Annotated in this window: 46 protein-coding genes (1 of these 46 running past the window's edge); 24 read left to right on the top strand and 22 right to left on the bottom strand. The window is 40.2% G+C overall.

All coding sequences use genetic code 11. The features are described 5' to 3' along the window. Positions 1-1013: 1013 nt before the first annotated feature. The 3 genes from H6G08_RS11185 to H6G08_RS11195 all read left to right on the top strand — a co-directional run bounded on the left by H6G08_RS11185 (position 1014) and on the right by H6G08_RS11195 (position 4198). On the top strand, positions 1014-1766 hold the full coding sequence (locus H6G08_RS11185) for an ATP-binding cassette domain-containing protein (RefSeq protein WP_190541809.1): 753 nt from the start codon (positions 1014-1016) through the stop codon (positions 1764-1766). A 230-nt stretch (positions 1767-1996) separates the two neighbouring features. Beyond that, entirely contained in the window at positions 1997-3286 is a 1290-nt protein-coding gene (locus tag H6G08_RS11190; RefSeq protein WP_190541812.1) for an IS1/IS1595 family N-terminal zinc-binding domain-containing protein, read from the top strand. A gap of 198 nt (positions 3287-3484) precedes the next feature. Next, positions 3485-4198, top strand: coding sequence for an HAD family hydrolase (locus H6G08_RS11195; protein WP_190541815.1), 714 nt, complete (start codon positions 3485-3487; stop codon positions 4196-4198). 587 nt (positions 4199-4785) lie between these two features. Here the strand turns inward: H6G08_RS11195 and H6G08_RS11200 are convergent. Beyond that, positions 4786-5412 carry a CPP1-like family protein gene (locus tag H6G08_RS11200; protein ID WP_190541818.1) on the bottom strand — a complete coding sequence of 209 codons (627 nt, stop codon included), beginning with the start codon at positions 5410-5412 and terminating at the stop codon, positions 4786-4788. Between the two features lie 675 nt (positions 5413-6087). Between H6G08_RS11200 and H6G08_RS11205 the strand changes: the two genes are divergently transcribed. Then, positions 6088-6807 carry a response regulator transcription factor gene (locus H6G08_RS11205; RefSeq protein ID WP_096647667.1) on the top strand — a complete coding sequence of 240 codons (720 nt, stop codon included), beginning with the start codon at positions 6088-6090 and terminating at the stop codon, positions 6805-6807. A 495-nt stretch (positions 6808-7302) separates the two neighbouring features. Here H6G08_RS11205 and H6G08_RS11210 read toward each other — a convergent pair whose 3' ends face one another. Further along, the gene (locus tag H6G08_RS11210) at positions 7303-7512 is read right to left on the bottom strand and encodes a hypothetical protein (RefSeq protein ID WP_190542173.1); all 210 of its coding nucleotides are present in this window, start codon (positions 7510-7512) and stop codon (positions 7303-7305) included. Positions 7513-7663: 151 nt separating this feature from the next. Between H6G08_RS11210 and H6G08_RS11215 the strand changes: the two genes are divergently transcribed. Beyond that, positions 7664-8890, top strand: a complete 1227-nt coding sequence (locus H6G08_RS11215) for an RNA-guided endonuclease InsQ/TnpB family protein (protein WP_190542130.1) — start codon at positions 7664-7666, stop codon at positions 8888-8890. Positions 8891-8896: 6 nt separating this feature from the next. Here the strand turns inward: H6G08_RS11215 and H6G08_RS11220 are convergent, their stop codons facing one another. Then, positions 8897-9094, bottom strand: coding sequence for a DUF2811 domain-containing protein (locus tag H6G08_RS11220; protein ID WP_190541821.1), 198 nt, complete (start codon positions 9092-9094; stop codon positions 8897-8899). Positions 9095-9558: 464 nt separating this feature from the next. Here H6G08_RS11220 and H6G08_RS11225 point away from each other — a divergent pair, with 464 nt between their 5' ends. Next, complete coding sequence (locus H6G08_RS11225; protein WP_190541824.1) at positions 9559-10836, top strand: MDR family MFS transporter; 1278 nt, start codon at positions 9559-9561, stop codon at positions 10834-10836. Between the two features lie 840 nt (positions 10837-11676). Beyond that, positions 11677-13485 carry an iron uptake porin gene (locus H6G08_RS11230; RefSeq protein WP_190541827.1) on the top strand — a complete coding sequence of 603 codons (1809 nt, stop codon included), beginning with the start codon at positions 11677-11679 and terminating at the stop codon, positions 13483-13485. A gap of 122 nt (positions 13486-13607) precedes the next feature. Here H6G08_RS11230 and hisIE read toward each other — a convergent pair whose 3' ends face one another. Then, on the bottom strand, positions 13608-14258 hold the full coding sequence (gene hisIE / locus H6G08_RS11235; protein ID WP_190541830.1) for a bifunctional phosphoribosyl-AMP cyclohydrolase/phosphoribosyl-ATP diphosphatase HisIE: 651 nt from the start codon (positions 14256-14258) through the stop codon (positions 13608-13610). A 100-nt stretch (positions 14259-14358) separates the two neighbouring features. Beyond that, positions 14359-14547, bottom strand: coding sequence for a ChaB family protein (locus H6G08_RS11240; RefSeq protein WP_190541833.1), 189 nt, complete (start codon positions 14545-14547; stop codon positions 14359-14361). A 107-nt stretch (positions 14548-14654) separates the two neighbouring features. On the opposite strand from H6G08_RS11240, the gene hemL reads away from it, so the two are divergent. Together hemL and H6G08_RS11250 are read left to right on the top strand one after the other, a co-directional pair. Further along, complete coding sequence (hemL, locus tag H6G08_RS11245) at positions 14655-15953, top strand: glutamate-1-semialdehyde 2,1-aminomutase (RefSeq protein WP_190541836.1); 1299 nt, start codon at positions 14655-14657, stop codon at positions 15951-15953. 120 nt (positions 15954-16073) lie between these two features. Next, the gene (locus H6G08_RS11250) at positions 16074-16370 is read left to right on the top strand and encodes a hypothetical protein (protein WP_206758295.1); all 297 of its coding nucleotides are present in this window, start codon (positions 16074-16076) and stop codon (positions 16368-16370) included. Here H6G08_RS11250 and H6G08_RS11255 read toward each other — a convergent pair. After that, complete coding sequence (locus H6G08_RS11255) at positions 16348-16917, bottom strand: Spy/CpxP family protein refolding chaperone (protein ID WP_190541841.1); 570 nt, start codon at positions 16915-16917, stop codon at positions 16348-16350. The genes H6G08_RS11250 and H6G08_RS11255 overlap by 23 nt on opposite strands. A 232-nt stretch (positions 16918-17149) precedes the next feature. Between H6G08_RS11255 and H6G08_RS11260 the strand changes: the two genes are divergently transcribed. The 3 genes from H6G08_RS11260 (at position 17150) to H6G08_RS11270 (ending at position 19466) form a co-directional block, all read left to right on the top strand. Further along, positions 17150-18385 carry a sensor histidine kinase gene (locus H6G08_RS11260; protein ID WP_190541844.1) on the top strand — a complete coding sequence of 412 codons (1236 nt, stop codon included), beginning with the start codon at positions 17150-17152 and terminating at the stop codon, positions 18383-18385. Beyond that, positions 18382-19044 carry a response regulator gene (locus tag H6G08_RS11265; protein ID WP_190541847.1) on the top strand — a complete coding sequence of 221 codons (663 nt, stop codon included), beginning with the start codon at positions 18382-18384 and terminating at the stop codon, positions 19042-19044. Before H6G08_RS11260 ends, H6G08_RS11265 begins: the two co-directional genes overlap by 4 nt. Before the next feature lie 71 nt (positions 19045-19115). Beyond that, entirely contained in the window at positions 19116-19466 is a 351-nt protein-coding gene (locus H6G08_RS11270; RefSeq protein ID WP_190541850.1) for a hypothetical protein, read from the top strand. A 57-nt stretch (positions 19467-19523) separates the two neighbouring features. Here H6G08_RS11270 and H6G08_RS11275 read toward each other — a convergent pair whose 3' ends face one another. Beyond that, positions 19524-19949 (bottom strand): nucleoside deaminase, encoded by a 426-nt coding sequence (locus tag H6G08_RS11275; protein ID WP_190541854.1) that lies wholly within the window; start codon positions 19947-19949, stop codon positions 19524-19526. Positions 19950-20040: 91 nt separating this feature from the next. Between H6G08_RS11275 and H6G08_RS11280 the strand changes: the two genes are divergently transcribed. The 5 genes from H6G08_RS11280 to H6G08_RS11300 all read left to right on the top strand — a co-directional run bounded on the left by H6G08_RS11280 (position 20041) and on the right by H6G08_RS11300 (position 24153). Beyond that, positions 20041-20832 carry an ion transporter gene (locus H6G08_RS11280; RefSeq protein WP_190541857.1) on the top strand — a complete coding sequence of 264 codons (792 nt, stop codon included), beginning with the start codon at positions 20041-20043 and terminating at the stop codon, positions 20830-20832. Between the two features lie 148 nt (positions 20833-20980). Then, complete coding sequence (locus H6G08_RS11285) at positions 20981-21943, top strand: TIGR04222 domain-containing membrane protein (RefSeq protein WP_190541860.1); 963 nt, start codon at positions 20981-20983, stop codon at positions 21941-21943. 290 nt (positions 21944-22233) lie between these two features. Continuing rightward, positions 22234-22506 (top strand): ribbon-helix-helix domain-containing protein, encoded by a 273-nt coding sequence (locus H6G08_RS11290; protein WP_190542150.1) that lies wholly within the window; start codon positions 22234-22236, stop codon positions 22504-22506. 253 nt (positions 22507-22759) lie between these two features. Continuing rightward, positions 22760-23596, top strand: coding sequence for an MbnB/TglH/ChrH family RiPP precursor modification enzyme (locus tag H6G08_RS11295; protein WP_190541862.1), 837 nt, complete (start codon positions 22760-22762; stop codon positions 23594-23596). After that, on the top strand, positions 23587-24153 hold the full coding sequence (locus H6G08_RS11300) for a hypothetical protein (RefSeq protein WP_190541865.1): 567 nt from the start codon (positions 23587-23589) through the stop codon (positions 24151-24153). The genes H6G08_RS11295 and H6G08_RS11300 overlap by 10 nt, the downstream gene beginning before the upstream one ends. Positions 24154-24609: 456 nt before the next feature. On the opposite strand, the gene topA is transcribed toward H6G08_RS11300, so the two are convergent. Both topA and H6G08_RS11310 read right to left on the bottom strand, forming a co-directional pair. Then, positions 24610-26769 (bottom strand): type I DNA topoisomerase, encoded by a 2160-nt coding sequence (gene topA, locus H6G08_RS11305; RefSeq protein ID WP_190541867.1) that lies wholly within the window; start codon positions 26767-26769, stop codon positions 24610-24612. A gap of 364 nt (positions 26770-27133) precedes the next feature. Further along, entirely contained in the window at positions 27134-29089 is a 1956-nt protein-coding gene (locus H6G08_RS11310; protein ID WP_242046129.1) for a hypothetical protein, read from the bottom strand. A gap of 265 nt (positions 29090-29354) precedes the next feature. Here H6G08_RS11310 and H6G08_RS11315 point away from each other — a divergent pair, with 265 nt between their 5' ends. Further along, positions 29355-30965 carry an SGNH/GDSL hydrolase family protein gene (locus H6G08_RS11315; protein WP_190541870.1) on the top strand — a complete coding sequence of 537 codons (1611 nt, stop codon included), beginning with the start codon at positions 29355-29357 and terminating at the stop codon, positions 30963-30965. A gap of 270 nt (positions 30966-31235) precedes the next feature. On the opposite strand, the gene H6G08_RS11320 is transcribed toward H6G08_RS11315, so the two are convergent. Then, on the bottom strand, positions 31236-31415 hold the full coding sequence (locus H6G08_RS11320) for a hypothetical protein (RefSeq protein WP_190541873.1): 180 nt from the start codon (positions 31413-31415) through the stop codon (positions 31236-31238). Positions 31416-31947: 532 nt separating this feature from the next. Here H6G08_RS11320 and H6G08_RS11325 point away from each other — a divergent pair. Beyond that, entirely contained in the window at positions 31948-32313 is a 366-nt protein-coding gene (locus tag H6G08_RS11325) for a hypothetical protein (RefSeq protein WP_199322506.1), read from the top strand. Positions 32314-32473: 160 nt separating this feature from the next. On the opposite strand, the gene H6G08_RS11330 is transcribed toward H6G08_RS11325, so the two are convergent. The 5 genes from H6G08_RS11330 to H6G08_RS11350 all read right to left on the bottom strand — a co-directional run bounded on the left by H6G08_RS11330 (position 32474) and on the right by H6G08_RS11350 (position 38169). Beyond that, a complete protein-coding gene (locus H6G08_RS11330) occupies positions 32474-32836 on the bottom strand; it encodes a DUF4288 domain-containing protein (RefSeq protein WP_190541878.1) in 363 nt (120 codons plus the stop codon). A 155-nt stretch (positions 32837-32991) separates the two neighbouring features. Beyond that, positions 32992-35559, bottom strand: coding sequence for a tetratricopeptide repeat protein (locus tag H6G08_RS11335; protein ID WP_190541880.1), 2568 nt, complete (start codon positions 35557-35559; stop codon positions 32992-32994). A 216-nt stretch (positions 35560-35775) separates the two neighbouring features. Next, positions 35776-36189, bottom strand: a complete 414-nt coding sequence (locus H6G08_RS11340) for a hypothetical protein (RefSeq protein WP_190541884.1) — start codon at positions 36187-36189, stop codon at positions 35776-35778. 448 nt (positions 36190-36637) lie between these two features. After that, positions 36638-36910: a GlsB/YeaQ/YmgE family stress response membrane protein gene (locus H6G08_RS11345; protein WP_190541888.1), complete on the bottom strand. Its 273-nt coding sequence runs from the start codon at positions 36908-36910 to the stop codon at positions 36638-36640. A gap of 296 nt (positions 36911-37206) precedes the next feature. Further along, positions 37207-38169 carry an RsmB/NOP family class I SAM-dependent RNA methyltransferase gene (locus tag H6G08_RS11350; protein ID WP_190541891.1) on the bottom strand — a complete coding sequence of 321 codons (963 nt, stop codon included), beginning with the start codon at positions 38167-38169 and terminating at the stop codon, positions 37207-37209. Between the two features lie 189 nt (positions 38170-38358). Here H6G08_RS11350 and H6G08_RS11355 point away from each other — a divergent pair, with 189 nt between their 5' ends. After that, entirely contained in the window at positions 38359-39801 is a 1443-nt protein-coding gene (locus H6G08_RS11355; protein ID WP_190541894.1) for a DUF2157 domain-containing protein, read from the top strand. A gap of 255 nt (positions 39802-40056) precedes the next feature. Further along, positions 40057-40803, top strand: a complete 747-nt coding sequence (locus H6G08_RS11360) for a GDYXXLXY domain-containing protein (protein WP_190541897.1) — start codon at positions 40057-40059, stop codon at positions 40801-40803. Between the two features lie 158 nt (positions 40804-40961). On the opposite strand, the gene H6G08_RS11365 is transcribed toward H6G08_RS11360, so the two are convergent. From H6G08_RS11365 to H6G08_RS11385, 5 genes are all read right to left on the bottom strand, one after another. Then, positions 40962-41201, bottom strand: coding sequence for a hypothetical protein (locus H6G08_RS11365; RefSeq protein WP_190541900.1), 240 nt, complete (start codon positions 41199-41201; stop codon positions 40962-40964). A 206-nt stretch (positions 41202-41407) separates the two neighbouring features. Beyond that, a complete protein-coding gene (locus H6G08_RS11370; RefSeq protein ID WP_096643097.1) occupies positions 41408-41638 on the bottom strand; it encodes a hypothetical protein in 231 nt (76 codons plus the stop codon). 313 nt (positions 41639-41951) lie between these two features. Further along, a complete protein-coding gene (locus H6G08_RS11375; RefSeq protein ID WP_242046130.1) occupies positions 41952-42758 on the bottom strand; it encodes a DUF928 domain-containing protein in 807 nt (268 codons plus the stop codon). 49 nt (positions 42759-42807) lie between these two features. Continuing rightward, positions 42808-45153 (bottom strand): CHASE2 domain-containing protein, encoded by a 2346-nt coding sequence (locus tag H6G08_RS11380; RefSeq protein WP_190541903.1) that lies wholly within the window; start codon positions 45151-45153, stop codon positions 42808-42810. 245 nt (positions 45154-45398) lie between these two features. Next, positions 45399-46364, bottom strand: a complete 966-nt coding sequence (locus H6G08_RS11385; protein WP_190541906.1) for a DUF1822 family protein — start codon at positions 46362-46364, stop codon at positions 45399-45401. A 262-nt stretch (positions 46365-46626) separates the two neighbouring features. Between H6G08_RS11385 and H6G08_RS11390 the strand changes: the two genes are divergently transcribed. After that, the gene (locus tag H6G08_RS11390; RefSeq protein ID WP_190541909.1) at positions 46627-46992 is read left to right on the top strand and encodes a four helix bundle protein; all 366 of its coding nucleotides are present in this window, start codon (positions 46627-46629) and stop codon (positions 46990-46992) included. Between the two features lie 59 nt (positions 46993-47051). Here H6G08_RS11390 and H6G08_RS11395 read toward each other — a convergent pair whose 3' ends face one another. Then, entirely contained in the window at positions 47052-49697 is a 2646-nt protein-coding gene (locus H6G08_RS11395; protein ID WP_190541912.1) for a CHAT domain-containing protein, read from the bottom strand. A gap of 192 nt (positions 49698-49889) precedes the next feature. On the opposite strand from H6G08_RS11395, the gene H6G08_RS11400 reads away from it, so the two are divergent. Next, positions 49890-51140: a hypothetical protein gene (locus H6G08_RS11400; protein ID WP_190542176.1), complete on the top strand. Its 1251-nt coding sequence runs from the start codon at positions 49890-49892 to the stop codon at positions 51138-51140. Positions 51141-51373: 233 nt separating this feature from the next. Here H6G08_RS11400 and H6G08_RS11405 read toward each other — a convergent pair whose 3' ends face one another. Then, entirely contained in the window at positions 51374-56902 is a 5529-nt protein-coding gene (locus H6G08_RS11405; protein WP_190541915.1) for a WD40 domain-containing protein, read from the bottom strand. A gap of 291 nt (positions 56903-57193) precedes the next feature. Between H6G08_RS11405 and H6G08_RS11410 the strand changes: the two genes are divergently transcribed. Continuing rightward, positions 57194-57671: the 5' portion of a class I fructose-bisphosphate aldolase gene (locus H6G08_RS11410; protein ID WP_190541918.1), read on the top strand. Its footprint extends 605 nt past the window's final position; only the first 478 of its 1083 coding nucleotides appear in the window; the start codon lies at positions 57194-57196; its stop codon lies beyond the right edge, outside the window.

Below are 57671 nucleotides of genomic sequence, written 5' to 3' on the forward strand. Positions count from 1 at the left end.
CTGCCCCCCTGCCTACACAGTGATAGTATCTTTTTTTAGTTGGAAGTCCCTTTGCGCAGCGTCTCGTAGAGAAGCCGTGACCGAAGGGTAGACCAAAAGGAGAAGGAGAGAATCAAGACTTTTGCCAGAAGTCTATTGTTTGGCTATAACAATCATTATCAGCAAGAAGATAAAAACTTTACATCAATCATACATCAAATATACATCATTAAGCGTTGTTGTTTGAGTGAATTTGAGCTACTGACAAACAAGATAATCATACTTTTTTTGACAAATCAAAATCCAGATAATACATCGGTTTTTATCTGGATTTTCCTTGTTTTATCGGTTTTTATCTGTATTTGTCTTATCTTTACAAAAAATTTATACATTTTTATAGCTAACTTTATATTAACTTCATAAAATTTTGATTAAGAAAAGAGTAAAAGTAAATTGGAGCGAATATTTATCATTTAAGAACAGCAGAAAATACAACTAAATAGATTTTTAGTCAACCTTAGAGGATGTTTTAAAAGTGCTTGAATATGATTTTAAGTACTTAATAATTCTATATAAGCCTATTAATTCAGGGAGAAATTAGAATTAAGTTTTCCCTAAATTAAGTATTTCACTGTGCTGCTATAGTTTTAATAGCAGTCTACTCAATTTAGGAAAACTAACCACTTAGCTAGCTTCTCATTTTATAAATTAGATAGGATTTAGGATTATTCAAAGTATTTTCTAGATCGCTCATTACTTTTAAAATATTCTCTTATTTTTGATTTATAATTCGGCTTCTTGATACCTTTCTATTTGAGAAATTACGAAAAAATCATGGAATTACGTCATTAAGAGCCTAGAGACGTAACCAGCTAAAATTTTGTGATTGCTTCCCCACACAGAGCATTTTGCCAGTAAGTGTGGCAATTTTGGATGCAATGACAAATTTTGCTTGCGTAAGTTCTGTATTTAAGTTGTTCTAATAAAAAATAAATATTCTTCTCATTTGGTATAACTATCATATATGCATGAACATGAATCACTTAATACCAGCAATAAAAGTTAGCAACTTTAGTTTTTATTACGACAATAGAAAGATACTTGAAGATATATCAATAGATATCAACCAAAACACAATAACTGCAATTGTTGGGCCTGGTAGCTCTGGTAAATCTATGTTTTTGAAATCTCTCAATCGCATGATGGAGCCTGAAGAAAGAGTAAAAATTGAGGGAAGAGTAGAATTTTTTGGTCAAAATATTTATGAGCGCCGTGTTAACTTAAATCGAGTACGTCGCCAAATTAGTATGGTATTACCAAAACCAAATCTTTTTCCTATGAGCGTATATGATAATGTTGCTTATGGGATTAAACTTGTAGGATGGCGACCAAAAGTAGAATTAGATGAAATTATCGAATCGGCAATTAAACGTGCTTATCTTTGGGATGAATTAAAAAATAAGCTGCGAAAATCAGCTTTGGAACTTTCTAGTGGTCAACAACAGCGCTTGTGTATTGCACGTGCTTTAGCCGTCAACCCAAGAGTTCTCTTAATGGATGAGCCTTGTTTTGCACTCGATCCCATTGCTAGCAGAAAAATTGAGGATTTAATCCAAAATTTAAGCTCTACTTACACAATTGTGATTTCTAGCCATAATATGCAGCAAGTCAGCCGTATATCAGATTTTATAGCTTGTTTTGAAAAGAGCGAAGATCAAATTGGCCGATTGGTGGAATTCGATAGCACTTCCAAAGTTATGAGTAGAGAGTATGTGCGAATTAAGTAGTTTCTGATTGTACAGGAATTATGTTGAACTCTGGAATTGGAAGTATTAAGTAGGGTATTAGGGAGCAGATTTGAGGATATGTTCACTAATATCCTACCTATTCATATCTAAAAAATATTACTAAAATATCATAAAAGTTAGATAGATAATTATATTAAAATTTATAAATTAACCTTTTCAAATTGTACCCTCAAAGGTAATTATCAGCACAAGGCCAAATAAATAAGAAGATGAAATGTCCTCGCTGCGAATCAACTTCATATCGCAAAAATGGTCATAGGAATGGTAAGCAGTATTATTTGTGCAAAAATTGCCGAAAACAATTCCTTGAGCCTGTATTACTCAATACTCCGTCACCTCACTTGCTTGAGAATAGCAACGGACATAGTAAATTACCTGTAGAGGAAGCAAAAGAACTGTCTTTAAGGGAAGATTTACCAGCCGAGACAAGCACAAACACATCTTCCCCATCTCTGGCTACAAGTTTAGCGCAAGAACTCTTACAAACTTTTTTATCGCCACAATTCTTAGAATCTGCTGCTTTTGAGGAATTCATCGCCAAAATTCGCCCAAATTTCGAGATTCAACCGCAATCACCAACAGGAATTTCTTTATTACTTTTAGATGCAGAAAATCTCAAAATAGATATTGCTGCTGAAGAATTTTTAGCTAGTATCGGTAATTATCCTCTGCAAGTAAAAATCGCTTTTGCTAATTGGAAAACTCCTAGCAATGGTAAGCAAGATACAGAATTATATGAACGTGGTTATCAACTTTTTCATGTACCTGATGGTAAAGATGGCGCTGATGCAAAAATGATTGCTTTCGGTGCTTCTTTATTGCGTGGTTATCCCACAGTCAAAGAAATATTTGTTTGTTCGGGAGATGGAATTTTAACTCACCTTTGTAATGAACTGCAAAATCAAGGTTTAACTGTATATTGGGTGCGCAGACAATCGCAAACTTTACATATAGAAAACCGCAATACGGGAAAATTTACTTTCTACTCTGTACCGCTAGCCACGGAAGTTCCTTCTTTAGCAGGAGTAGTTGATAAAATTGAGAATTTAATTAAAGCAGAACAAGAATCAATTAGTTCTAGATTGAGCAATTTAACAACAATAGCCAATCTTTTTCAAGAAAGATGTAACCTAGAATTTAATCACAACAATTCTGCTTTAGAAGTGAAATCCACTGCATCTTTAGACACCGAAGATATCACAGGAACAGTAAATACTACAACAATATCGATTCCCCCGCAGGAGATTGCATCTAAAGCCGATTTAGAAAAATTATTGCTAGAGATTTTTCAGAATATGCAAGCCCAATCTCCTAAAAGCAAATTATCTGTCTCTAAACTAGGCACAGAGTTACAGAAAATCTGCGGACAATCGCCAAATTCAATTATGAAAAAGTTAAAACTAGGTAGTAGTTTTACTAAATTTTTGCAATCATCTCCTCACTTTACCTTACAACTGCGTGGTCGAGAATATGAAGTCCTGAAGTCTGTTGATGGTTAATTGTTGACTGTTGACTAAGGGATTTCCAAATAAAAAAATATTCCCATCATTAACTTACTAAACCCGCAACTCGTAGGGGCGGGGTAACCCCGCCCCTACAATTTGGCATAATTTATTTTTTGGAGTTCCCTAATGACTAATGACTAATGACTAAATTGTGAGATAATTTAATAAAATTTAACATATTCGTTTCCGCCGATGCTAAGACTAATTACTGACTTCGACGGCCCTATAGTTGATGTTTCCGAACGGTATTACCGTGTTTATCAATTTTGCTTACAGAAAACCCGACGTTCAGATCAAGCAGTAGAAGAACTTTCTAAGGGAGAATTTTGGCAATTAAAGCGATCGCGCGTTCCGGAAAAACAAATTGCGCTAAACTCTGGTCTAGATGAAGCACAGGCAGTAGAATTTGCTCAACTACGGCGGCAAACAGTCCATACAGAACCTTACTTTGCCTACGATACCTTAGTACCCGGTGCAGTGGAAGCACTGTTAAAAATTCAGGAAGCGGGTATTGATTTGGCGGTGATGACAATGCGGCGAGTTTGGGAACTTGACTATGCTTTCCAAAAATTCCAGCTAGGAAGATTTTTCCCAGAAAATCGCTGTTATTGTTTAACTAACGATTATGTGAAAACCCGCGATATTGAGGATAAGCCTTTATTAATGGCTAAAGCTATAGCGGAACTACCTGCTGTGGATGATAGCTGGATGGTAGGGGATACAGAAGCGGATATTACAGCAGCGAAAAAACACGGAATTAAAGCGATAGCTGTTGAGTCTGGTATCCGCGATCGCGCTCAACTAGAAATTTACCAACCCGACTTCATAGTTCGGGATTTAACTACTGCTGTAGATTTGCTTCTAGAAGGTAAATTATCCCAACCACAACCAGCCTATATTCCTTAGGGACATCCAATTTTTTAAATACCCAATCAATTTGTAGTGCGAGCGTCTCGCACGATGAGCGAACAACAGCGAGCAAGATGCTCGCACTACGGAAATATGGGTAATTTATTTTTTATAAGTCCCTTAGTAGCTGGTTTCACAGCTAAGGGGTAATAGATATACTCTATTACCGTTCATAGAAATCTGTACAAATCTACCCAAAAATAGACAATACTAGACAACTAAGTTTGTAATCTTAGTCCAAAGTCCTAAAACTACAGGGATAAACGGCAATCCCTCTATCCCATCCATCAAGTTTGGGATTACTTGCACGAATTGTTGCAGACTGTTGATTCAACGTTTATTAGGCGTTGTCTTGTCCAAAAAATAGGTAAAGTACTGCTTACCATCCGATTTAACGGCGGCTTTACCTAGTTTCATTATATCATAACAGGCAAACACTACCTATAAATGGGTAAGAATCGGCAGGTTTGTACAGAATTCAACTTACAGTTTCAAAGCCCTTAGCCATAAAAAAGCCGAAATTTTTAAACATTGAAATTAACCAGCTGTACCACTCAAAGAACGGGGTAAGCTGTGCTGTGAAGTTAACGTAAAAAGCTACTAATCAACCACAACAATATAAAAGTCAGCACCGTAGAAAACTGATTTGACGATAAATTAATAAATGCTACTGATGAAAGCAGCCAGTTAGCAACCAGCCCCCCAACAATTAAGCCAACAATCAGCCCAAGCAGTGTAAATAAAACTGCTCGACCAAATTTACCCTCCTTGCGATTGAGAAAGTAAATACTAATTCCCACCCCAACCACTAATGCTAACTGCAAAACTTGATCGCCTGTAGCTGGGTAGAATACACTAGCAGCACTCAAACCCAAATACCAAGCACCAGGTAGCAACACATCAGCACGGGTTGGCCGATCCAACATGCGTTGCAGCCATGCTGGCGACTGCTCGCTCTTAGTTGGGCTTTCTTTGGGAAGCGATTGCACTCGAGTTTCTGGAAATCGAATTCGCTCAGGGACTTTAATTTTACCTTCCTGGCGCATTCGTAAGCGATCCATTAAAATCGCGTCGTAAGCCGCTTCAATGACTTCAGTACTCTTGCCATCGCCAATATGTTGCTCCATCAGGCGATTGCGAGCATCTTGAATTTCATCGAAGCTAGCATCTTCTGAGACCCCAAGTTTTTCGTAGGGATTTTGATCGCTCATGGGAGTTTATACTTCAGCCTCGGTCTGCGGCAGTCTTTTGTTGACGGAAATACAACTTTAGGTTTTATTTTGATCGTCACCTAATTGCCGATCAATTTTCAGCCCTACCAGGATAGTAGCATGGGTTGATTTAATCGACTTGTAAATTTTAACTATAAGTCACTTTAACATATTGCCATAACTCCGTGTATCCCCTCATGTCGTTACTTAGTTCTGGCTCTAACCTAGAATTTGAACTCAGAATACCTAAATTGCAGTTTTTATGAAAAAATTACTTTTTCTGTTGCCGTTGCGGCGGCTTAACCTACTCAGATGAAGTTTTCATAAATGAGTTTCAGAATAATCACTGGTCTCAATCCGCATCTCGATTTAAGATTGAAACAATTTAGATTACCACTGGTGGGAAAAGGAGAGTTTTCTAGTTTACTAGATGACTGTGGCTAGGTCAAAACTATTGCTGACTGGAAAAATTAGACATTTGCCGCACTTGCTCAATATCTCAGCAAGTTTGCCTACAAGTTTAATTGTCCGGAATCTTGATTAGACTATGATTAAGTAGGTAATCAGGAAATGCATCTCTTAGCCTTGTAGATTCTTAACTTATCCCCAAGTGGAAACTGCGTTTTCACGCAAAACTCCTGTAAATCCTTAGAATTTTTGTGCAAAGTGATGGTCATGGCTCCTGCCAAGATTCTTGTAGTTGACGACGACCCTGCGGTTCGGAATTTAATCCAACGCTTTTTGATGAAGCAGAGCTATCAAGTAGAAGCGGCTGAGGATGGCAAAACCGCCTTAGCGCTATTTGAGCAATTTAATCCCGATTTGGTGATTTTAGATGTAAATCTACCAGATGTAATTGGGTTTAACCTCTGCCAAGAGATGCAAAGCCGTAATGGTGTTTTTGTGCTAATGCTAACTAGCCGTGCTGACGAAGCTGACAAAATTCGTGGCTTTGCTAAAGGTGCTGATGACTATCTCACCAAACCCTTTGGATTGGGAGAATTAGAAGTCAGAGTAGCAGCTATTTTGAGGCGTCAGCGCGTTGTCACCACAGCCGAACAAAAACGTCTGGTGTTTGAAAAGCTGATGATCGATCCAGTACGGCGGGAAGTGGCACTAAATAACCAACCAGTACCCTTAACTGCGCTGGAATTTGATTTGTTACATTTTTTAGCTAGCCATCCAGGTCGAGTGTGGCGGCGTGCAGAACTGATTCAAGAAGTTTGGGACTACGAATATGTCGGCGACCAACGGGTTGTTGACGTACATATCGGTCAAATTCGCAAAAAGATTGAAATTGATGCCAGCCAACCTGCATTAATTCAGACAGTACGTGGTGTAGGGTATAAGTTTGAAAGCCCAACTAACCCACCACAATTGGAAGTCCATTCTTGAGTTCTTAGTCTATAGTCCAGAGTTTTTAACTCTTGACTTTTGACTAATGACTAAAAAAACGAGAAATTGGCTCAATTGTTGCCTTGGCTTACTTTCAGCTTGGGTAAATATGTTCTTTGGCAGTAATAATCTTGATTAGTAGATGCTAGTCGAAATATATCTGAATTTGAATCAGATGTATCGGGTCATGAAGATAATTTTGATTCTGGAAAAACTTACAAGTAAATACTCTATCTCATAATAAATCCTCCTAGCGGAGGATAAATTTTAGCTTTAATTTCAGTAAGCCTAAAGATTTTTAATAGTGTAGTGTGCCAAAAATTGGCGGATTATTGACTAAATTAACCAGCTATGATGTATTTTTGTGCTGAAATCTCATCAAGATAAATAATCTAGCAGCAAAATTTTAGCTTAAACCGACAGAAGCCCCACATCTGACCGAAGGCAGTGTGGGACGGCAATTATGCGGGAAGCAGAGCTACACCGCATTTTGCCTCATGAATGTCGGGGTGATGACGAATTGACCCACAACCAATTCAATCCGTAGGATTGACAGGGCAGGGGGTCGATGATAGGGCAGCGTAAAGCCTTCTCTTCGAGAGGCTTCGCCAACGGCATAGCTTCGCTTAGAGCGAGTCCGCGAGCGTCGGAATCACCAGTTTTGACTTTGAGAGAATCTATAAAATCTTCAATTACATGAGTCATGGTTTTATCGTTTTGAACCGAGTATAAACGTAGTTTGTTTAATCTACGTTCAGATATCCTCAAATTTAATGCTTTATTTTTCATAAATGCCTACACATTATCTTTGCATTTATGTTATCAAATCTGTAGGTCGAAAAATAAAAGATTAAAAATGAAAACGTCATACCAGTACAAAATTAAGCCAACCAAACAGCAAGCAGAGAAAATTGATAAGACGCTGGAAATGCTGCGTCATCAATATAATTATTTGCTGGCTCAAAGATTTGACTGGTATGAAATGAATCGTTGTCCTATTGATAGATGTCCGTTAATTTGTCACATACCAGAATTAAAAGAACAGCCTAACTACTACAATCAAAAAGCGTCTTTGGTTAAACTAAAAATTGATAGACCTTGGTACAAAGAGATTCATTCTCAAGCGCTACAGGAAGTCCCTAAAAGAGTTGAGCTAGCTTTTGATAGATGGGTGAAAGGCGATGTCAACGGGAAGAAATCAGGTAGACCTAGATTCAAAGGGGAAGGGCAATACAAGACTTTTACTTATACTCAATTTAAGCAGCATCATTTTGTCAACAACAAAATTACGCTCTCAAAGATAGGAGATGTTAAGGTAATTGTCCATCGCCCAATACCTGATGGTTTTAAAATCAAAACTGTTTCTATAACAAAAAAAGCTGATGGTTATTATGTAACTCTCTGCTTGGAAGATGCTACAGTTCCAACAATTAAACCTGACTTTAACCCAGAATCCATAACTGGTATTGATGTCGGTCTGAAGGAGTTTTTAACAACGTCCGAGGGTGAAACTGTTGCTATACCTCAACACTACCGCAAATCTCAAAAACGTTTACGAGTTATCCAAAAACGTGTTTCTCGTCGCAAAAAAGGAAGTAAACGTAGACAGAAAGCGGTTAAGCAGTTGGGTAAGCAACATAAAAAAGTTGCTGATAAACGCAAAGATTTTCATTTTAAAACTGCTAACAACTTATTGAAAAAATATGATGTTATCGCAGCTGAAGATTTGGATGTTAAGGGACTAGCGCGCACCCGATTGGCAAAGTCTGTACTTGATGCTGGATGGTCAAGCTTTCTGTCGATACTGACAAACAAAGCCGAAAACGCTGGTTTGTTGGTTGTCCCGGTTAAAGCATCTGGTACAAGTCAAGATTGTTCTAATTGTGGGGTGAAAGTTCCTAAAAAACTGCACGAAAGATGGCATAACTGCCCCCATTGTGGATATAGTCTTGACCGTGACCATAATGCAGCAATAAATATAAAAAATAGGGCGGTAGGGCATTCCGTTCTTAAAGCCAAGAGTCTCCTAAGCAGTAGCCGGATTGTCTTGGAAGCCTACACTTACTGCGAAGCAGAAGTTTAGGAGATGTCACCTGTGATGAAACAGGGTTTCTAGGTAAACACGAGCAGCACGGCGATCGCTCTCGCCATTTTGCAATAAAAACAGTGACAAAGCTGCCGTTAATACCCGGTTTTGATCCCAGTCTGGATGTGTATCTAAATAGTTTTTTAGCGATTCGTGAAGTGTTTCCGGGATTTCTGTAAAAATGTTAACCGTTGTGTTCATGAGATTTTCCTCCTCTGAGGTCAATCAAGAGGTACAAGTTGCTTGCAGTCAGTAGCCAGAGGCGGCATACGCAATCTTTCACCTGCCTGACAATCTCCGCCAACATTTAAGGTAATTTTACACAGTTGATGTCAGCGATGCAACGAACTAAAACAGCAAGCCGAATCATTGTGCGCTAAGAGGGGGTAGGTTTGTCAATGCTGCGAAATGTTAAAAACGGTGGTATAAAAAGTAAATACCAACGGAATAATCAGGGTTTTGGCATGATTTTTGTTACGTAAGTTTATATAAACTCAGTCACTGAGATTTCTTAGAGTAGGAAATAAAAATCCCCAAAAGGATGGTAAGAGGTAATTAACTCGTGGGGGATCTGTGGAAAACTGGGAAAGTGGCTGTGGAAACTCTGTGGAATCTGTGAGGAAAATACTTGTTAATGATAAGAATTACAAAAACATTTTCTTTGAATGAAATTTAAGATATTAGAATTCGCGCCCCAAGATTGGTTATCTTCCTGGCTATCTCGGCTACAGACGCCTGTGGGGATGTTGATTGTTGGTAGGTTTTTTTCGGAAATAGGTACAGGCTTTACTCTGTTTTACGCTCCCATATTTTTTGTCAATCAAGTTGGCTTATCTGCTACGACTGTTGGTATTGCTTTGACTAGCACCTCTGTAGCTGGTGTTTTTGGGCGGATTTTGGGTGGTTCTTTAGCCGATTCCAGGGATTGGGGACGACGGCGCACGTTGTTATTAGCAACGGCGATTTCTGCTGTAGGTTCGCTGGTTTTAGCTGCAACTAATAATTTTACGACTATGGTTGTCGGCTGCTCTATTGTAGGTTTAGGTATTGGTTTTTATTGGCCTGCTAGCGAATCTGTGGTTGCTGACGCTAGCGAAAGTGAAAATCGCCGGGAAACTTTTGCCCTCGCCAGGGTAGCGGATAACTTGGGGTTAGCAATTGGCAGTTTATTAGCAGGATGGTGGGTAGCGATCGCTAATAATTACCGGGGGCTATTTATTATAGATGGGATTTCCTTTCTGGTATTTTTTACGGTAATTTATTTGGCAATTCATGAAACCTCGCAACCAGAGATAGCAGAATCTCAGCCACCACCACCTTTAGCTTCTTGGTTAGGGGCATTAAGCGATCGCCGCTTGTTAATTTACGTTACGGTGAATATTACTTTCACCACTTGTATTGCGCAGTTACACAGCACCCTGCCCATTTACCTGAGAAACTTCGTCAGGGTGGAAGATCGTACCCTGGGGTTAGCTGCAACGACAATTAGCAGCTTATTTGCTTGGCATTTGGCTTTAGCGGTAATTTGCCAATTTCCGATGGCGCGGATCTTAAAACAGTACTCCCACACCCAGGCGCTGACAATTTCGGCGATTTTGTGGGCGATTGGTTTTATTTTGATTTGGGTAACTGCGATCGCACCAAATTATCCTCTACTGTGGGTAACCTTAGCCTTAACAGTATTTGCCTTAGCCTTAGTTTCCTATACCCCTTTTGCAGCCTCTCTCGTCACCGATTTAGCGCCAGAATCACAGCGAGGGGTGTATTTCTCCATTAACTCTCTTTGCTGGGCATTAGGTCATTTTATTGGCTCACCCTTGGGCGGCTGGGCACTCGATCAACCGCGAATGATTGCGGATAACTTTTGGCTTGGTTTTTCCTTGAGTGTCTTAATCGCCGTGGGTATCCTACAGTATCTCAACCGAATTTTGTCTCAGGAATAACTTCAAAATCAAACTTTGGCAGAGATATTTTTAGCTATCAGCAGCTATCAATGCAATTTTCTCTTAATTATTCATTAAATATCCCAATAATTGACTCAAAACTTTAATTTTAATGCTACTAGTGCTTTGTCTCATTAATTATGTAGGGTAAGTTTCTTCTTCTTTTCTTTTCCTTCGCGTACTTCGTGTCTTCGTGGTTCGTTTATTTACCCCTTAAAGTTGGGTTGTCAGAGTACTAGTACTTTGGCAAGTCAACTTTGTTGGGTGAATCATTTTTTTACTTCTCTTCTTTACCTCTTTCTTAGCGCCCTTCGTGCCTTCGTGGTTCGTTTATTTACCCCTTAAAGTTAACTTGTCAGACTACTAGTTATGGGTTGATACATATTAGCTAATGCCTATCATAGCGCTTACTATTTTGACAAAGTCAGCAATCAAGAATATAAGCTTAACTTAAGCTTTTTATTGCTAATTTCAATGTTTGAGCTTGAGTAAACAGCTTGTGATTATACACAATTATGGGCTTTTTTTGGCAAAAATTAGTACTAACTATAGGCATATTTTTAGCTTTAATAATTTATTTATGTTTGCTAATTGTCATCATAAAAATTATCAATAATTATATTTATCAATTCTTGAGCCAAATATTGTTTACTTTTACTATGGGTAGTTAAATTTCGCTGCGGTAATCATAAAGTCCTCAGAGAATTAACTGAGCATTATTTATTTCCGACAGGCACAATACCACATAAATCTACTTTTTGAGCTTCGATATTTTCAAGTTCAACTAGTTTTGTATTGGCAATTTTGTATTTAATTCAAATTGGTGCGTGAGGGTTTGCTATGAAAGTAAATCTACTAGCTTACGCTGGTGGGCTAAGTTTTTTATACTTAATTGCTGGACTATCTCCAGCACAAGCTAAATCTGCTTTGCCAGATACTGTAGATAATGCTAAAGATTTAAAATCAAACAATAGTTTTGCTCAGATTAAATTTGAGCAAGAAAAACCAGATTTATCGATTGTAAATCAAGCCAAATCTTCTCCTGTACTATTAGCATCAGATGCCATAGAACAAGTGACATCTGTATCGCAACTTTCAGATGTACAACCTACAGATTGGGCTTTTGCGGCATTACAATCTTTAGTTGAGCGTTATGGCTGTATTGCTGGATATCCCAACAGCACCTACAGAGGTAACCGCGCTCTAACTCGTTATGAATTTGCCGCAGGTTTAAATGCTTGTTTGAATAGAATTAACGAGCTAATTGCTACAGCAACTAGCGATTTAGTGACCAAAGAAGATTTAAATACCTTACAAAAACTGCAAGAACAATTTGCGGCGGAATTAAGCACATTGCGCGGTAGAGTAGATGCTTTAGAAGGTCGTACTGCTGAATTAGAAGCGAATCAATTTTCTACAACTACCAAGCTGAATGGTGAGGTAATTATCTCGGCTATTGGTGCGACAGGTGGCGCTCCGGGTCGCAACGATCCTAATATTATTTTGACGAACCGAGTGCGGTTAAATCTCAACACCAGCTTTACAGGTAAAGATTTACTAATTACTGGGTTGCAATCCCATAACTTTTTAGGTGGTGTTGATGGTAGCGGTAGTTTACAAGAGAGTTTAGGTTTAGCATCACCGATACTCAGTTCTAGCAGTGCGCGTACTAGTTTTGAACCGCAATTTCCTGGCGTCGATCCTAAAAATTTATCTAGTGTTGGTGCAAACTCGCTTCAGCTTTATAAACTGCTTTATATCTTTCCTGTCGCGGAAAAATTGACTTTGTTTGCGGGGACAGCAGCCGAAGTTTCCGATGCTTTTCCCGCTATCACTCCCTTTTACGGTGAAGGACAAGAGGCGATTTCTCGCTTTGCTAGCTTAAACCCTGTATTACGTGTCTCTGGTGGTACTTCCGGTTCTGGTTTAGCTTCTGCGGCTGGCTTTATTTATAGTTTTTCCCCCCAGCTAAATCTCAGAGCTTTGTATGGTAGCGTGAATGCCAATCTTCCTAACACAGCAGGAGATATTCTCCCAGGAGTATCTAACACTCCCTTGGGCGCAGGGGTATTTAGCGGTAGTAGTGTAGTAGCAGCACAGTTAACTTTTCAGCCCAGCAACTCTTTAGCTATTGGTCTGAACTATGCCAATAGTTATCATGAAATTAATATTTTGGGTACAGGATTAACTAGTAGTGATATTGGTGCTTTGTCTGGAGTACCTTTAGGGACGCCAGTAAAACTGAATTCCTTTGGTGGTACTGTAACTTGGCGCTTTTCTCCCAAAATTGCCTTATCTGGCTATGGTGCAGCGCTGTTTGTCGATGATTCCTCTGCGGATGTTAATGCTGATACTACCTTTACTAGTTGGATGGTAGGCGTTCATTTCAACGATTTATTAAAGCCTGGTAACAATGCGGGGATAATTTTTGGACAGCCGCTTTACCGTACTGATGCTAGTGGTGCCGCACAATTAGCAGATGCGGGTGTGAATCGAGCGGTTCCTTATCATTTAGAGGCTTACTACCGCTTGCGGGTAAATGACAATATCAGCATTACCCCCGGGGCTTTTGTGTTGTTCAATCCGGAAGGCGATAGCAGAAATGAAACAACAGCCGTAGGTGTATTGCGGACTACATTTACTTTTTAGGGAATGGGGCATGGGGCATGGGGCATTGGGCAAAAGTCAAATAAAATTCTTAATTTTGAATTTTGAATTTTGAATTTTGAATTGTTTGTCCTCCTTGTCCCCTTTTGCGATCGCACTCATGTTTACCGTCGGCGTTTTTGTAACTTCCGGTAAACATCCTTGACATCGACTTTATGATGTGCTAAAGCCACTAAAGTATGGTAGAGCAAATCTGCGACTTCACCAGCGATCGCATCGGCGTCATCATCTTTAAAAGCCATGACTACTTCAGCAGTTTCTTCGCCTATCTTTTTCAAAATTTTGTTATCGCCACCAGCAAAGAGCTGACAAGTGTAGGAATTTTCTGTAGGGCGATCGCGGCGATCGCAAATTACCTGAAATAATTGTGACAAGGTATCTCCCGGTGGTGCCACAATTTGTCCTTCCACTTGATGAAAGCAACTGCGTTCTCCGGTATGACAAGCCACATCTCCTATCTGTTCTACACCGATGAGGAGGGCATCACTATCACAGTCATAACGGATACTATGTACCTTCTGGATATGACCAGAAGTCGCCCCTTTGTGCCAGAATTCCTGACGGGAACGACTCCAAAACCAAGTTTCTCCAGTTTCTAAAGTTTTTTGTAAAGACTCCCGATTCATCCACGCCATCATTAAGACGGTGCCATCAAGATAATCTTGGACGATTGCTGGCACTAAACCTTGCGCATCATATTTAATTTTTTCCACAGGGATGGCGTGGTGTAGTGAATTGGGTTCTGTAGAAGACATACCAGCTAATTTTTTTAGTGAGAATGATTCATTGATTCACGATACCATTCTCAATAGGGCATCTGATACGCTTTTCGTAATTGCAGCTGCTGATGTTCTCTTAAACGAGAACCCTTTTATCCATAGCCGACTGCATTTTAACTGCACTTAAAGCGACTTGATGCGCCTTTGTAGCTTCACCGTACCAATGAATTGCCGAGTTAAACGCCGCTCGGTAAATATCTTGGTATGCTTCAGGCAATCGATTTCTAATTTCTAAAGGCAAGTCTTGATTTGACTTGTATAACATAACGTTATTTTTTTGGTTCCTATAATTCTATACGATAGATGTTCTAAGCAGTTTTTCACCCTATCCTGAGATAGAGCTTTTTATTGCCACTGATTTAGGAGAGAACCTTGGTAAATACGACGATTAAAACAACCAAATCACAAGAAATCTTCGCTGCTGCCCAAAATCTTATGCCCGGAGGCGTCAGTTCTCCCGTGCGTGCATTCAAATCAGTAGGTGGACAACCAATTGTTTTTGATCGCGTTAAAGGCGCATACATTTGGGATGTAGACGGCAACCAATACATTGACTACGTGGGTACTTGGGGGCCGGCGATTTGTGGCCATGCTCATCCAGAAGTGATTGCAGCCCTTCATGAAGCCTTAGAAAAAGGTACAAGCTTTGGTGCGCCTTCTGCCTTAGAAAATGTTCTCGCAGAAATGGTGATTGATGCCGTACCCAGCATTGAAATGGTCAGATTTGTCAATTCTGGGACAGAAGCTTGTATGGCTGTGCTGCGGCTAATGCGGGCGTTTACAAATCGGGAAAAAATCATCAAGTTTGAAGGCTGCTATCACGGGCACGCCGATATGTTTCTTGTCAAGGCGGGATCTGGTGTAGCTACCCTTGGCTTACCCGACTCCCCAGGCGTACCTAAATCAGCAACTGTCAATACTTTAACCGCGCCTTTCAACGATTTAGAAGCTGTTAAAGCTTTATTTGCGGAAAACCCCGATCAAATTGCTGGGGTAATTTTAGAGCCAGTTGTGGGTAATGCTGGATTTATTACTCCCGATGCTGGTTTCTTGGAAGGGTTAAGAGAAATTACCCAAGAAAATGGGGCTTTATTAGTCTTTGACGAAGTCATGACAGGCTTCCGCATCGCTTATGGTGGCGCGCAAGAGAAATTTGGTATTACCCCCGATTTAACCACCCTGGGTAAAGTCATTGGTGGTGGTTTACCAGTAGGTGCCTATGGCGGTCGTCGCGATATCATGTCCATGATTGCCCCAGCTGGCCCAGTTTATCAAGCGGGAACTCTGTCTGGTAATCCTTTAGCGATGACAGCAGGAATTAAAACCCTAGAATTGCTGCAAAAACCAGGTACTTATGAGTATTTGGAAAAAATCACCCAAAAGCTAGCCGATGGCTTGTTGCAAGTCGCTCAAGAAACCGGTCACGCGGCTTGTGGCGGTCATATCAGTGCTATGTTTGGCTTATTCTTTACAGCTGGCCCTGTGCATAACTACGAAGATGCGAAAAGCTCCGATACAGCCAAATTCGGGCGTTTCCATCGCGGGATGCTAGAGCGGGGTATTTATCTGGCTCCTTCTCAGTTTGAGGCTGGATTTACTTCTTTAGCGCACACTGACGAAGATATTGAGCAGACTATAGCTGTGGCGCGGGAAGTGCTATCTAGTTTGTAGGCTAGAAACTCACACAAGGGCGGGGAAACCCCGCCCCTACCAAAATTGTAATTACGTATCAGATGCAGATTGGTATAAGAAAACAACCCCACTCTATTCAAGGTGGGGTTGCTAATTTTTATGCCAGATTCAAGATTTTGCGGTTTATTCTACCAATTAGAAAAAAGAATGCGACAGATTGTAGGGGCACTGGCACTGCCATGCCCTCTAGAATATTTTGATGTGTCGCAAAGATTATATAAATATTTTTGGATTTTGGCGTTGTTGAGTATGAGTAAAGAAGAACGCGAAAATTCAGACTTCTACAAGAGGCTCCATGAACTGCGTTCACAAAGAACAATAAAAGTCAATCTTCCCATGCCCAATGCCCAATGCCCCATGCCCATTTTTCACCCTATTGTTGTGTACCTTGGTTAGGATTGCGTTGTTGTTGTCTTTGTTGCCAACGTGCGCGTGCATTCTCGCGAAATTGTTGCATTTTTTGCCGTTGTTCGGGAGTGAGTAATGCTTGAATTTTTTGTTGCGATGACTCCATTATTTGTCTAACTTCAGCAGATTGCATTACTTGCTTAAGTTGGGTTTTTTGCTCTTCAGTTAGATTTAACGCCGCAAAAGCTCCTTTTTTACCACGCTCACCTCTTTGACGCGGAGCTTGTTGATTTTGATCTCTTTGTGCTTTTAATTCATTTAATTTATCTCTTTGTTCTTGGGTGAGGTTAACTCTACTAAGAACAATTTGTTCAATTTGGTTGCGGGTATCGCGTTTAATTGCTTGAATTTGGGTTTTTTGTGTATCTGTAAGTCCTAGTTGATCCCAACCTCCTTTACGTGGAGTTTGTTGGTTTGTGGCTTGTGAAACTTTGAAGTGTGAACCACCAGCGCGTTGGGCTTGAGCGGTAAAAGGAATAGCTGTTAAAGTTAAAGCGATCGCACCAGCTATTAATGATAATTTTTGAGCTTTCATGGATGACCTCGTGTGTGGTTTGCTGTTTGATGTCACCATCATAAGAACTCATCACTAAAAATCACATGGGGAGAAAGTCACGACTACAACCATGACTTTAGTCATTATTGATTTGTGAGTAATAATACTAGTCAACCAAGGTAATTTAAACTAGGCTTAGAAAATTCCTGAATGCAGAAAGGCAGAGGGTAGAATCTGCCTTAAGGATATATATTTACGCTAAATTACCTATATGAAACGTTCTATCCAATTACACAATCACCCTTTTAAATTTTTACTTTATTTAGAGTGGATATTATTAGCGATCGCTACTATAACGGCTGTGATGCCAAATCCCGCACCACCACCGCGATTTGCTGCTAGGTTTCCCGAACCCACGCCAGAAAGTTTAATTATTTCTACTGGTTGTTTGATTGTTTTTGGTTTAATGGGTTTAAGATTACCAACTGGTAGCCAAATAGCTAAAGTTATCTATACTGCTGCGGAAATAGTTTTAATTTTAATTACTGGGTTTATTGGTGGTAGAATTTCGCGCTTATTCCCTTTTATATATATTATTTTAGTAACTCGCAGTTGCTTAATTTTTAATTTACCAGGACGTTTAGTAGTTACGGCTATTTCGTTTATTTTATTTTTGCTGACACTCAAACGGCGCTTACACAATTTTCCGCTATCACCGCAAGCTTTAGAACGCTTTCAATATTTTACTTTGAGTTTATCTTTATTATTTGGGCTAAGTTTAATTTTCGTTTTACTATTGATGAATACGGTATTATCTGAACGTCAAAGTCGGGAAGAATTAGCACTAGCAAATGAGAAGCTGCGTCAATATGCTGTGAGAATTGAAAATCAAGCAACTTTAGAAGAACGTAACCGCATTGCTAGAGAAATTCATGATTCTTTAGGACATTCGCTGACGGCGTTAAATTTACAATTAGAAACTGCTTTAAAACTTTCCCAATCTAACCCTAGTAAAGCTCACAGTTTTTTAGTCAGAGCAAAAGAATTAGGTTCTAAAGCTTTACAAGATGTCAGACAATCTGTCTCTACTATGCGTTCTCATCCTTTGCAAGAGAAATCTTTAGAACAGGCGATTCCCGGATTATTAGACGATTTCCAACATGCAAATGGGTTTTCACCAATTTGTGTAATTAATTTAGAAACTTCTCTTTCTAATGAACTGAAAACTACGATTTACCGCATTCTCCAAGAATCGTTGACGAATATTTCTAAATACGCGAAAGCAACAGAAGTTAGGATAGAAATTGAAGAAAGTCCGAGAAATTTACGTTTAAGTGTCCAGGATAATGGCGTAGGCTTTGATTTTCGGCAAAATACCACCGGTTTTGGCTTGCAGAGTATGCGCGATCGCACTTTAGCTGTGGGTGGTGTATTTAATATTATTAGTACTCCTGGGCATGGTTGTAAAATTATAGTAGATATCCCCCATATTAGGTTAAGTAGATGATTAAAGTATTACTTGTAGATGACCAAAGTTTAATTCGTCAAGGATTAAAAGCATTATTAGAACTGGAAGCAGATTTAGAAATAGTCGGAGAAGCTGAAAATGGACAAATGGCGGTTAATTTAATTGAGAAATTACAGCCAGATGTAGTATTAATGGATATGAGAATGCCAATTATGGATGGTGTTGCAGCTACGCGAGAAATTCACAAGCGGTTTAGTAATATTAAGATTTTAGTATTAACTACTTTTGACGATGATGAATATGTGAAAGCTGCACTACAAAATGGCGCGATGGGTTATTTATTGAAAGATACCCCTTCAGAAGAATTAGCTGAAGCTATTCGTGCTGTAGATAAAGGTTATACTCAACTAGGGCCGGGAATCGTCCAAAAATTGTTAACTCAGTTTCCCAGTTTAGAAGCAACTCAATCACCACCTATACCGCCGAGTTTGGCAGAATTAACTCCGCGAGAGAAAGAAGTTTTACGGTTAATTGCGCAAGGTGCGAGTAACCGCGAAATTGCTAAACAACTTTACATTTCTGAGGGGACGGTGAAGAACCATGTTACAAATATGTTAAATCGGCTAAATTTACGCGATCGCACTCAAGCAGCAATTTTTGCTAATACATATTTATCTTATTTAAATGAGTCCGATTAAACTTAAATTAAGAGTTGAAATATTCAGCAATAAAATATAACTTATTTCAGAAATTTTATATAATAATTACTATGGATGAAACCGTAACCTTATATCGTCCTACTAGCCCAAAAGAATTAGAATTAGTCAAGCAAAGCGGTTATACTAAATGGCCGCCAAGATTACCCGAACAGCCGATTTTTTACCCAGTTACTAACGAGCAATATGCTAAGGAAATTGCTACTAAATGGAATGTCAGGGATAGCGGGGTAGGTTATGTTACCCGCTTTCAAGTTAAAAAGTTATTCATGGATAAATACGACATTCATCAAGTAGGTGCATCTCACCATACAGAATGGTGGATTCCTGCTGAAGAGTTAGAAGATTTAAACAGTAATATTGTGGGTTACATTGAAGTTATTGGCGAATTTCGTAACCCGTAATTTTTCAGTTAAAAAAACTGCGTAGCTGGCGTTGATAAATTTAGGCGCAAGCGACGTTTATTTAAATAATTCCAAACATTCATTTTTTAAAATACCTTTAGTCACTTTGATATTTCTAAACGACTTAGATATAACTTCTTCACAAGAAATATCAATTTGTGATTGATTCACAGAAATCAAATCTTGAATTGAAGCACCATAGATAATTTCTGATATACCACTCCAAACGCAAGCTGTGGCGCACATCGGACAAGGTTCGCCAGTGGTATAGATGGTATAACCTGTTAAATCAGGCTTTTTAATTTTAGCTGTTAAACTACGAATAACATTGATTTCTGCGTGAGCCGATGGATCGTTATCTCGTCTTACAGTATTATGACCTACGGCGACGATTTCGTTATCTTTGACAATAACGGCACCATAAGGGGAATCACCTTTTTTGGCTTCTATTAGTGCTAGATGCATAAAGTCTTCAGGTTGCATATAAGTGTGGGGGGTGTGAAATATCCTAGTTAAGAATACCGTATTTTCAATGTTATGCTACGCAAGTTAGAAAAATAGCTAATTGTTAAATATGTTACTTAGTAGAGAAAAAACTGAATTTTACTTAACAGATATAGAGACACCAATCGGGCAAATAATTAATTTAACTATTGCGGGATTGGTACTATTATCATCAGGAATTTTTGTGGCAGAAACTTATAATATTCCTGATAATATTCGGTTTCAGTTAAATATTGTCGATACTGCTATTTTTATAATTTTTGTCGTTGAATATGTTTTGCGGCTGTGGAGTGCGGAAAATAAGGTTAAGTATTTTTTGAGTTTATACTCGATTATTGATTTAATAGCGATTTTACCTTTTTTTCTGGGAGCAGTGGATCTGAGCTTTATTCGCTTGCTGCGGTGGTTCAGAATTTTAAGGTTAATTAGATTTATTGACAGAAGGTTTTTCTTTGGTAGTATCAGTACTGAAGATGGGGTCATCTTTGCCCGGATATTATTTACTTTATTTGCCATTATATTTGTTTATTCTGGGTTAATTTATCAAGTTGAACATCCAGTTAATCCCCAGGGTTTTGCAACTTTTTTAGATGCCTTATATTTCTCCATAGTAACAATGACAACTGTAGGCTTTGGTGATGTCACACCAGCTTCAGAATTAGGGCGTTGGTTAACAGTATTTATGATTTTGACAGGGATTGCATTAATACCTTGGCAAGTTGGTGATTTAATTAAGCGATTGGTAAAAACTGCTAATCAGGTAGAAACTATTTGCACGAATTGTGGTTTAGCTTTTCACGATGCAGATGCAAGGTTTTGTAAAAGTTGTGGGGCTAAGTTACCTATTGTCAATAGTCAATAGTCAATAGTCAATGGTCAATGCTCAACAGTATCCTAAAATATTTCCGTAAAGCTTGGGAATGGAATTGTAGAAATAGACCAGCGTGAATAAACATAGGGCTTTTGTTGCCAGCCCAGAAGTTGATTGATGCCAATCGGGAGTAAACTTTATGGATGCCTTGCTACATAATCCTATAGCAGATATGTACGGGCCGGATTTTCTACTGTTGTATGGCAGTGTTATTATCTTGATCACAATCGTCTGTGGATGGTTTGTACAAGATCCGACAAAAAATCAATCTTTACCTTTAATTCCCAGTCAACCAGATCCCTATGAAATTGCTTACTTACGTTCGGGTGCGGTAGAAGTTGTAAAAGTAGCGATTTTGAATTTAATTCAGAGGGATTATTTACAAGTTTCGGAACAATTAATTAGGCGCACATCGAAAGATAATTTATCTGAGCTACAGCCGATAGAACGTGAGGTTCTTGCTAGCTTTTCTTCTCATCCTGGAACCAAATCTTTAGAGTCAATAGCCGCAAAAGTGCAGTCTTACTGCCAAATTTACGAAGGGCAGTTAGACAATGAGCAATTACTATATAATCAACAATGGCAAGCAGCAAATATTCAAGTTGGCTTGATTGCAGCGACAATAATTTTGAGTTTAGGGGCGTATAAACTCTTCATCGCTTTAGGAAAAGGACGGCATAATGTAGGGTTTCTGATTGTGATGGCTGTCCTGTCAATTATGTTTATTATATGGTTTGCGAGTAGGCGATCGCGTTTAAGTATTCGCGGTGAAGCCTACCTCAAACAACTGCAACAAACCTTTGCTGAATCGAAAACCAAGGTAAAATATAGCTTACCTTCTGCATTTGACTATAACTTGGTCGTCGCACTATTTGGTGTGGAAGCATTAGCTGGTACTACCTACGACTCATATTACAAAATCTTCTTTCCCACAAGATTCTCTAGTAGCACTAGCAGACAAAACAACTCTAACGGTAGTTCCTGTAGCAGTAGCAGCTGCGGTAGTTCTTGCAGTAGTAGTAGTTCCTGTAGTAGCGGGAGTTCCTGCGGTAGTTCCTGCGGTGGTGGTTGTGGTGGTTGTGGCGGTGGTTGCGGAGGTTAGCAAGATTTAAGCAAATTGGCGAAATTCCCCTCCCGACTTCGTTAAGGGAGGGGTGCATAACGCTGGACGCGACGAAACACCACAATGCAAGCAATTAGATACAATTAAGGTAACAAAAGCTATGTTTCCGTTGATTGTATCAGGGCAAAAACTTGGAGAAGGTTGCAAAAGATGGTACTAATTATCTCAAGTTAGTCATTGATACTAAATTTTGGCACAACCAGGCATGAAAATCTATCTTTCCTATCCCCAATGCCCTATACCCAATGCCCATTTTCAAGTTAGAAAATATGTATATTCAACTTAAACCTGAACACGAGCAATTTATTCAAGCGCAAATGGCAACTGGTAGATATGAAAATGCGGACGATGTGATTGCCAAAGCTCTAAAACTACTAGAGGAATGGGAAAAAGGCTATCAAGAATGGGAAGAAGAAACCCGTCAAAAAATAGCGATTGGACTTGCTCAAATCGAACGTGGAGAAGTGGTTGATGGTGAAGTAGTAATGGCGCGATTAACTGAGAAAATACGAAAAGCGCGTGAGAATCCACTCAAGATTTAGAGGAAATTTTAGATTATTTTTTAAGCAAATTAGAAGATCAAAATAGTAGTTAGCATAATCTCTTCCATAACTCTTTACTTCGTGTTCTTTGCGTCTTTGTGGTTCGTTTTTCTGAATTTTTACCTAATCTTAGCCACAATTGTGAATACTGAATCGGTATTCTAGGCGTGAAGTAAGGAAACTCGCCCTTACTAATGGTTTTATAGCCATTATATACAAAGTTTTGTTGCAATAATCTGTTTTATCTCCGGAAATGATATTATCTCAGCTTCCAACTTTAGGCACGGGGTTAGGTTTTCGCCAACCATTTAAAAGCGATTTGTTTCTTAACCGCCAGCAAGTAGATTTTCTGGAAATTGTTGCTGAACATTATCTAGATTCACCTTGGCACAAACAACAGGAATTAGAACTACTGGCGGCACATTTCCCGATAATTCCCCATGCTATTAATTTATCATTGGGTAGTGCTGAAGGTTTGGATGTAGATTATTTGCGGAAACTAGCAGCACTAGTAAAACAGCTTAACCCGCCTTGGTGGAGCGAACATATTTGTTTTACTCAAGCTGGTGGGGTGGATATCGGACATTTATCACCCCTACCTTATACTCAAGAAGCAGTAGAAGTTGTCTGTCGGAATATCGCTGAGGTGCGGCGTTGGATTGATATGCCGTTTATTGTGGAAAATATCACTTATATGGTGACGCTTCCCGGTGCGGAGATGACAGAAGCTCAGTTTTTAGCGGAAATAGTAGAACGCGCTGATTGTGGCTTGCTGTTAGATGTGACAAACCTGCATACTAATGCTGTCAATCATGGCTATAACATCGATGATTTTCTCAATCAATTACCTTTAGAACGGATAGTTCAGTTGCATTTTGTCGGCGGACATTGGCATGATGGTGTATTGATTGACAGTCATTCTCAATCTACCCCGGTGGAAGTTTGGCAATTGATGGATAAAGTTGTTGCTCAGGTTCCGGTAAAAGGGATTGTATTAGAAAGAGATGAAAATTTGCCATTATTTAGCGAATTAGTGGGAGAACTACAACAAGCTAGAGAAATCGGTAGGAGTCATCAGCGATGGGGTTAGCACAAACACAGCAAGTTTTAGCCCAACTTTATACTAATTCACAATTGAGACAGCGTTTTTTTGCTAATCCGCAAAGTGTGGGTGCAGAGTTGGGATTAACTGAACCACAGATACAGGAATTAGCTGCAATTTCTAGCGAACAGGTAAATATGTTTGCGAATTCTCTCAAGTGGAAACGGTTAGGAGAGGTGCGCGAACTCTTACCAGGTACAGCAAAGGTATTGGGGAAAAATTTCAACGATTTATTTTGGCGATATGCGGAAACTTATATCCCCCAGGGTATCAAGAAACATCGCCTAGATGCGATCGCATTTGCTAATTTCATCCAAACCCAGAAAATTGAGCCGGTTTGGGTAAGGGATTTGCTGCGTTACGAAAAAACCTGGCTGTTAGCTTATGATTCTCCGCGCTGTTTGCGGGTGTGCTGGTTTCTTTACCCTGTTGATAAGCTGGGAACTACAGAAAAGATATCTCGCCAACTAACTTTAGCAGTTTGGTGGCGGTTAAACGAGCGATCGCGCTTACATCATACTTTGCGCTGGTGGCCGATTCCTTAGTCTTTTATTTCCTCTCTCTGTACTTAAACATTAATCAGTCGCCAATTCTCCGCGTACCTTTGCGCTTACCTTTGCGTACCTTTGCGTTTAAATTTCATTTATGCAACCCTGCAACAATCAGGAATAATCTTATTAGATTAAACCGCCTTCTCTTCGAGAGGCTTCCGCCAACGCGAAGCGTCTCGGAGAGAAGACGCCAAGTACGCCAAGAATTAGATTCCCTTCATTCTCAAGATTTCAATTACAGAGAGCAGACATTAATTAGTCACCAATTCTCCGCGTACCTCTGCGCGTACTTTTGCGTACCTTTGCGTTTAAATTTCATTTATGCAACCCTGCAACAATCAGGAATAATCTTATTAGATTAAACCGCCTTCTCTTCGAGAGGCTTCCGCCAACGCGAAGCGTCTCGGAGAGAAGACGCCAAGAACGCCAAGACTTAGATCCCCTTCATCCTCAAGATTTCAATTCCCCATATTTAGGACTCCACCAACCTTTTTGTGTATGAAAGAAAGCCACATCTTTATGCTTTTTATCCTGGCGTGACTGAGGTTGAGAACAGCGCAACATGGTTTTATTTTGTCCATCTTTAGTATAACTATATTCCTCTAAAAACTTTTTACATACCGGACAGGAATATGTGGTAATTTTGCTGGGAGGCTTTTCTTCCTTAGTGGCTTTTTCTTGAATGCGCGGTGCTTCCCAAGCTTTTTTCAATTCGTTCCAAAATAAGACTACATTTTCACAGCCACTTTGACATTTCAAAAAGTATTTCTTTTTAACTTTACTGCTAGGAATTTTGGCGAGACAATTATTACAATCCGGGCAACGAGTTCGAGAAGTTTCAAATTTACGTTCAGCAACAGCAGCAGTTTTGCTTCCATTTCCGGAAGTTACAACTACAGTTTTAGCTTTAGCTAAGGCTGGTGCAAAATAATTTTGATTCCAACTGGTAAGATATTGCTGCCAAGGTTGTTTTCCTGATGCGATCGCATCTAGGGCATCTTCCATTTTCGCGGTAAACTCTGCCTCTAGTAAATCGGGTAGGGCTTTTTGTAAGAAAACGTCAACTTCTAACCCTAATGCTGTTGGCTGAATAATTTCTTTTGTGACTTGGATATAATCTCGCTTTTTCAATGTGGCAATGGTGGGAGAATAGGTACTAGGGCGACCTATGCCTTTACGCTCCATTAATTGCACTAATTTGGGTTCGCTGTAGCGTGGTGGCGGTTGGGTTTGCTTTTTCTCGTGACCGGCATCTGCTAAAGTTAGCATTTGTCCCTGTTGTAAGGCTGGTAAAATGGTATCCTTACCCAAATTCGGCCAGTAGCGTGCATAGCCTAAAAATTCGACTACTTGCCCTCTAGCTTGCCAGAAAATTTCGCCAGATTTTGTGATAACTTTGGTTTTGCGTAATTGGGCTGGGCGACATTGAGATGCGATCGCTCTTTTCCAAATTAAAACATATAAGTTAAACTCGTCAGCAGGCAATTGCACTCGTAACTCTGCGGAAGGGCGAAATACATCGGTAGGGCGAATCGCTTCATGAGCTTCTTGGGCAGTTTTACTGCTACGATGTCTAGCAGTACGCTGGGGTACATTCTGCGGATCGTTTTGTTCTAACCACTGTCGCGCACTTTCACAAAATTCTGGACTTAACATCACCGAATCCGTGCGCATATAAGTAATCAACCCCGCTTCATACAGCTTTTGCGCTACCTGCATAGTTTTTTCTGGCGTAAAGCGCAACCGCGAACCCGCAGCTTGTTGTAAGGTGGAAGTGATAAAAGCTGGTGGTGGTTGGCGATTATTAATTTTCCCCTCATATTGCACAACTTGGTGGGGATGGCGTTTTGCTGCTTCCACTAAGCGGTTAGCTTCAGCTTCGGAAAGTACCCGCGTTGATTCTGGTGCTGTTTGATTATTAATCTTGGTATCATCATGTACCTCATTTTCCTGCTGAGTTTCTTGGGGTGCATTCGCCGTTCCCAGATAAAACGCCCGAAATCCCTCTGCATAATCTACCCAGACACTCCAGTAATCTTGGGGTACAAAAGATTGAATCTCGCGTTCTCGCTGACATATTAGGTGTAATGTGGCACTTTGAACCCTGCCGACACTTTTAGCACCATTATTTAACGCCCAAAGTAGGGGACTACCTTTATAACCGACTAATTTATCTAAACAATCTCGACACAAACCCGCACCTACTAAATTTAAGTCAAGTTTGCGCGGATTTGCGATCGCACTGCGCACCGCCGATGCGGTAATTTCTGTATAGACTACCCGCTTGGCTTCTCTTAAACCTAGCACTTCTTTCAAATGCCAAGCAATTGTTTCCCCTTCTCTATCGGGATCTGTAGCTAAAATCACTTCACTGACTTGTTTAGCTACAGTCTTCAATTGCTGAATAGTTTCTTTAGAACGTTGGTCACGAGGGACATAGTTACATTGTACATGACTCCCATCCATACTAAATCCCAGCGCATCTTCACCTTGGTCGCTGAGTTCGCGAATATGTCCGCAACTGGCGCGCACAATCCACTCAGCACCGAGAATTTCACTGAGTTTTTTGACTTTACCGGGAGATTCGACTACTAAAAGGCGTTTAGGCATAGCACCCGCTTTTAAGATGCTGTATTAATGATACAACTTTTTATCATATCTTTAGTATTAATGTACTATAATTTTTATATTCTAATTTTATTTAACGCAAAGTTACGCAAAGGTACGCAGAGTTTTTTTAGTTATATATTTTCCCAAAAAATTACAGCAGATTGCCAGTTGGTGAGGTACAGATGATAGTTGATTGTAGGGGCACTGGCACTGCCATGCCCCGAAGCGCATACCTCATTTACCTGTAATATGCTATAAGGATTTTTGTACGAAGTCTAATCAAGTTGAACCCTTTACCAATGACAAATGACCAATGACAAATGACAAATGACAGCCATCACCAGTATTTTGATTGCACCGAACTCTAAAAAAATACATAACGCATTTCAAACCTGCATTCTTCCCATAGAGTAAGTAATGCTTGTTTTGCTGCATTCATTTGCGGTTGTGAATAGCTAATTTTGCCATTTTCCATAATCCAAATAAATATCCGCGTCATTAAATCTGCATTTATACTTTTTTCATATTCCTGATTATTTATTCTCGTTACTTGCTCATCCAAACAATTTATGACATTTTTAAAACTAGAAAATTTTCTATAGAGAGATATCTTACTGTCAGCTATACCTGGCGAATTCTGCCAATCTATTTTCTGTAGATTGGCAATCAGATAATCCATACCATTGATACTAGAGTCGGTATTGCGGACTAAATTTGTAAATGTGCGATAATATAAGCGTAATCGGACAGCAGCAAGATTTTCTTTATATAAATTAAACCAAGATTGAATATCTCGCAAATAGGGCAAGAAATTTTTAATATCATCAATTCCTAAAATCTCAATCCGCTTGGGTTGAGCAGTTTTGATTGCTGTTACTATCTCATTTACAGAAAAGTGCGCCTGCTGGGAATAATAATTAATAACTTGAGGAATATACTTTTCTAATAACCATTGTTGAGTATATTTAGCCGTCCATGTTCCTTGGGCACCTAGATTTTTTTGCCAAGCATTTTCTGCGGCTTTACCTAAAGATTGTAAATGTATCTCATTGATATTATATATAATACTTATTTTCGGATAAGGTAATAAAGAACAATAGCCGCTAGCCTTTGGTGTAATCAAAGCGCGATCGCGAATTCCTTGACTGAGGCGAAGCGAAAAATTATCGTGGTAAAATAAATGCCATTCCGATTTACCTTTGTAGTAAGTAAACTCATGAGCAAACTTATACATTAGCTCCCAAAGCTTTGGATCTACATCACAAATCTTAAAACCGCGAATACCTGCAAATTCCACAAATTCAAATTCCCAAGTTTCTAAGACATTCTCAAAATCGATAAGTAATTTTTTGTATTCTCGGCAAATTTCATCAATACATAAACATAAATCTATCGCTTCCAATTCTGACAAAATTATTGTAGTCTCCCCTAAAACAGCCTCAAAAATATTGTTATCTACCTGTCTGAGAAAAGGGCGACATTGCCAATGAGGTTGAGTATTCAGTCCAATCATCAGTTTACTTAAAATCTGGCGATGATTCAGACTAATTTTTATACCTCTAAACAGGATGTTACTAAATTCAATTTCACAATCGCCTGGACTAGATAATTGAGGTAAATTACATTTAATTGCTATTTTTGGTTTCACGACAAGCAATTGATTAGCTTTTTTAGTAACTTCTGGTTGAAAATCAGTTTTACTTAATAAATCTTGCCAATATGTATAACGTCTAAGATGCTTCTCTAACAAGTTATGATGTTGAAATGTAAAGAAATTATCGAGATTTTTATTCATCAAGCTAACATGGTGAAAATTTAGCGCTTGATAAAGCTCTGCTGATAGTTCTTGATGGCGTAAATCATTTATAGTGATATCAAATAAACAATATGCGGGACGATAGCGCCAGTATTGAAAAACTTTAATTTCATAGCCATTGGTAATGATAAAAAATAGAGTTTTTAAAGAAAAACTACCTAACCTAGATGCCACAATAGCCGGAGATAAATTCCTGACATGGGGATTGTAAATGTTAATAATTACTAGGGCGGTGTCTGTGTTATTTGGTTCAACAATATCTGGCTGAAAATAAATTGTATTTATTTCTGAGTTGGCATTATTTTTTACTAAAACATCTGGATAACCCAGATACTGAAACATAGGTAAGATAAATTTATCTTTCACATCATCGATATTTTGTAAAATCTGATAGTTAAAACTTTGTATCCATTTGCTAAACTGTTTAATTGGCTCAGAAATTGACATGCGATCGCTACTTGTTAGATAAATTAATTTGCAGAGATATTGTTGTCCAATTAGCAATTTATCAACTTAAGGGAGATATTGTAGTGATGTCCAATACTGTAAAAGAGTGTTGAGTCAAACAAAGCACATTCATCATAAAGGTGAGTTGCAGCTTTTTTTCACCTTATTTCACCCCTGTTATCACAGAAGTAAATCAGAGTAATTTGTAAAAGTAATTTACAGAATTGGGAAATATTAGTAGAGATTTATGTATATATACTGAATTAATTACCTAAATCAAAGTATTCTATCTCCAGTAAATTGCTGAATAAACTAGAAAGCCATGACAAATCTAGCGAATTCTCTAAGAGACTCCAAAACCCCGGATGATGTCCGAATTTATCCCCAACCATCCAAACCCGTTACAGATCCCACCTTGGGCATTTCTGTTAATATTACAAAAACCGGAACCCCAAAAAATCGCTTAGTAACCATAGGAGATTCCATCACCCAAGGTTTTCAAAGTGGCGCTATATTCAATACGCAACTTTCATATCCAGCAATTATTGCTAAAGAATTGGGTTGGCGCGAAATCCGCTATCCTAGTTATAAAAGCCCTACAGATGGATTGCCATTAAATTTAGAACGTCTAGCCAATGATTTAGAGAAAAAATTTGGTTCTAATATTAACCCCTTAGAGTATGTTAATGCCGCCTTATTTATTCGCCAATATCTAGATATTAACGAAAACTATTGGGAACGAGGAGAAGGTTCAAAGTTTCCCATTGAACAAGGGATAAACCATAACCTTGCAGTTTATGGCTGGGATTTGCGAAATACAATATCGCGGAATGCAGATATTTGTCTTAATGCGATCAAAAAGCACCCTCCCACTGATGATTTTCTCCGCTTAATGGTGGAAAATCATAATGATCGGGCAGCGATTCGGGTATTAAATTCCGCAAGGGATAGTAATGGTGTAGCACTTTCCCCAGTTCAAGCCGCAGCAGCTTTAGGTGAAGAAGGTACGCCAGATACAGAAGGAATTGAAACCCTAATTGTCATTGTCGGTGCGAATAACGCCTTAGGCAGTATTCTCACTTTTAACGTAGCCTGGAGCGATACTGACTATGCGGATATGGAAGTTAACGATAAATATACAGTTTGGCGTCCAATTCACTTTAAAGCTGAACTTGATGAGTTAGTAGCTGAGGTAAAAAAAATCCGCGCCCGTCATGTAATTTTTGGCACAGTTCCCCATATTACCATTGTACCCTTTGCCCGTGGTGTCGATAGCAAAGTTCAACCACGTTCGCGATACTTCCCTTATTATACTTTACCCTGGATACAGGATAAAGATTTTGACCCCAAAAAACACCCAAATCTGACACAACAAGAAGCCAGGGCAATTGATAGTGCCATTGACCAATATAACGAATATATAATTGATGCAGTACGTCAGGCGCGTACTGAAGGTAGAGATTGGTATTTATTTGAAATGGCGGGATTATTAGATAGATTAGCATCCCGGCGTTATTTACAAGACCCCACAGCTAAACCAAATTGGTGGGATGAAGTAGGCGGTGCTTACCCATTACCGCCGGAAATACAAGCGCTCAAGCCTGTACCTGATTCTCGATTTCTGCTAGCTGGGCCGAATGGGCGCACCCAAGGCGGGTTATTCTCTTTAGATGGGATTCATCCCACAACTCTTGGCTATGGAATAATTGCTCAAGAATTGATTAAAATTATGCAATTGGCTGGGGTGAAGTTTTATCAACAAGATGGTAAAACTGAACGGCAAGGTGAGATTAAGGTAAATTTTGACAGCTTAATTAAGTTAGATTCGTTAGTTTCTCGCCCGCCAAAAAATTTACTCAGTCTCAAAGAGATTATCGGTGGATTAGACAAGAATTTTAATATTTTGAGTAATATGCTCAATAGTAATTATTAATTGGGCATGGGGCATTGGGCATGGGGCATGGGGCATGGGGCATTGAGGTGTCTGGAATATTTATTGTTTCTCTGCGTCTCTGTGTACTCTGCGGTTTAAAAATAATTGATTTACAGCAGATTTCACCTATTTGAGCCACATCTATCGTAGGGGCACGGCACCGATAATCTTTTGGTACATACAATAATTTTACTGATGCCGTGCCCCTACAGCGTGGTCTATTTACAGGAAGGTGCTGTAACCGCAGAGGCGCTTTTTCGTCTTTCTCAATTACAAGAAGCCAAAATCAACTTCAGGGTTCCTTGAATCAACTTCAGGGTTCACGTTTCCGTGTTTCGCGTAGTCTGAATCAACTTCAGGGTTCCTTGAATCAACTTCAGGGTTCACGTTTGCGTGTTTCGCGTAGTCTGAATCGACTTCAGGGTTCCTTGAATCAACTTCAGGGTTCACGTTTGCGTGTTTTACTTAGTCTCAAACTCATAGTTAGATTTTTCCATTTCCGTAGTGCGAGCATCTTGCACGATGAGTGAACACCAACGAGCGAGACGCTCGCACTACAAATTTATTGGGTATTTAAAAAATTGGATATTCCTTGTAGTGGACTGACACAGCTAAAATAGTGCATTAGATGTAGGTTGGGTTGAGGCTTTGCGAAACCCAACATGAATTTTAGAAACTCAACATAGATGCTGGTGTTGGGTTTCCTTACGTCAACCCAACCTACATTTTTTTGCAACATTTTAGCTTTGCCATGCCAGTAGGGTGTGTTGTTGCGCAGCGCAACGCACCAAAGCCGAGAATACAATGCTACCCATAGTTAGATTTTTCCATAATCAAATCGGATGCCGATAAATTCAGCTAAATTACGGAAATTTTCATGATTTCATAAAAAATCCACAATTTTACGTATGACGAATTTTGAAATCATTGTCCACTATAGATTTAGGAAAAATTTAGCAATAGGGTGCAAATTGTGGCAAGAATGAAACGTAGTTCACGGATTCTCAGCAACGCTGAAAAACGTCTAGCTAGTATTGAATCTATTAATTCTAGCTTAGATGTAGGCGAAGGGTTAACAGTTGAAGGGTATAATGACAAAATTGAAACCCTGCGACAATCTCTGAAAGTATATAATCGCGCCCTCTCGACTATCGATAATTTATTAACCCAAATCCTTGAAAACGAACAAGATTTAGCAGAGTATTTTGAAAAATTTTTGCGTGGTATTGCTTATAAGTTTGGTAATAATAGCCACGAGTATCAGATGGCTGGAGGAACTCGCAAAAGCGATCGCAAACGTCCTGGGCGTCAAAGTCCGGTTACACCTACGCCTACCACGGAGGAATAGGACGGAATGGCGCATATATTAATTCAATATAACGCATTCCCCACAGATAAATCCGGAGGCTTTTAGCAGCCCTGATTACGCGCTTCGGGGCATGGCAGTGCCAGTGCCCCTACAATCAACGATAATCTGTACCTCACCAACTTGCAATCTGCTGTAAATCCTAATATTGCTCTTGAGATAATAATGGCTCAAAGGATCGATAAGCCTCATAATTGCGAAAATGTCGAGTATATAAATCAACAACATCCTCAGATGAGTCAAAGTCATCATACAAAACTGAATTAACATCTACTACTTGTTGTAAAGTCCAAGTAATAGTTTCTCCATTTTCATTTGTATAACTGACGCTTTCGTTGTTTCCATGATTTAAAGCCTTGTCTTTTGCTGACTCTAAAGAAGCAGCTTTAATTAGCACAAAGCTTTCTTGATATAAAGGTTGATAATCAGGTGTGTCTGAAGATGATTTATAAAGAATAATAGCAATGTAAAATGATTCTAGTTTATTTGTAGTTTCAGTTGTCATTCCCTGTTCTCCACAGCTACTTTTTGAATCTACTATCATTCAATAATTTCCAAGCTTTTTTACCAGTAGCAGATTTATTGTTTTTGATATCTTCCAAATAAGAGTTCAGAAACTCGCCGGGAAACTCCCGCCTAATGGTTGCTTTTAATCTGATTTTATCTTCTAAACTTGGCACTTATTAAACGCCATAAAAACAGCAGAATTAACCATACAAAGGCAAAGGGAAAAGCTATGAACCCGAAAATAAAACACAAAATTAACTGTAACCGCCCACGTTGTGCGAAGCTTATTAGTGATTTTAGCGACTGAGGATAAGGCATAGCCTCAAGAGGAAGCTCAAGTTCCTCAAAAATCTGCTGGGCTTGATACACAGCGGCAAATCCTTCTTGAATTCTGCCACACTGATTATAAGCATTGCTTAAAGCTATTAAGGAATTACCTTCGCCATTGCGATCGCCGATCTCGCGTGAGATATCCAATGACTGCTGGTGGAACTCTATCGCCCGTTGGTACTGTCTCAGGGAGTCGTAAGCATTGCCCAAATTGCCCAAGGAATTACCTTCGCCTAAGCGATCGCCTATCTCCCGAGAGATATCCAAAGACTGCTGGAAGAACTCAATCGCCCGTTGGTACTGTCCCAGGGAGTTGTAAGCATTGCCCAAATTGCCCAAGGAATTACCTTCGCCTAAGCGATTGCCTATCTCCCGAAAGATATCCAAAGACTGCTGGTAGAACTCAATCGCCCGTTGGTACTGTCCCAGGGAGTAGTAAGCATTACCCAAATTGTTTAAGGAAATACCTTCGCCATTGCGATCGCCTATCTCCCGTTTGATATCCAAAGACTGCTGATAGAACTCCATCGCCCGTTGGTACTCTCCCAGGGAACGGTAAGCATTGCCCAAATTGCCCAAGGAAGTACCTTCGCCATCGCGATCGCCAATCTCCCGAAAGATATCCAATGACTGCTGGTGGAACTCAATCCCCCGTTGGTACTGTCCCAGGGAACGGTAAGCATTGCCCAAATTGCCCAAGGAATTACCTTCGCCTAAGCGATCGCCTATCTCCCGAGAGATATCCAAAGACTGCTGGAAGAACTCAATCGCCCGTTGGTACTGTCCCAGGGAACGGTAAGCACTGCCCAAATTGTTTAAGGAAGCACCTTCGCCATTGCGATCGCCTATGTCCCGTTTGATATCCAATGACTGCTGGTAGAACTCTATCGCCCGTTGGTACTGTCCCAGGGAAAAGTAAGCATTGCCCAATGAGGTGAGAGAAGCCCGATAATTCCAATTGTTTCTATCACTAATTTCTTGCCATTTACTTACCAATTGCTCATATAATTCTACTTGGTCTGTATAATAACCCCGCAAAAATAAAAAATCATCGCAAACCCAAAGCGTATCAAAGGCAGAGTTATAATCTTCCAATTGATAAAAGTGATGAAAAATTTCTAAGTATTCTTTAACATCATCTTTTGTTTTCCAAGGCTTTTGTTTAGCAATTGAGCGATAATATTCAATGGCTTGCTGATGTGCCTCAGTTTGCTCACCAGCCTGATACCGCACATACTCCAACACCACAGGCTGAAACTCAAACCGCCGCTTACCGTTTAGTTTTTCTACCAACAAAGAACGCTTAACAATATTCCTTAATTCTCCTTCAATCTCTGCTGCTGAATTTCCTGGCAACACCGCCACCGCAGCAGCACTATCAACCGCACCACGATAGACACTAATATTCAGCAATAAAGCCTTTTGTAACTCATTCAATCTATTAAAACTGGCATCTAATACCAACACCATCCCTACATTTGGCTTGCGATGTTGACCAGTTACTTTAGGATCGGTTAACAACTGCCGCAAATTCCCTAAGCCTAAGTCTGCTAATCTGCTTAAATCTGGGTCTTGGTAATATTCTTCTTTTAATAAATCACCTACCAATCGCAACAGTAGGGGATGTCCATCTACCAATTCGACAAACTCCGCTAAATCTCCCCGAATCCCTAATGCTGTTAACAGTGCTACCCCTTCATCTACTTGCAAACCTTGCAATGGTAGCCACTCAAAACCTTTTAGTTCTGGTCTTTCTCTAGTGGTAACTATTACCTTACTATTACCGCCAAATTCTACCCAAGCGTTGAAAAATTCGCCGTAGAATAGACTTCCCCATTGTCTATTAGGTTGTAATAAACTCTCCAGGTTGTCAATAATTAGTAAAAATTCACCACTGCGTAAACACCTCACCAGCGCTTCTACTAACTTTGCTTCTTCTTCTGGAACCGGAAAGCCAAATTCACTGAGTACTTGACGGGCTAAATCGCTAAAACTTGCCCCATTACTCACATCAGCCCAAAATCGCTTGGGGAAACCTGCAATTTCTTCATAAATTTTTGCCGCTAGCATCGATTTACCCGCGCCACCGATGCCTTCTATGCCAATTAAAAAGGTATTGTTATCAGTTAACCATTGCTGTATTTGGGCAATTTCGGTTTTGCGTCCTTGCCAATAAGCCAAACTTTTCTGTGGGTTCCCAGCCTTGAGAACCCCAGGCGATTCTGCTTTGGGGATTTGTTGGAATCGCTCTAGTATTGGTTCTATTCGCTCAACAATAATTTTAACTTCTGCGGCATTTATCTGTCCTACTTGAGTCACTTTGCTGTCACCAGAAGCAGTGACATTCATTTCAATGTTGTTCGGGTTACTGGGCTGAGAGTTTTCTGCCATTACTGATAGCAGGTAAAAATTTTGCTGGATGTTGTAATCGCCGTCACCCTAGAAGGGTGCGGCTAATCATACAAAGCCTGCCTTCGCAGGCTAAGAAAATTTAGCCCACGAATGTGGGCTTTGTAGCATTAGCCCCAGGCTTCTAGCCTGCGGGCGGTATATCGGGTAAGCGAGAGAACGGTATACATTGGTATTGATGGGTCAAGCCGACGATAATCACTTAAAAGTTATGCTATCTGCTTTTTCAATATTTCCAACTTGATTGACCTTACTATGGTCGTAAGTATTAGTGTTCATAGTAATATTGCCAGATGGTTTGTCAGTCGCTGGTTGCCAAATCTTAGCGATTTCATCAGCCAGTACTGTATCCGCGTCCAAAATCTTCTTGATTTGCACTCGCAAGCTGGCTTGTAAATCCTCATCATCTGGATTTTGCGCTAAATCCGCCGCAGCTTCCTTCGCTGCTACTTTTTTCTCTACCTTGGGTTGTAACTTCTCCCAAATAGCTTTTGCTTTATTCCAAACATCTTCACCAACAGCCTGAGCAGCGCCGTCTGCAACTTTACCACCCACATTCAACAAAAATGGCAGACAAGGCGCGAGAAATTTAACAATTGAAGCTATATCCATAGATTTACGCCGTTTAACCACTGTTATTTATACAATGGTATATTAGCGCATTCCCAAAAAGACAGGGCATTAACTCAACAAGTCAATCGCCATCGTCTTGTATTGATTGATCAATTCGGAATTCAAAAATATGGTGTGCGCACCTACTCGATGATGGACGCGAATATTACAGCTATTTTCAGGTAAATAAACCACGCTGTAGGGGCACGGCACCGACAATCTTTTGGTACATACAATAATTTTACTGGTGCCGTGCCCCTACGACAGGTGTGGTTCTTTGATATTCTGTCCAAACTCTGCAATCAGTGGGTGCAGAATTACGTTCAAGTGGATAAATCTGAGTGGTAAAGCGTAGGCGAAGCGCAATAAAAAACTCCACTTTTGGATCTCAGGTGGAGTTTTTTGCAACTTACGGCATAAATGATTGTAAAAAAGCTAACTATTAAATTTAATAACTGCTACGACCAGTAACTAAACCCCATAAGAAAATAGCAATTATTGCACCAATCACAGCAATAATTAAGCTAGGAATACTCAGAGTTCCCGCAGCGTATGCTGCTCCACCTCTACCTAAAAGAGAAACTAAACTACCTCCAATTAAAGCACCAACAATTCCTAAAACCATTGTGGCGAGAATCCCACCACCCTGACGACCAGGGTAAATAGCTTTAGCTATAGCTCCGGCAATAATTCCCAGAACGATCCAAGCAAGCAGGTTCATAATTGTGTTTTAAAAGCTTAGATTCTTATTTTTATTTATTTTCAATGATATTGACTTCTACCATAAGAAATAGCTATAAAAATTTAATATTTTTTGCTTACCATATAAACCAATTGAGTGAGCATTGCCTCGCGTTTAATTGTCACAAGATGTAAATCAAAGTTAAGTTTTTTGGCTATTTAAAACTTAGTTGGTGATATGATTTTTGTCTCACGCAGAGGCGCAGAGGCGCAGAGATGAGCCAGTGCATTGGGCGGCTCTGCCGACTCCCTCACTGGCGTGCAGAGAGTAAGAGTTTACTCGCTAATTCTAATTGGTTTACAACCAAGTTGCTGCAAAACTTCCTCGTCTATTTCTTTCGCCTCACCTGATGCAGTATTTTGAAACAATACAGTAAATGCACCAGCGCCTAACCTATCTTGAGGGAATAGTCGGTAACAAGGTATATTTGTAAGGTGTGATTGATACGCTTGTAAATGACTAATAGTTAATGCTTGAAACTGGGGAAAGCGTTCTAAAAACCATTGACAAACTTCTTCATTTTCTTCAGGCGAATAAGTACAAGTCATATAAGCCAGATAGCCTTGAGGTGCAACAAGTTGGGCTGAATTTGCAATGATGCGTTTTTGGCGATTGGCACATTTATTAATATTAGTGGGGTGAAAACATCCGGGTGCAGTTTCACCTTTAGCTAGTAAAGATTGTCCTGTACAAGGAGCATCTACTAAGACTAAGTTAGCTGATAAGGGGATAGTTTCTGCAAAAATACTCGAATCTCTATTTGCTACTAAACTGGGGTGAATTTGGCAACGTTTTAAATTAGAAATTAGCATTCCTAAACGCTTACCAATTACTTCATTGCTAATCAGTAAATCGGGTTGCAAAGCTTTCCAAGCAAAGATACTCTTTCCCCCTGGCGCAGCGCACATATCAAAAATTAACCCCCCAGATGGCTTAATTGCTAATAAGCTAGTGGCTGCAAATACAGAAGAAAAATCTAGACAGTAAAAATCACCTTGGTCATGTAGCGGATGTTTACCAGGCTTTTCTCCTAATTGTAAACGGTCTACAAATTGCGGTTGCCAATTTGTTGGTGATTCTACTGTAAAAGGAGAAATTTCGGGTTTTGGTTGACACCAAAGAATGCAAGGTGAAAAAGGTTGGGGATTAATTAACGCCTGAATAAATTTTTCTTGAATATCAAGGTTTGCAAACAAACGGCGCGAGAGTTTAAGTAGGAGATTTGAAGGTTTTTCCATTGAGAAATGAAACTGTTATAGAAGAACAATGCCATGCCTGGGTTTGGCTGCATACTGAGAATATAATGACCGCCATTTTCATCATCGCCAAAAGTGCGGACTGCATAAGCTTCCAGCTTTGAACTGGAAGCTGTTGCCTTTATAAATGCACTCAAGCGCGTTAAACTAACCACTTCACTGGAGATGGTCATGTTCTCAGATAATTTTCAGCGAAAAATACGCCAAGAAGCACAACTATGGAGAGACGAAGGCATAATTAGTGCTTCCCAGTACCAACAGTTAGCAGACCGTTATCAATTTAACAATCTAGAAGCTGCGGCGCGCGATCGCTCGCGGATGATTGCGATCGCGATCGGCGGTATCCTCTTAATATTAGGTGCAATCATCTTTATTGCTGCAAGCTGGCAAGAATGGTCACGGGATGTCAAGTTTATCTTAACGATCAGTTTGTTTTTCTCCGTTACCATCATTGGTTTTTACACTTGGCGCGAACCCGCACTCAAAAAAGCTGAAGGTAAAAAACCCGAAAAAAGCAAACGCCTTTTAGGAGAAGCATTACTGATATTAGGCGCTTTTATTTTAGGCGTAACTATTTTGTTAATGGCGCAAGCTTTTAATATTTCCGGTTCTGCTTCCGAATGGCTGCTGGCTTGGGGTTTTGGTGTATTAGTGATGGCTTATAGCCTCTCTCTCAATTCCTTGGGTATATTAGCCATTGTCTTAATCCAAATTGGCTATTGGACTGGACTCGGAGACTGGTGGTATACCCCTAATGAGTGGAGTTGGGCGCGGTTAATCGTCCGCCACATGCCTTTAGTATCATGGTTGCTATTCATCCCTTTAGCTTACATCTGTCGCTCTCGCTGGATTTTTGGATTAGCAATTTTAGCCTTTGCTAGTTCCTTGCAATTCAACCTCAACCCTTTGCAAATATTGACCTATTCGGATATTGCACCTTGGGTAGCTTCCTTTGCCTTTGCACTTCCCCCAGCTTTACTGTGGAGTTACGATGACTTACTATATCCCACAGTTAATTATAGGCTATTTCAACCCCTAGCCAGAACATTAGCCTTCTTCTGCTTTGGCTTTGCCTTTTATATGTTGTCCTTCCGTTGGCAATGGCAATTTCCCGATTACGGTTATTCGCCACCAACCACTAACAGCAACATCTTGAGAACTCTGCCGATTATTGATGTGGGAATTTTGAGCGGTTTAGCTGTTTTACAATGGTTATTTTTACTGCGTCAACGCAACAATCCCGCACGCCGAGAAATGGTGTTTACTCTAGTTTTAATCGGCACATTTATCGGCTTAATTCTATTAATACCTTTTTGGCATCAAGGTATTACAAGAATTCCTGCTTTAGGAATTTTTGCCTTTAACGTTCTCCTCGCCACCTTAGCTTGGGGACTAATTCAAGAAGGATTGAAATTAAACGATAGACGCAGTTTTTGGGGAGGTATGCTATTGTTAACTTTACAGGTTCTCAGCCGGGTGTGGGAGTACAATTCAGACTTACCATTGAAGTCTCTTGTGTTTGTGATGTGCGGTTCGGCTTTAATTAGCGCTGGACTTTGGTTTGAACGCCGTCTATCGGAATCAAAAAGTAAAAAAAGCAATAGTAATTCGTAATTCGTAATGCGTAATTTGTAATTACGAAGTTTAGTTACTCATAAATATCTCTGCGTATTTCTATATTTAATATTTAGTCAGTACGCCGGAAATCAAGATTTCATTGTACAAAGTTCAATTGCCAATAACAAAGCCATTTTGAATTTTGAATTTTGAATTTTGAATTCCGGATTGCGGTAGTCTCTCTGCGTCAGTCCTAAACCTGGGTATTTCACCAGACTTTTACCTATTGCCATCTTCTTTAGGACTACGCCCATGAAAAGTAATTCCTCTGAATCGTCGAATAAATCGAGTACATCCGAATCAAGTAAATCCAATAAAAACTTATCTCCTGAAGCTGAATTTTCTGGGAAGTTGACTTTTAGAGATTATCTAATTGCTACTGAACAGAATGCAAATAAACCTTTACCTTTTTGGCGATTACTAGTTCCTTTAGCGCTGCAAACCGGGTTAATTCTGGCTGTACCTACCCAGGCTTTATATACAGATGTGGCGGGGAAAACGGTAATTTTGCAAAGTGCGCCTGTAGATGCTGATAATGTGCGGCAAAACTACGCGCTCAATTTGGACTATAACATATCTCGCGTTGCCACGTTGAGAAGGCTTCCTGGCTGGGAGGAGTTACTGCGGCAAAATCGCGGCAGAAATAGACAATTGGCGCAAGGAACTAATTTGTATGTGACTTTGCAAGAGAGAGAATCTTTTGAACGTGGGGTTCCTCGCGCTTGGCGACTGGTAAGGGTAAGCGGTAAACGTCCGACAAACTTGCCTAACGATCAGGTAGCCTTAAAAGGTGTATATCGGGACGGTTTTGTCAACTATGGGGTGGAAACCTATTTCATCCCCGAAGAACAACGGGAACGCATTAGTCAAGATATCTCCCGCACTTTAGAAAGCCGAGAAGGAAGACGACGCCCAATAGCAGTTAAAGTCAAAGTCGATCCCCAAGGTAATGCTGTACCTATTAGTTTATGGGTAGGCGATCGCAATTACCGCTTTTAGGGGCTAGGAAGTAGGAGGCAGGGGGCAGGGAGCAGGGAGCAGGGGGACGAGGAATTTTAGATTTTAGATTTGCGATGCGTGGATTCCAATCTAAAATCCAAAATCCAAAATTGTTTCAATGCTCAATGCCCAATGCCCCATGCCCCATGCCCAATAATTTAATCCTGCTGCCGTAACTGCCAAGCGACGCCACAAGCTGCTCCAGCGCCGGCTACTAAGCCGGTACTCATTCCTTGGATAGTTTTTTGTATGGGGTCTTGAGTCAAGCAATCGCTGGTAACTGTCTTGGCTTCCAAGCACATATTGCTTTCTGCCCAGCTGGCAGTTCCGCCTAAAATTACACCTGTCAAACTACAGAAAACAACAAGCAGCAAGAGGCGTTTGGTTTTTTTATCCATATGAGGATTGGTTAAATAATTGCAGTTACAAAATAATCCTCAACTACTGTACACGTCCTTAGAGAGATTGTCAGCTGAGTCGAGTTGTGATAGTTCTTCAGCCACAAAAAACCTCAGCAATGTTAGCTGAGGCAAAAAGGAGAAGTCTAATAATGTGATGGGAGTTTGATACCGATGAACAAATTCTAAAAAAGTCTATATATTTTTTATGCTGACCTAGCAAAGGCTAAATCGCGTATCAGTTGAGTTCTAGAGAATAGGTAAGCGTTAACAGAATTCATTTCTTCACTGCTGAGTGCTTGTTTGCTATCCAGCTGTCCCACCAATTGCTTGACTAAATCAGGATCGCTGAGTCCCACAAGAGTACTAGTCTGAGTTTGCTCAACTTCTGACCACAGTTGACGCAATATTTTTGAGTTTATCAGGCATATATTCATGACCACCGCTCCAACTCTTGTGAATCCAACACAGTGTTGTGAAGAATCTAAAGAAAATATTAAATCTAAAATCTAAAGAAAATATTAAATTTTTACGAAACTTAACTATTTAGAGCATTATCTAAATTTAGGCAATGTGGGGCATGGAGCATTGGGTGAATAGTGAGCAGAGGGAGAAGAGACGCAGAGGGGCAGAGGGAGAGCATCTATATAATTTTCCTCCTCTGCACCCCTGCTTCCTCTGCTTCCTTGTCCCCCTTGTCTCCCTTGTCCTCCTTTTCCCCCTGCCCCCTGCCCAATGCCCAATGCCCAATTAATCAAAACTACCTGGTGGTGAAACAATGGGTTCTGCGGCTACGTCTGGTAAACCGATGCTGGTAATTAAATTGCGCCATGCTGTTTGCAGCTGGCTATCTTCAGGATTGTTGAGACGCAGTTTGGCTAAGGTTGTGAGTGTTTCGTACCAAATGCCATTTTGGGCATAGATGGCGGATTTTTGGCGGGGTTTGGCAATTTCGATTTGTTGGGCGATCGCGTTATTTAAATTTACTCGTTGGATGACGCCTTCTACATATATAGGTGGTGAAGATTTTTGCGGATCGCAGAAGATGCTGAAAAACCAGCGATAACGTTTATTTGGGGTAAGTGGCTCGATATTCTTGGGTAAAGAAATGCCGATAACTCCGGGTTTTTCTGGCAACGCGATCGCAGTTTTGTAAATATCGTTTCCTGCGTCATCTTGCAGTACAAACTCATTCGTTAATCTGGAACTTTCAGTTATGGGCACAAAAAACCAAAAGGTTGGATGAGTGGCTGCTGTTAATGCCCAGACATCTACAGTGGAATTAGGTTTTTGCGTAAAAGGTACTAACGCTGTCAGTTGCGGTTGCACAGATGGACAAGTACCCCGTTTCGCTCCTCCAGAAACTCGTCCGCCTGGAGGTGGTTCTGGTGGTGGTGCTGGTGGATTAAATTTTATGGTTGTATCTAAATTCACCGTACTGCTAATCTGTGCGGTGACTGGCTCTGCCCAGTGCGGTATCTGACTAGCTACTGCACTCACGCATCCCACAGCTAGAATTACAGACAGCTTTACCGACTTGGAAATAGATTTCATCATATTTTTCGGGAATAAGTAGATGCAATCTCGGCACAATTTTGATAATGCCTTAAATATTCTCCCGGATTAATCTAGAGTTGTGAATCTTAAATGTGTGATTCCGAATTGACAGGAAAGCAGCTGTACCAATCAAAGCCAGAACGGAAGGTATAAAAGGTACCCAAATACCCCCAATTAACAACCCCAAGCTGAAGATATATAAAACGCCGATAGTAATAGTCACTGCGATCTCTAAAGCTTTTACTGAAGGTAGACGCCAAACCAAAACGCCGCCAATTATAGCCCAACTCCACATCCAAATTAATTCCAGTTCGCCAGACCAAACTCTAATTAATGGACGCCCATCTAAAGCTGCACTGAGGATTTGGCTAACCATGTGAGCTTGAACTGTTACACCCGGCATCTGTACATCTAAGTAATTACCGTATGGTGTCGCCCAGTAATCGGGGAAATCGCCTTTGGCAGATACACCAATGATGACAATTTTGCCTTTGATGGCGTCGGGGTTGACTAGGTCAGATAATAATTGTGTGAGGGTGACCTGTTCGGCTATTTTTTTTGTAGAGCGGTAATTGAGTAAAACTTGACCGCCTTTAGCATCAATACTTTGATAGCCGCTAGCACGGGGTGATAACCGGGGGACAATCAACTTACCGAGCTGTAATTCATTCTTAGCTGTGTATGTGGGGTAAATCCCACGGGGTACAAGATAGCGAAATGCTAGTTGGGTACTGAGTGCATAAGACGCAGGACATAATGATGCGGCTTCTTGATTCATGAATAACAGATGGCGACGTACTACCCCGTCGCGATCGTGAATGAAGTCGCTAAAGCCTAAGCGATTTTTGGATATTTCTTGGGGTGGCGCAATACCTTTGGTTTTTTCTGTGGTATCGCTTCCCTTACAGACGCCAATTAAGTTATCGGTATTTTGCAGCAAGGGGATTAAAGCTGGATTTTTGGCGGGGAAATCGCGATAAATATCTAAACCGATGGCTAAGGGTTGATGCTGTTGTAGTTTGAGTATGAGTTGGGTGAGGGATTCATCGGAAAGTGAGGTTCCTTTTAATTCTTCGCCTTTGTGGCGTTGCAGTGCTAAATCGGAATCGTCTATGGTGACTAAGAGTAAGCGGGAATCTTGACCTTCATCAGGACGCGATCGCATCATTTGGTCATAGGCAATAAATTCCACATTTTGTAATATACCCACATATCTGATACCCCAAACCACAGCTGTCATCAGCAGACTGGAAACGAGAACGCTCTGCAATCTCCGTTTGTTAATTATGGGCGCAATGGTACTGAATTGTTTTTTGACACTGGTTAAACCCTGCCAAGTCACTGGGTGTTGAGCAGGATTTTGACAAATTACTGGTAACCAAGTCGCACAGGGAAATTTATTTTCTAATCCTTGCAGCCGTTCCCTTGCTTGGCGTACCGATTGGTATAAAGATTCACCACCAGCAAAACTACTGAGAAAATACTTTAAAAACTCTTGGGCGACGCGATCGGGTACAGGTTCCCGCATGATAATCATTTGGGGAATTTGCAAATCAGCCAATTCTTGCGCTAACCCCAAACCATCACAAGAGTTAAAAATTGCTAATTGTAAACCGCGTTCAATGGCTTTTTTTAAGGCATATTTTAATTCGCCAATCGTTAAACTATCCGTTTTATTTAAATAAATGCGTCCGCTACCATCTCTCCCCTGACTGGAACTATGGCCAGCAAAGAAGAGAATATCCCAATTTTTTTCCCAGAGACGATCGTTTAATTCCTTGCGTTCTGGTTCTACTAACAAACAAACATCAGCAGGACGATAACTTTGCAATAAATCTTGGTCAGCCTTAGTGTCAATTCCCTGACTATTACCCACAATTGCCAAAATATTCACCAATTTATTGGGAGTGCGTGGCTTGTGAATGCGTTCGTAACTGGGTGATGCTAGGGCAATTTCTGCCTTGGGATAGCGTTCGAGTAAGTCCCAAAGATGCCAAGGTAAGCGTTGCAATTGCCGATTTTCGGCTTGTAAAATTACCCGGACTTCATCAGCAGGCATTAATCTTTCTAACCATTTCTCCCTGATGGGACGAAATTCTTCTGCTTTTAACCAGGTATTAAAATGTGCGCGTAAAATATGGGATGTGTTAATACAGTCCTGTGTCATGGACACATTGGTGATTTGGGCTTTATCTGCATCTAGACGATAACCGTTACCTAAACGCCGATAACTCGATTGCCAATGACTGTAGTATAGGGGTATTCCCGGACATGGAGGCAGTTTACCGATGATTTCTGTGGTAGGGCGATCGCACTCTTCACCAATTTGCAGGGTAACAGCAAACCCTTGCTCAAAACTACCGTCTGCAAATTTCAGAATCACTAACTTGCTCATGACCTTAGTTACGCTCCTACTGAAAATTCAAAACCAAAATTCGCTATAGTCAGCCAGGAATTTTGCTTTTTGAATTTTTAAACTCTTTACTAGTATTCTGCCAGACAAATTTTGCGTGGTATGTAGTCAGTCGAGAGCGTTTTTTCCAGCTTTCTTGACAATCACTACCTATTTAGCAAAGTTTCTTGATTGGACTACCAGATATTTGCTGATAATTACGGAGGATAGAGAAAGTAGCTGCACCTTTAGATCGTAAACTGTTCTGTAATACTGATATCATTCAATGCCACCCTAATGCTAAATGTTTCTCCTGTATCGCCCCGTAGTTGTAATTGAATGTAATTATCGGCACTGCGTGCTTGATCTGCCAGAAACACAGATCCAGATTCATCTAAAACAGTAAGTTGGACTCCTTCAGGTAAATAAATTTCATTACCTGTAGGGTGTAACTGCAGACGAATGCTAGTTTTTTCCTCAGAGAGAGGGCTGATTTCCACAATCAACATCAGGGGTTTGTCAGCAACTTGGATACCCAAATCGAGCAGTTTTGCCCTTCTGGTGACTGGTTGTGAATGGTCAGGTGTTTGCGGCTCAAACACTTCTGCACTGCGAAACGAGAAGGCTAGGGTGGGTGTTTGGGAATTTCCCAACGCTTCCAGACTTTGCCAACCTGATTCAAATATACCAGCAAACCACTGACGTAAATTTACTACAGTGGCTTTTGCCTGTTTAAGTTTTTCCACATGCTCGATCAAAGCTTCGGGAGGTTGGAGTTGGGTTAAAGGTAAGTCTTCCGTAAATACACTAGGCACAAAACCCAATAACTTTGCTTCTCGTAAAGAATCATCAATTTGCACCACTACATAACCGATTCGTTCTTCCCAAGTTTCCGGGGGAACAAAGCATGTATGGGCAAGACTTTTTACAGGGCGACATTCCAAACTACCCAAGGATGGTAGAGCTAAATCTGCGACATCTGCAAATAAGCGCATGAGAGAATTCCAACTATCACTAGCGGTGAGATTGGTAGGAATATCCATCATTTCCAAATATTCCTGCACCACTAATACAGCTAAGGTATTGAGTTTGACTTGGGCTGCTTTTTCTGGAGTTGGTTGTTGGCTGGCAAAGTTTTGGGCGATTCTGCGTGCTGCTTGCGTAATCGGCAAAGGTACAGCGAAATTGTCTTGCTGATATATAGCGTGAGTCATAAATTTAGTTCCCAGTTTTCGATGCTGCCATACACATATCGGCCTGATTTGCGAGATTTATGCCAATAATGTTGAATTATTAAATTTTTGTGATCTTTGGGCATTGGGCATGGGGCATTGGGCATTGGGCATGGGAATTATAGGTATTAATTATTTGTAGGCAAGGATTTGTGTGCGAAGACTCTTTAGGGCATGGGGGATGGGGCATTGGGCATGGGGCATGGGAATTATAGGTATTAATTATTTGTAGGCAAGGATTTGTGTGCGAAGACCTGATTTTGAAGAGTTAGAAGTTTATCAACTTGCTGAGAGGCTGGCGAATGAAATTTGGGCGATTGTGAAGGGATGGGATAATTTTTCTCAAGAGACAATGGGTAAACAAATTGTTCGTGCTGCTGATAGTGTATGTGCCAATATAGCAGAGGGCAGGGGTAGATATAATGACCAAGATAATCGGCGTTTTGTCAAGATTGCCAGAGGCTCTTTGTATGAAACTATCAGTTGGTTGCGATTAGCCTATGCCAGAAAACTATTAACAACTGAACAGGTAAACAAATTCAAACCAGTTCTTGATGAACTTTTACCCAAACTCCATGCTTACCTAAAAGCTATAGGCAATAGAGAATAAATCAAAATTTTTTTATCCCAATGCCCAATGCCCAATGCCCAATGCCCAATGCCCATTATTTAAAGCCAATTCCCAATCAAAACATAGGCAGACCAAAAACTAGGGGTGTTGTAGTTGGGATGTTGGAGTAGTTGTAGTTGGGCGTTCCGTAAGGCTTGGGCTTTGGTGACTTTACCTTCTTTAAGTTGTTTGTAGAAAGCACCGACAAAAAAAGCTGTTGATTGGTCATCAATTTGCCACAGAGATGCTATTGTACTGCGTGCGCCGGCTCTAACTGCGGTACCGGCTAAACCCAGGGCGGCGCGATTGTCTCCGGCTGCTGTTTGACAAGCACTTAATACTAATAGTTCTACGGGTTGGGGTTTGCTTTCATCGCGGTTGCGCAGCAAACTATCAAATTGGGTAACGTTAATTGGCCCGTCAGCAGCCAAAATAAATGTGTCTTCGGCGCGGGAACTAAATTGACCGTGGGTTGCTAGATGCACTACGTTGAAGGGAGCGGTATTGACTTTTGTTTCTAGGGCGGGACGGGTAAATTGAGCGTCAATGATACTGGTGGTGGTGACTCCAGATTGAGCAATTGACTCAAATTCAGATTTAATACCTGGAAGACGGGGAAAATAATTGTAACCTGGTGGCGGGTCTGTAAGTCCGGCTGTGAGGGCGCGGATTTGCTGTGTTAATAATGGTTTGGGGTCGAGAAGTTGCAAGCCGACGCTGAGAGCGATCGCATATTTCTCAATTAAATATTTTTTCCCATCATACAGCGATGCCATTGGGATGTTGCGGAAAGCTCCATCTAAAACAAATACTAAGGTATTTACTTGTTGGGCTGATAATTCTGATTCAATGGGTGCAATCAGCCAGTTGTAAACTTGTTGCGATCGCTTTTTCACTGTATTAGTAGCAGCCGGATTTACTAAGCTTCTCCGCATTTCTGCTATAACTTGGTTGACTTCGGTTTCGCTAATTGCTTTACTGTAATGCTTTAGCGGTGTTTTGGGAATTTTGGCGATTACTTGAATTTGATTTTTAAGTATAATGGGATACAAGATAGCTGTATGCGGATTATCTTGGTCTACAATTTTATCTAAAGGTACATTCTGACCGGAAATACAGGCTTCACGAAAGAAATTATCTAATTCTGCTAACTGTAGCGCTTCAATGCGCTGGCGGGCTTTATCTAATGTGGTTTCATCGGGTTCTTTGCTTTGGGATTGCAGTAATAACTCTACGGATTCGCGATACACTGGTTCGACACTGTCACGAAAGTTAAATTGCACGTTCTGATTAACTGCAACCAAATCACGGCGCAGCAGTTGCAGAGTATCTACTGCTGCATCATAAGCAGCGATCGCATTTTTAATCTCATTTTTTGCCCAAAGTAATCTCCCTAGTTGCCAATCTACCCGATAAACAATTTCTGGTGCATTGCTGGTTTGGGCTAAAACTAAGGCTTGTTGCGTCAGCTTGAGTGCTTCTTGAGTTTGTTGCGTCTGCTCGTATAAATTACCTAAACTCAAGACTGCATAGGCTTCCGTTTGGCGATCGCCTAAACTGCGAGATTGGGCAATAGCTTTAACTAGTAGGGGGGCGATATCTTGATAACTGATACTAGGGTAAGCATCAGCATTTTTAACTAACTTATTGAGACTTTGCGCCAGATTAATAGTAGCGTAGATACTACCACGACTATTAGGCAGTTGCGCCAGTCGAGATTGAATTCCTGGTACTAGAGTTGTCGCTGCTGTCAATTCACCATTTTCAATTAACAAACTGAGGTGATTTAGCTGCGCTTGCACTTTAGTTAAGGGAAAAGGGGATATTTCCACAGCATTTTGATAATCAGCGATCGCCTGTGCTTTTTTTTGCTGCGTGCGGTAGTTATTGCCTAAACTCAAATAACTAGCGCCAATATCTGCACTTGATTGCAGATTTTTCGCGATGTTCAGACTTTGCTGTAACAGAGTTTGCGACTTTTCCCCATCACCCATTGCTAAAAGAATATCGCCGAGCGATCGCAATTGCACTGCTTTGGCGATTGAATCTGGTTGTAATTGTAATTTTTTATCTACTTCTTTCAGTATTTCTTTGGCACGCCGATAAGCCCCTTGACTGCGCCAAGCCTGTGATTGGTTAATTAGGGACTTGACTATACCATGTTGATTATTTAATTGTGTATAAATTTTTTCTGCTTGTTGCCAAGTAATTAAAGCCGCCTCAGCTTGTCCTGTGGAAATTTGCCAGCGTCCTTGAATATCTAGCATTTGCGCAAACATTAATGAATTTTGCTGATTTGCGGATTTTTTCAGTAAATTTAAACTTTGGCTAATTACTTGCTGCGCCTGCGTCCAATTACCAATTTGCTGATAAGCTAGAGAAAGATTTCCCAAAGTTGCCGCCAGAGCTAAATTATCGCCTTGATTTTGGTAAGCTTTCACAGCTTGCTGTAATATCTCTACCGCCTCAGCAAACCTCCCTGCATCGTAAAGTAATTTACCTTGTTGCAGTAAAGCATCAGGGCTGGCGACTTGGTTAATAATGGATTGAGAAGAAGGTTTAACTCCCGGAACCGCCGCCATGATAGGAGTATTCAGACTGCACAGCAACGCCATGAGAAAGTAAAACAGCAGACGTAAAACTTTATAATTTTGCCTGTAAAGTTTGCCCAAATTGAGCAGAGAAAATTGAATTACTTTCCTCATGGGATAAATGTCAGCCTAATTCAGAGAAGTCTGCATTCAAATAGTACCGGAGATTGGGCGCTCTTGTAGAGACGCGATGAATCGCGTCTGTGTTGATTCATCGCGTAAAAGTAAACTAAAGTCTAAAACAGTTACACAAAAAGCAGTGACATAATATATTTAACTAACCAATGTCAAGATGTGAGATGGGCGATGAAAGAACGACTGCAAATCCACAAAAAAGCTGACTCATCAAATTCTCAGTTAGAGTCTAGTCTGTTCCCATCACCGCGATCGCTTGACAAAACTAAACAAAGTTCTCCCAAACCGCTTACCCAGCTAGAAATTGCTAACCAACAATTTCAACAACATAAAATAGAAGCGACAAAGTTAGCTATTCAAGCCAAGTATGGTAGCTTAACGCCAGAAGCACAAGAGCGACTGACTGTATTACAAGCCAAGATGGATAGCTTTTGGGAAAATACAGGCGAACAAGGTTATGGTGTTGGGCATAACTTTGATAATATAGCCACAAATCGTCCTCAAGATTCAATTATCCAGGCGCAACTTACTATCGGCCAACCTGGAGATAAATACGAACAAGAAGCTGATAATGTGGCTGCTAAGGTAGTGAACCAGATAAATACAGCGAGTGGAGAAAACCAAATATTACCAGCCAAAGAAGAAGGGCAAGTTAAGGCTGAAGAAGCAGGAGGAGAAACTTCTGTCTCTCCCCAAAAACAAAGATTTCTCCAAGATTATTTAGTAGCTAAAGAACTCGTACATGGTATAGATGAAACCTTACCCACAGATAAAATTTTAGAAGGGCTATTTAACAACTTTAAAAATATCGGCTTTAAATACACAATGGTGAGTAAAAGCGCAGAAAAGTTGTTAACAGGAACCAGAGAAGGTGATTGTCAAACTTTAGCTGAAGCTTTTAAACGAGTAGCAGAAGGGTATTTTGGTATTCCCAATCTCAATATTGAGAAAATTCCCAAACCCTTTTTAAGTGAAGCGGGAAAAACACCTTATAGAGGCAGAGAACCGAATTGTGATGATGGTAAACGTTGGTTCTTTCAAAATCATTATTGGGTAACTTGGAACAATAAAGTATATGATGTTTTATTCCTCAGTCATAAGAAAGTGGAAACAGATTTAGCCAGACAAACAGATCCACTAAAATCAATGTTAATGCCAGAGGAAGAATATTTTGAAACCGAAAAAGGCAAAGTAGTATATCCATATAAAGATCAATACTCTACCGCAGAACTCAGCATGTTTGAAAAGCTGAAAAACTTTATCAAAAATATGGGTAGATGGTTAGCTAATGATATGGATGATATTACCGCTAAAATTCACGGTTTATTAATTAGAAAAGCTGGTGCTAGCGAATTTGATGCATTGATGCAAGAATTACAAAATAATCAAATTAATCAAGCGGCTTCTAGGGATGGTCAATAGTCAATAGTCAATGGTCAATGGTCAATAGTCAATAGTCAATGGTCAATGGTCAATGGTCAATAATTATGCACATTTAAAGGGATAATACCAACTTAATATAAAAATGCACCTAATTCTCCTCAAAGGATATAGAACAGAAAAAACTCTGCGTACCTTAGCGTAAACCTTAGCGCACCTTTGCGTTAAAAAAATCTCTCCTATGCAACTTCACAGATAAATTTTATTTTAAATTATTAATTATTTCCCTTACCCGCCAAATCCTCAGCTTTAGATTTCGGGTCAAATTTTAAATTTTCATCCCATTGCTGGGCTTGGCGGAATTTTGTAACAGCACCATTAATATCACCCATTGGTGCTAACTTCTCACCTTGGTTAACTAATACTGTAGCTGCTTGGACTCGCAAGAGTTGAGTTTGACATAATTCTAATTCTGCTAGGGTTTCGGGATGGAGAATTAAATAATTATCGATTAAACTACAGCCATCTTTGACTAATTCTTCTAAGTTGAAATTCCAGATAATTATTTTGTTGTCGCTACTAGCAGAAGCTATGTGTTTACCATCTGGGCTAAAGCTGACACTATTGAGTGAATCGCTGTAACCGCTAGTTAAAGTTTTAAGAAGTTGACCGGTGGCTACATCCCAAAGTTTAATGGTGCTGTCATCACTTCCAGATACTAACTGTTTACCATCAAAGCTAAAGGCGACGCTTCTCACCCAATTAGTATGACCTATTAGGGTTTGCAAAACTTGACCGGTGGCAATATCCCAGATTTTAATAGTGTTGTTGCTGCTTCCAGAAGCTAATTGTTTACCATCGGGACTGAAGCTAACGCTATTAATAGAATCGCTATTAATATTGTGAGGATTGCTTGGTAAATTCAGGGTTTGCAAAACTTGACCGGTGGCGATATCCCAAAGTTTGATGGTGTTGTCGCTGCTTCCAGAGGCTAATTGTTTACCATCGGGACTGAAGCTAACGCTATTGACTGCATCGCGATGACCGCTTCTTAAATATACAAAGAAACCTTGGAAGGTACGCAGCATTTTTCCGGTGGAAACATCCCAAATTTTGATGGTGTGGTTACTACTCCCAGAAGCTAATAATTTACCATCGGGGCTAAAGGCGACGCTGTTAATTTGATTTTTTTGATTTTTGTTGTTATCTGCTGGGGTGACTAGGGTGTGTAGCAGTTTCCCGGTGGTGACATCCCAAATTTTCACGGTGTTATCGTCACTCCCAGAAGCGGATTTTGTCCCATCGGGGCTAAAGGCGACGCTATTGACTAATTCATTATGACCGATAAGGGTTTGTAATACTTTACCTGTGGTGACATCCCAGATTTTTACAGTTTTGTCCCAACCTCCAGAGACTATTTGTTTACCATCACGGCTAAAAGCGATCGCATTTACCCAAATACTATGACCATTTTCAGGATAAGCTGCACTGGGAAGGGTATCTATAACTTTACCAATAGTGAGATCCCATAGTTTAATGTTACTATCATCGCTTGCAGAAGCTAATTTTTTACCATCGCGGCTCAAAGCGACGCTATTAACGGAATTGCGATGACCGCCAAGGGTTTGCAAAACTTTACCATTGGTGACATCCCAAATTTTCACGGTTTTGTCTTGACTTCCAGAGACTATTTGTTGATTGTCACTGCTAAACGCGATCGCATTTACTCGATCGCTATGACTGCTAAAATTTTGGATAACTTTACTGGTGGTGAGATTCCAAAGTTTAACAGTGCGATCGCTACTTCCGGAAGCTAGCTTTTTATCATCGCTACTAAAAGCAACGCTGGTGACGGAATCGCGATGACTGCTAAGGGTTTGCAATACTTTACCGCTATTCACATCCCAAATTTTGATGCTTTTGTCATTACTCCCAGAAGCCAAAATTTTACCATCACTGCTAAAGGTGACAGTCATCACCCAATTTTGATGTCCGGTAAGGGTTCGCAGCAATTTACCAGTGGTGACATCCCAAATTTTAATGCTGTTGTCATCGCTTGCAGAAGCTAATAGTTTACCGTCAGGGCTAAAGCTGACGCTGTTAACCAATTTGCTATGACCGTTGAAAGTTTTTAGTAATTTACCAGAGGTAACATCCCAAATTTTGATGCTGTTGTCATTTGAGCCAGCAGCTAAGAGTTTACCATCATTGCTAAAGGTAACAGTATTCACCTCATCGCTTTGACTGATGCTTTGCAATAATTTAGCGGTGGTGACATCCCAAATTTTGATGCTGTTATCATTACTCCCAGAAGCCAAAAGTTTACCATCACTGCTAAAAGCAACGCTTCTCACTCCCTGATGATGACTGGTGAGGGTTTGTAGTTGTTGGAATTTATTCTGCGGTTGTAAATATACCGCTTCTCGCAATCTACCAATAACGCGCATTTGGGTAGTTGCTGGTGGTTGGTTTAATTTGTGCAATCTTGTGACAGCTTTTAAGGCTTCAAGAATTGCATCTCTAGTTTGTCCAGAGGCGGAAAAAGCGTTAGAAGAGTTAGTTAAGGAACTAATTTCATTAATTTCCGCCTGTCTTCTTTGGGCTTCGGCTTCTATCGCCCAACGCCAGATTCCCGCAGCTAAACCAGCAAAGACTAATCCTGTGAATACCGAACCGATTAAGGCGCGTTTGAGTAAAAGATTAAGTTTTTCTTCTCCTAATTGGCGTTGAGTTCTTTCTTTATCTAATTCCGCCATTAATTCTTTCAGCTTCGGTTCTTGTTGCTGACGGATAAAGCCGGCTAAATAGTCATGTACCAGCTGATAGCGATCGCCTGGGTTTTCTTTTAACAAAACTACCAAGCCAGATTTGACAAAAATCGCCAAAACTAACTCTAATTTTTCACTCAAAGGTAATTCAGGTTTTAATGAAGTAGTTTCTTGGGTAATTTTTTTCCTTCCCCTGAATCTCAGCCGGCGATTTTTTTGCTGACGAATCTGCCGATTTTCCTTAACTAAAACTTTTAAGTCGCGTTCTAATTCAATTAAAGTTCTCAGAGGGCGAGTACCTTTTTCATCGGTGAGTAAATACAGTAATAAATCTGCCAATTGCTGATTTTCTCCACCGCAATCGCGAACAACTTCATCTAAATAATGTTCTACCAGTTGTTCTTTAGTACCCCGACGGCGATATTCTGCCAAAGTTGTAATATTCTCGGTTTGCAGTTGTGCGCCAACTACTTGTAATTCTATGGGGCGCACCTCCCCGATTTCCCTAGCTAAATCTTTAACTAATTGGTCAATTAATTTAGGTTCTAAGCGAAAGCTACTATTCTCAGTTAAGCGCTGAATAATTGATTTTGCATCAGTAGGTGAGAAATTCCCCAACTTATACAAAACATTTTTGCTGAGAATATCATTACTAATTATCTGCATATTCGGCAGATCGTTGCATTCTAGTAAATAATGCAAGTAATCTATCCGCAAGGAGAGAATAACTTTTACAGAGAGAACGTTAAAACATTCACCCAAGAACTCAAAAAATTCTCGTCTCTGTGCTGGTTCTGGGTAAGTGAAGAAAAATTCTTCAAACTGGTCGAAAATTAAGACAGTGCGGAGGTTTTTAGCTTCCTTATCCCGCAATTGAGCCAGAAGCTTGAGGAAGGAGGGGGAAGAGGGGGACAAGGGGGACAAGGGGGACAGGGGAGAGTGGGGATTGTTGAGTAAAAAGCTGGGACTTTTCCCTTCCGAAGTCGAAGTATTGAGTAAAAAGCTCGAATTATCAGGTTCCGAACTCGAACTTTCCCCTTCTGAAGTCGAAGTATCGAGTAAAAAGCTCGAACTTTCCCCTTCCGAACTCGAAGTATCGAGTAAAAAGCTCGAATTGTCGTGTTCTAAACTCGAACTATCATGTTCCGAACTCGAAGTATCAAGTAAAAAGCTCGAATTGTCATGTTCCGAACTCGAATTGTCGAGTAAAAAACCCAAACCCCCACCCCTTAATTCCCCCTTCCCTTGTCCCCCTTGTCCTCCTTGTCCCCCTTGTCCCCCTTGTCCCTCATCCCCCAACAATCTCCCCAACTCCTCTTCCCAGTTGGTGTAAAAGCGCATGACAACAGGTAAGTTATCTTGAATACCGATGGCTTTCTGTTTCAAAGCTGGGACTAATCCCGCATGAATTAAGGAACTTTTCCCCACACCAGATTGCCCATATATAACTATTAATTTATAATCAGGGCGACCGATGCGTTCTAATAAGCGTTCTACATCAAGTTGACGCCCAGATGCGGCGATTTCTGGAGCAATATTTTCTTGTAAACTAGATGCTTGGACAGTTTCCCCAATTACTTGCTTAGTTGAACCTAAACGTCCCGCACCAATAAACGCCCGCAAGCCAAATTGTTGTTCAACTGAACGCTGTTGTTGTTTAACTTCGTAAGCTTTAAAATATTCTTGCTGGTCAAAATAGAGTTGCTGCAAATAATTGAGTATTTGGAGATAAAGCTTGAGGTCTTTTAAAGGATTAAGTTGTTTTTTGGCAACTTCTAAGCTACTAATTGCGTCTTGAATTTGCCCCAAGTGGTATTGAGAAAGCGCTAAAATAAATTGATAAAGACTAAAATCATTAGCATTAACTAAATTTTCTAGTTTTTCAGATAATAAGCCAGATTCCAGACTAGGAATATTTGCCCAAATTATCAGCGCTTGCTGAATAAAATCATTCGCTTCTTGCCAAGATTTTTGCACGAGAGCAACTTCCGCTAATAGGGCATAATCTTTAGCTAATTCTCGCGGTTGATTATTCGCCTCATGTATGTTTAAAGCTTGTTGGGCAAAGGTTTTTAACTGTTCTGCTAAGTTTTGGAATTGTTGCCAAATGCTGACATCACGGAGAATATTACCTAATTGTTCTATAGATTCGGCAATGATATTTTGATTTTGTGTTTGCGTGAGTAACTTTATATATTGTTCTAAATAATGCCCCACATTTCGCCAATCGGCGCGATGAATATCAAGACATTTAGCAGCTTTGAGGTAATAGCACAAAGTTAAATTACCAATTATCTTAATTTGTCGCTCTAAATTATTCCCTCGTTGCCAAAGTATAATAGCTTTTTGATAATGTTCTATGGCTAAATCTATTTGTTGATTTACCTGTTTAATCCAGCCCAATAATGAGGCGATATCAGCCTGAATTTCTAAATTATTAAATTGAGCATCTGTAAATAAATCTCTTTGGGCGGCTGTAAGTTCCGCTTCTAATTTCAGATATTCAGCAAAATTAAAATTCAAGCGATTGTCAAACCATTGATTAGCCGTTACTTGAACAAAATTAACTAAATCTTGTTTAGAGATAGTAAAGTTTCTGGTAATCGCCCAACTTTCTAAATCAGGCGCAATTTGCATTAATTGTTTGTGAACTTCATCGTTAATCCACAGCACCAAAGGAAAAGGAAAATGCTTGCGAAATTCTTCCCGTACTTGATTAGCAGAAGTTAACATCTGCGGTAAATCCCGCACTGAATCTAAACCCACAACCATTAAACAAGCCGGTAATTGTCCGCTAAATTCCTCGCGAATGGCGCTGTAAAGGGTTCTGTTGGTTTCTTGAACTACCAGAATGCTAATTTCGACGCGAGAGATGGCTTTTAATTGGTCGATCAGGCGATCGCGTAAATTACTATAATTGCACCGTGCCAAAATTAGCTTAAACTGCCCTACAGAAGCTTCTATCGCCCAAGCTAGTTGTTGCAAAGTGCGATCGCTATTATCATGTATCTTTTCTGGTATCTGTTGATCGCTCATATATTCAGGGACAAGGGGGACAAGGAAGACAAGGAGGACTATTGTACAGACGCGATGAATCGCGTCTCTGACCAATGACTAAATTAATAATTATTTACCCTTGATATATATCTTTAGATATATTGTAAAAAATCAATTTCTTTATATCATAAATAATTGCGATCGCTCTGAAGATACAGAAACCAGTAAAAATAAAACTCTCTTAAATTTAACCAGAGGATAATAAGTTATAAATAGTAAGAGTGTTATCTTCAAAGCCAGGTCATTTACTCAATTTTTGAGGAAAAATCTATGACTGCAACGCTCTTAGCAGGTGGTTCCATTGAGTCTTATTTAGGTGCAGAAGCAGAAGACCTGCTGACATACAAAGCCAAGGTGACTCAAGATTTGTTACATTTACCAGGGCGAGACTTTATTGATAGAGTTTGGTTAAATAGCGATCGCAATCCCCAAGTGTTGCGCAATCTCCAACAAATTCATGCTACTGGTCGTCTAGCATATACTGGTTATCTCTCCATTCTCCCCGTAGACCAAGGAATTGAGCATTCCGCCGGTGCATCTTTTTCTCCTAATCCTATCTATTTTGACCCAGAAAATATTATCAGGTTAGCAATAGCTGGTGGTTGTAATGCAGTGGCGACAACGTTGGGAGTATTGGGCAGTGTTTCCCGCAAATATGCTCACAAAATCCCCTTTATCGTCAAATTAAATCACAACGAATTGTTAACTTTTCCTAATCAATTTGACCAAATCTTATTTGCTGATGTCG

The organism is Calothrix anomala FACHB-343, from assembly GCF_014696435.1.
Classification (GTDB): Bacteria; Cyanobacteriota; Cyanobacteriia; order Cyanobacteriales; family Nostocaceae; genus Aulosira; species Aulosira anomala_A.

Coding starts and splice junctions, on each gene's coding strand:
- H6G08_RS11190 (WP_190541812.1), top strand. CDS start 1,997: ATGAAATGTCCTCGCTGCGAATCAACTTCATATCGCAAAAATGGTCAT.
- H6G08_RS11360 (WP_190541897.1), top strand. CDS start 40,057: ATGAAAAGTAATTCCTCTGAATCGTCGAATAAATCGAGTACATCCGAA.
- H6G08_RS11380 (WP_190541903.1), bottom strand. CDS start 45,153: ATGAGCAAGTTAGTGATTCTGAAATTTGCAGACGGTAGTTTTGAGCAA.
- H6G08_RS11395 (WP_190541912.1), bottom strand. CDS start 49,697: ATGAGGAAAGTAATTCAATTTTCTCTGCTCAATTTGGGCAAACTTTAC.
- H6G08_RS11200 (WP_190541818.1), bottom strand. CDS start 5,412: ATGAGCGATCAAAATCCCTACGAAAAACTTGGGGTCTCAGAAGATGCT.
- hisIE (WP_190541830.1), bottom strand. CDS start 14,258: ATGTCTTCTACAGAACCCAATTCACTACACCACGCCATCCCTGTGGAA.
- H6G08_RS11355 (WP_190541894.1), top strand. CDS start 38,359: ATGTTCTCAGATAATTTTCAGCGAAAAATACGCCAAGAAGCACAACTA.
- H6G08_RS11275 (WP_190541854.1), bottom strand. CDS start 19,949: ATGCAACCTGAAGACTTTATGCATCTAGCACTAATAGAAGCCAAAAAA.
- H6G08_RS11220 (WP_190541821.1), bottom strand. CDS start 9,094: ATGAACACAACGGTTAACATTTTTACAGAAATCCCGGAAACACTTCAC.
- H6G08_RS11240 (WP_190541833.1), bottom strand. CDS start 14,547: ATGTTATACAAGTCAAATCAAGACTTGCCTTTAGAAATTAGAAATCGA.
- H6G08_RS11185 (WP_190541809.1), top strand. CDS start 1,014: ATGAATCACTTAATACCAGCAATAAAAGTTAGCAACTTTAGTTTTTAT.
- H6G08_RS11265 (WP_190541847.1), top strand. CDS start 18,382: ATGATTAAAGTATTACTTGTAGATGACCAAAGTTTAATTCGTCAAGGA.
- H6G08_RS11325 (WP_199322506.1), top strand. CDS start 31,948: ATGAAACGTAGTTCACGGATTCTCAGCAACGCTGAAAAACGTCTAGCT.
- H6G08_RS11260 (WP_190541844.1), top strand. CDS start 17,150: ATGAAACGTTCTATCCAATTACACAATCACCCTTTTAAATTTTTACTT.
- H6G08_RS11335 (WP_190541880.1), bottom strand. CDS start 35,559: ATGGCAGAAAACTCTCAGCCCAGTAACCCGAACAACATTGAAATGAAT.
- H6G08_RS11340 (WP_190541884.1), bottom strand. CDS start 36,189: ATGGATATAGCTTCAATTGTTAAATTTCTCGCGCCTTGTCTGCCATTT.
- H6G08_RS11385 (WP_190541906.1), bottom strand. CDS start 46,364: ATGACTCACGCTATATATCAGCAAGACAATTTCGCTGTACCTTTGCCG.
- H6G08_RS11280 (WP_190541857.1), top strand. CDS start 20,041: ATGTTACTTAGTAGAGAAAAAACTGAATTTTACTTAACAGATATAGAG.
- H6G08_RS11345 (WP_190541888.1), bottom strand. CDS start 36,910: ATGAACCTGCTTGCTTGGATCGTTCTGGGAATTATTGCCGGAGCTATA.
- H6G08_RS11375 (WP_242046130.1), bottom strand. CDS start 42,758: ATGATGAAATCTATTTCCAAGTCGGTAAAGCTGTCTGTAATTCTAGCT.
- H6G08_RS11270 (WP_190541850.1), top strand. CDS start 19,116: ATGGATGAAACCGTAACCTTATATCGTCCTACTAGCCCAAAAGAATTA.
- H6G08_RS11405 (WP_190541915.1), bottom strand. CDS start 56,902: ATGAGCGATCAACAGATACCAGAAAAGATACATGATAATAGCGATCGC.
- H6G08_RS11205 (WP_096647667.1), top strand. CDS start 6,088: ATGGCTCCTGCCAAGATTCTTGTAGTTGACGACGACCCTGCGGTTCGG.
- H6G08_RS11215 (WP_190542130.1), top strand. CDS start 7,664: ATGAAAACGTCATACCAGTACAAAATTAAGCCAACCAAACAGCAAGCA.
- H6G08_RS11285 (WP_190541860.1), top strand. CDS start 20,981: ATGGATGCCTTGCTACATAATCCTATAGCAGATATGTACGGGCCGGAT.
- H6G08_RS11330 (WP_190541878.1), bottom strand. CDS start 32,836: ATGACAACTGAAACTACAAATAAACTAGAATCATTTTACATTGCTATT.
- H6G08_RS11250 (WP_206758295.1), top strand. CDS start 16,074: ATGCCAGATTCAAGATTTTGCGGTTTATTCTACCAATTAGAAAAAAGA.
- topA (WP_190541867.1), bottom strand. CDS start 26,769: ATGCCTAAACGCCTTTTAGTAGTCGAATCTCCCGGTAAAGTCAAAAAA.
- H6G08_RS11210 (WP_190542173.1), bottom strand. CDS start 7,512: ATGACTCATGTAATTGAAGATTTTATAGATTCTCTCAAAGTCAAAACT.
- H6G08_RS11255 (WP_190541841.1), bottom strand. CDS start 16,917: ATGAAAGCTCAAAAATTATCATTAATAGCTGGTGCGATCGCTTTAACT.
- H6G08_RS11225 (WP_190541824.1), top strand. CDS start 9,559: ATGAAATTTAAGATATTAGAATTCGCGCCCCAAGATTGGTTATCTTCC.
- H6G08_RS11230 (WP_190541827.1), top strand. CDS start 11,677: ATGAAAGTAAATCTACTAGCTTACGCTGGTGGGCTAAGTTTTTTATAC.
- H6G08_RS11300 (WP_190541865.1), top strand. CDS start 23,587: ATGGGGTTAGCACAAACACAGCAAGTTTTAGCCCAACTTTATACTAAT.
- H6G08_RS11195 (WP_190541815.1), top strand. CDS start 3,485: ATGCTAAGACTAATTACTGACTTCGACGGCCCTATAGTTGATGTTTCC.
- H6G08_RS11365 (WP_190541900.1), bottom strand. CDS start 41,201: ATGGATAAAAAAACCAAACGCCTCTTGCTGCTTGTTGTTTTCTGTAGT.
- H6G08_RS11370 (WP_096643097.1), bottom strand. CDS start 41,638: ATGAATATATGCCTGATAAACTCAAAAATATTGCGTCAACTGTGGTCA.
- H6G08_RS11350 (WP_190541891.1), bottom strand. CDS start 38,169: ATGGAAAAACCTTCAAATCTCCTACTTAAACTCTCGCGCCGTTTGTTT.
- H6G08_RS11315 (WP_190541870.1), top strand. CDS start 29,355: ATGACAAATCTAGCGAATTCTCTAAGAGACTCCAAAACCCCGGATGAT.
- H6G08_RS11290 (WP_190542150.1), top strand. CDS start 22,234: ATGTATATTCAACTTAAACCTGAACACGAGCAATTTATTCAAGCGCAA.
- H6G08_RS11295 (WP_190541862.1), top strand. CDS start 22,760: ATGATATTATCTCAGCTTCCAACTTTAGGCACGGGGTTAGGTTTTCGC.
- H6G08_RS11400 (WP_190542176.1), top strand. CDS start 49,890: ATGAAAGAACGACTGCAAATCCACAAAAAAGCTGACTCATCAAATTCT.